This is a genomic window from Micromonospora sp. B11E3 (assembly GCF_039871625.1).
GTDB lineage: Bacteria > Actinomycetota > Actinomycetes > Mycobacteriales > Micromonosporaceae > Micromonospora.
Map to the genome: position 1 here is coordinate 1 of NZ_JBDPMC010000051.1, position 48,651 is coordinate 48,651.

Here is a 48,651-nt window from a genome sequence, read left to right on the forward strand (position 1 = left end):
CGAGCCTTCTTCGTTCGCGACTGCGGGGCTTGGTCGCTGCGCTCCCGCACTCCTCGCGCTCACCGAGCCTTCTTCGTTCGCGACTGCGGGGCTTGGTCGCTGCGCTCCCGCACTCCTCGCGCTCACCGAGCCTTCTTCGTTCGCGACTGCGGGGCTTGGTCGCTGCGCTCCCGCACTCCTCGCGCTCACCATCGTTCCGAATCCTTCCGAGGTGAAGACCTCGAGCAGTGTGGAGTGGGCGACCCGGCCGTCGACGACGTGCGCGGCGGGCACTCCCCCGCGCACCGCCCGCAGGCAGGCCTCCATCTTGGGGACCATCCCCGACTCCAGGGACGGCAGCAGCCTCGCCAGCTCGTCGGCGGTGATCTCGCTGACCAGGCTGTCGGTGTCGGGCCAGTTCGCGTACAGGCCCGGCACGTCGGTGAGGACCACGAGCTTGCGGGCGTCCAGCGCGATCGCGAGCGCGGCGGCGGCGGTGTCGGCGTTGAGGTTGTGCAGCACCCCGTCGGCGTCCGGCGCGACGGTGGAGATCACCGGGATGCGGCCGGCGGCGATCAGGTCCGCCACGGCGGAGACGTCCACCGACTCGACGTCGCCGACCAGCCCGACGTCGACCGGCTGCCCGTCGACGTACGCGGGGCGGCGCACGGCGGTGAACAGGCCGCCGTCCTCGCCGGAGAGGCCCACGGCGAACGGGCCGTGCGCGTTGATCAGGCCGACCAGTTCCCGGCCGACCTGACCGACCAGCACCATCCGGACGACGTCCATCGCCTCCGGGGTGGTGACCCGCAGGCCGCCCCGGAACTCGCTGTCGATGCCGAGCCGGCCGAGCATCGCCGAGATCTGCGGCCCGCCGCCGTGCACCACGACCGGCCGGAGGCCGGCGTAGCGCAGGAAGACCATGTCGGCGGCGAAGGCCCGCTGGAGTTCGGGGTCGACCATGGCGTTGCCGCCGTACTTGACCACGACGGTGGCGCCGGAGAACCGGGCCAGCCAGGGCAGCGCCTCGATCAGCGCCTCGGCCTTGGCCTGCGCCCGGGTGAGGTTTGCGGAGAGACTCATGAGGAGTACGCCGAGTTCTCGTGCACGTACGCGTGCGACAGGTCGTTGGTCCAGATCGTCGCCGCCGCGTCGCCGGCGTGCAGGTCGATCCGGATGGTGACGTCCCGGCCGGCGAGGTCGACCTTGGAGCGGTCCTCGGCGGCGGCGCCCGAGCGGCACACCCAGACCCCGTTGACCGCCACGTCCACGCCGTCCGGCTCGAACGCCGCGGCGGTGGTGCCCACGGCGGCGAGGATGCGGCCCCAGTTCGGGTCGTTGCCGAACAGCGCGGTCTTGACCAGGTTGTTGCGGGCCACCGACCGACCCACCTCGACCGCGTCGTCCTCGTCGGCGGCGCCGACCACCTCGACGGCGATCTGCTTGGTGGCCCCCTCGGCGTCCGCGACCAACTGCTGGGCCAGGTCGTGGCACGCGGCGGTGACCGCGTGGGTCAGCTCCGCCTCGGTGGGCTCGATGCCGGACGCCCCGCTGGACAGCAGCAGCACCGTGTCGTTGGTGGACATGCAGCCGTCGGAGTCGACCCGGTCGAAGGTGAGCCGGCAGGCGGCGCGCAGCGCGGCGTCGAGCGCGTCCGGCCCGGCCACCGCGTCGGTGGTCAGCACGCAGAGCATCGTCGCCAGGCCGGGGGCGAGCATTCCCGCGCCCTTGGCCATGCCACCGACCGTCCAGCCGCCGCCGGCCACCACGGTGGTCTTCGGTCGGGTGTCGGTGGTCATGATCGCCTCGGCCGCCGCGGCGCCGCCGTCGCGGGACAGGCCGCGCGCGGCCGCCCGTACGCCGGAGAGCAGTTTCGGCATCGGCAGCCGCTCGCCGATCAGCCCGGTGGAGCAGACCGCCACCTCGCCCGCGCCGAGCATCAGCCGGGGGCTCAGCGAGGTCAGCACCGTGGCGGTGTGCTCGGCGGTGGCGTGGGTGTCCTGGAAACCGGCCGGGCCGGTGCAGGCGTTCGCGCCGCCGGAGTTGAGGATCACGGCCCGGACCACGCCGCCGCGGACCACCTGTTGGCTCCACAGCACCGGCGCGGCCTTGACACGGTTGGCGGTGAAGACGCCGGCGACCCCGGCGTCCGGGCCGTCGTTGACGACGAGGGCGACGTCGCCGGCGCCGCTGGCCTTGAGCCCGGCGGCGACGCCGGCCGCCCGGAAGCCCCGGGGGGTGGTGACGGTCACTGTGCCGACCTTTCGTTCGCGACTGCGGGGCTCCGCTCCGCTGCACTCCTCGCGCTCACCGGTGCCGACCTTTCGTTCGCGACTGCGGGGCTCCGCTCCGCTGCACTCCTCGCGCTCACCGGTGCCGACCTTTCGTTCGCGACTGCGGGGCTCCGCTCCGCTGCACTCCTCGCACTCACGGTGCCACTCCGTAGATGGACAGGCCGGTGGTCTCGGGGAGGCCGAGCATGAGGTTGGCGTTCTGCACGGCCTGGCCGGCGGCGCCCTTGCCGAGGTTGTCGACGGCGCTGACCACGATCACCCGCCCGGAGTCCACGTCGACGGTCGCCTGCAGGTGGCAGGAGTTCGACCCGAGGGTGGCGGCCGTGTGGGGCCACGCCCCCTCGGGCAGCACGTGCACGAACGGCGCGTCCGCGTACGCCTCGGTGAGCACCGCGCGGGGGTCGGCGGCGCCGGTCGGCACGGCGATGACCGTGGCGAGGATGCCGCGCGGCATCGGCGCCAGCACGGGGGTGAGCGACAGGCTGGCCGCCCCGGTGGCCTGCTTGATCTCCGGCACGTGCTGGTGGGCGCCGACCTTGTACGGCGACAGGTCCCCCATCACCTCGCTGCCGAGCAGGTGGGCCTTGGCGGCCCGGCCCGCGCCGGAGGTGCCGGAGGCGGCGACCGCGACCACGTCGGCGGGCGCGACCGCGCCGGCCGCGACCAGCGGCGCGAGGGCGAGCGTGACGGCGACGGCGTAGCAGCCGGTGTTCGCCACCCGGGTCGCGGCGGCGATCGCCGCGCGCTGGCCGGGCAGCTCGGGCAGCCCGTACGTCCAGGCGCCCGCGTGGGCGCCGCCGTAGTATCGCGCCCAGGCGGCCCCGTCGCGCAGCCGGTGGTCGGCGCCGAGGTCGACCACCCGGACCGTCTCCGGCAGGGCCGCGGCCAGGGCGGCGGACTCGCCGTGCGGCAGGGCCAGGAAGACCAGGTCCGCGTCGGCCAGGGCCGCCGGATCGGTCGCGCCGAGCGTCAGGTCCAGCCCCGCGAGCTGCGGGTGTACGGCGGCGACGGGCTGGCCGGCCTGGCTGTGCGCGGTGGCGGCGACCAACTCGAACTCGGGGTGACCGGCGATCAGGCGCAGCAGCTCGCCCCCGGCGTAGCCGCTCGCCCCGGCGACCGCAACTCGGATACCCATACCCACCTCCGCATGACTATACGGAAGAGGTTAGCAGGACCAGCAACGGCGCTGCAACTTCATACAGTGTGCTGCATGAATTTCGACCGCGGGCCCGCCTGACCGCCCTTTGGCGACCGGAACGCCGGGTTCCTCAGCCCTCGCGCGGCACGCCGGGCGGCGGGGCGATCTTTCTCGGGTACAGCCGCCAACTGATGGCGTTCGAGGTGGCCACGCCGGCCAGCACCAGGGCGGCGCCCGCGGCCACCAGCACGGGCGGCAGCACGAGGGTCACCGGGGCCAGGGCCGTGAGCGCCAGCAGGCCGATCGGCCTCGACCAGGAGACCCGGCTGAACGCCGCGTAGTCGAGCATCGACCGGCCGAGCAGGAACAGCGCCGGCCCACCGAGGATGACGAAGCCCCAGGACGTCGCCGTCTCGCCGGAGGGCTGTGAGATGGTCAGCTTGTCCCCCACCGCGCTGACCGCGACGCCGATGACCATGATCAGGTGCGCGTACGACGCGACGTCGCCGACGTAGGCCGGCACCCGGGACGACGCGATGGCGGTGGGGAGGATCTCGCCCGCCCGGTAGTAGTAGATCTGCCAGAACAGCACGGTGATCACGAACGCCACCACCAGGGCGAACGTCCGCTCGCGCTCGAAGCCGTACGGGCTGAACTGGATGCCCGAGGTCAGGATGCTCTCCCCGAAGGCGATGATGAGCACCTGCCGGTAACGCTCCGTCAGGTGCTCCTCCGCGATCGGCTGACCCCGCAGCCCGGCCCGGCCCAGCCAGGGCGTCGGGAAGTCGAGCAGCCCGCCGGCGTAGTCGATGAGGACCGCCAGGGTCCACCAGGCCAGTCGCGCCCCGTCCCGGGCGAAGATCCCGGCGATCCACGGGACGGCCGACAGGCACGCCCAGAAGACGATCCGGATGCTGACCCGGCGCGGGTACGAGTTCCCGCCGAACAGCACGAGCCAGAGATGCCGGAGCACCCCGATGGCGACGACCACCCCCGCGAAGACGCCCCCGCCCGTCTCCAGGGCGCGCGGCACCGCGGCGGCCGCCAGCAGGGCGCCGAGCATGGTCACGATGACCATGACCTGGATCATCGGGCGGGTGGGGTCGTACCGGTTGGCCGTCCAGGCCATGCGATACCAGAGCCACCAGAGGGCCAGGGTCAGCACCAACGCCGAATAGAAGCCATGCCAAGTCAGCTGCTCGACCAGCCGGTCGGAGAGGCGGGTGAGGGCGAAGACGAGCACCACGTCGAAGAGCAGCTCGACGAAGCCCGCCCGGCTGGGGGGCTCGCGGCTCCCCGGCAACTCGGCCGGCTTACCCCGCACATCCACGTGAGTTTGCCCTACTTTTGCCCGTTTGACCCAGTATCCCACCCGCGCTCACCACGCGAGGTGGAGCCAGGGGATTCGACGAGCGGGAGCCTCCCGCGACACCTGCGCCGGGTGCCGCGGACCCGGAGGACACGGTTGACAGAGGCCCCTTGCCATGCGGAACGCGCTGACAAGGGGCCCCTGCTCACACCTCAGGCGCCGCGCAGGGTGGCGCCGAAGCGCTCCGCCGCGCGGGCGACCGCCGCGTCACGGGCGGCCACCGCCTCCTCGACCGTCAGCGTCCGGTCGGGGGCGCGGAAGGTGAGCTTGTACGCCAGCGACTTGCGCCCGGCGCCGAGCTGCTCCGAGGCGTACACGTCGAACAGGCGCACGGCCTCCAGCAGCTCCCCGGCGCCGGCGACCAGGGCCCGCTGGACCTCCGCCGCCGGCACCGACTCGTCCACCACCAGGGCCACGTCGATCAGCGCCGGCGGGAACGTGGAGACCGTCGGCGCCGGGACGACCGGCGCGGCCGGCAACGCGTCCAGGTCCAGCTCCATGGCGCAGGTGCGCCGGGGCAGCTCCAGCGACGCCACCACGGCGGGGTGCAGCTCGCCGGCGTGACCGACCACGGCCCCGTCGACCAGCAGCTCGGCGCAGCGGCCGGGGTGCCAGGGGGCGTACTCGGCGGCCCGTACCTCGACCTGGTCGGCCGGGATACCGGCGGCGGCGAGCACCGTCCGGCCGGCCTCGATCGCGTCCGCCCAGCCCGCCGGCCGGCCGGCGCCCCACCAGCCGGCGGGCTCCACGTCCCCGGCCAGCACCGCGGCGACGTGCCGCGGCTGGTGCGGCACGACCGCGTCGGCGGCGGCGAGCTCGGCGTCCGTCGGCCGCCGGTCCACGCCCATGGCCGGCGGCACGCCGGCACCGGGCCGCGGGTGGAACACCGTGCCGATCTCGTACAGGGACACGTCGCGCAGGCCCCGGCCGAGGTTGCGCTTGAGGATGCCGAGCAGCGGGCCGAGCAGCGTGGTGCGCAGCAGCGGCTCCTCCTCCGACAGCGGGTTGGCCACCCGCACCGCGGCGCGGCGCGCGTCGCCGGCCGGCAGGCCGAGCAGGTCGGGCAGCTCGCGGGACACGAACGGGTGGGCCAGCACCTCGACGTACCCGCGCTCGGCGAGCGACCGGGCCACGGCCCGGCGGCGCCGCTGCTGCCAGGTCAGCCCCCGGCCGGGCGGCGCGGTCGGCAGCACCGACGGCACCCGGTCGTACCCGTCGAGGCGGACCACCTCCTCGACCAGGTCGGCCGGGTCGGTGAGGTCCGGGCGCCAGCTCGGCGGCACGACGGTGAGCACCTCGGCGCCGCCGCCGGCCGGGACCCCGGCCGAGCCCGGGTCCTCGCCCATCCGGTCGACGCCGCGGGTGACCGTGCAGCCGACCTGCTCCAGCAGGGACACCACCCGCTCCGGCGAGTACGGCACGCCCACCCGCCGCGTCGGCAGGTCCGCCGGGATGGTGACCGGGGTACGCGGCCGGACGTGGTCGATGTCGAGGACCTCGTCGCCGACCGTGCCGCCGGCGTGCTCCGTGAGCAGCCGCACGGCCCGCTCGATGGCGACCAACGACATGGCCGGGTCGACGCCGCGCTCCCAGCGCTTCGCCGCCTCGCTGAACAGCCTGTGCCGGCGGGCGGTGCGCCCGACCATCACCGGGTCCCAGTGGGCCGCCTCGAACAGCACGTTGGTGGTCGAGGCGACGACCTCGCTGGTCTCGCCGCCCATCACGGCCGCGAGGGAGATGGGGCCGGTGTCGTCGCAGATGATCATGTCCTCGGTGGTGAGGGTGCGCACCGTCCCGTCCAGGGTGGTCACCTTCTCCCCCGGCTCGGCCCGGCGCACCACCAGCGGCCCGCTGATCCGGTCGGCGTCGAAGGCGTGCATCGGCTGGCCCAGTTCGAGCATCACGTAGTTGGTGATGTCGACCGGCAGCGAGATGCTGCGGATGCCGGCCGCGGTGAGCCGCTGCTGCATCCAGCCGGGAGTGGCGGCGGTCGGGTCGATCCCGCGCACCATCCGGGCGGTGAACCGGTCGCAGCCGACCGTGTCACGCACCTCGACCGGGTACGCCGGCTCCGCCGTCCCGCCGGGGACGGGCACCAGGCCCGGGTCGCGGAACGGCACGCCGAGGGCGTGGGCCAGCTCGCGGGCGATGCCCCGGACGCTGAGCGCGTACCCCCGGTCGGGGGTGATCTCCAGCTCGACGACCACGTCGTCGAGGCCGACCACCGGCCGGGCGTCGTCGCCCGGCAGCGCCTTCGTGTCCTCGGGCAACACGATGATGCCCGAGTGGTCGTCGCCCAGCCCCAGCTCCTTCGCGGAACAGATCATGCCGTTGGAGTTGCGCCCGTACGTCTTGCGCGCGCCGATGGCGAAGCCGCCCGGCAGCACCCCGCCGGGGAGGATCACCACGACCCGGTCGCCGGGGGCGAAGTTGCGCGCCCCGCAGACGATCTCCTGCGGCTCGCCGGTGCCGTTGGCGGCGCCCACGTCGACCCGGCAGAACCGGATCGGCTTCTTGAAACCGGTCAGCTCCTCGATCTCCAGGACCTCGCCGACGACCAGGGCGCCGCTGACCGTCGTCCGCAGGTCCACCACGGACTCGACCTCGATGCCGAGGTCGACCAGCGCCTGCTCCAGGTCCTCGGCGGGAAGGTCGGCGGGAAGGTCGACGTACTCCCGCAGCCAACTGACAGAAACTCGCATGACTATTGACCACCGTCTCCGTAGCTTGTGGCGGGCGCCTAGGACCCGGTCCCGAACGCGCAGGTGAACCGCAGATCCCCCTCGGCCATGTCCCGCATGTCGCTCACCCCGTGCCGGACCATCACCGTCCGGTCGATGCCCATGCCGAACGCGAAACCGGAGTAGACCTCCGGGTCGATCCCGCAGGCGCGCAGCACCCGGGGGTTGACCATGCCGCAGCCGCCCCACTCGACCCACTGCGGCCCGTCGCGGTGCTCCGGGAACCACACGTCGAACTCGGCGGAGGGCTCGGTGAACGGGAAGTAGTGCGGCCGCCAACGGGTCTTCGCCTTCTCGCCGAACATGGCGCGGGCGAAGTGGTCCAGGGTGCCGCGCAGGTGGGCCATGGTGATGCCCTTGTCCACCACCAGGCCCTCGACCTGGTGGAAGACCGGCGCGTGGGTGGCGTCCAGCTCGTCGGTGCGGTAGACCCGGCCGGGCACGACCACGTAGATCGGCGGCTTGCGGGTCAGCATGGTGCGCGCCTGCACCGGGGAGGTGTGGGTGCGCAGCACCAGGCCGGAGCTCTCGGCGCCGGAGGGCGCGGCGATGTGGAAGGTGTCCATCAGGCCGCGGGCCGGGTGGTCGGCGGGGATGTTGAGGGCGTCGAAGTTGGTCCACTCCAGCTCGGCCTCGGGCCCCTCGGCCACCTCGTAGCCCATCCCGACGAACAGGTCGCTGATCTGCTCCATCAGCACGCTCAGCGGGTGCCGGGCGCCGCGCGGCCGGCGGTCGTACGGCAGGGTGACGTCCACCCGCTCCTCGACCAGCACCCGGGCGGCCTGCTCGCGCTCGAGCACCTCGGCACGGGCGGCGTAGCCGGCCTCGATCGCCCGGCGGGCCTCGTTGACCCGCTTGCCGGCGTCGGCCTTCGCGGCCGGCGGCAGCGCGCCGATCTCCCGGCGGGCCAGCGAGACCGGCGACCGGTCGCCGAGGTGCGCGGGGCGCAGCGCGGCCAGCGCGTCCGGGTCCGCGGCGGCGGCGAACGCCTTCTCGGCGGCGGCGACGGCCTCGGCCAGGGCGTCCGGGTCGAGCAGGGCAACCTGCTTCGGGTCGTACGGATCGTTGCGGTAGGTCATGGCGTACGGGTACTCCCTCACGGCGGCGCCAGCCCGTCACGGGCGGCGAAGCGAGTCTACGGACGCGCGGCTGTGCCGCAGCCCGCCGGTGGGAGATCGCGCAGGAGGAAGGGTCAGGCCTGCCGCCCGCCGACACCGGCGGGCTGGCTAAACGAACGCCGTGGCGCGTTCACCATGTGGACGACACTCCCCTGCTGTGATGACCGCGCACGCCCGGAACCGCTGGGGGCGTCAGCGCAGTGCTCTCGCTGAAGCGTACAGGCAGACGGCCGCCGCCGCAGCCAGGTTGAGGCTCTCGGCGCGCCCGTGCAGCGGCACCCGGACCCGGGCGTCGGCGGCGTCGGTCAACTCCGCCGGCAGACCGTGCGCCTCCGAGCCGAACAGCCACGCCGTCGGGGTGGCGAGGGCCCCGGCGTCGGCGAGGTCGTCGAGGTCGCTGTCGCCGTACCCGGTGGTGGCCAGCACGGTGAGCCCCGCGGCCCGCAGGGCGGCGACGACCGCGACCGGGTCGGCGGCCCGGACCACGTCGAGGTGGAAGAGGCTGCCGGCGGAGGCCCGCACGCACTTGCCGTTGTACGGGTCGACGGCGTCGCCCGCGAAGACCACCGCCTGGGCCCCGGCGGCGTCGGCGGTGCGCAGGACGGTGCCGGCGTTGCCCGGATCACGGATCTCGGCGAGCACCGCCACCAGCCGGGGGTCACGGGCGAGGGCCCGCTCCAGCGGCACGTCCAGGTGCCGGCACACGGCGACGAGGCCCTGCGGGGCGACCGTCTCGGCGAGTGCGGCGAGGGCGTCGTCGGTGACCGGGGAGACCGGCACGTCCGCGCGGGCGGCGCGGGCGGCCAGTTCGGCGTACCGGTCGAGGGCGGCGGGGGTGCCGAACAGCTCGACGACGGTGTCCGGGCGGGCCAGGGCCTCGCGCACGGCCTGCGGCCCCTCGGCGAGGAACCGGCCGGTGGAGTCGCGGTCGCGGCGGCGGTGCAGCCGGCGGGCGGCGGCCACCCTGGGGGTACGCGGGGTGAAGAGCATGGTGTCCGGTCCCGGGAGACGGCCGAGGCGCCCCCCGCGCATCGCTGCGGACACGGGGGGACGCCTCGACTCAGGTACGGCGGATCAGGCGGCCTGGGCCGCGGCGCCACCGGTGCCCTCGGCCGCCACGGCGGCGCGGGCCACCTCGACGATCCCGGCGAACGCCGTGGCGTCGTTGACAGCCAGGTCGGCCAGGATCTTGCGGTCGACCTCGACGCCGGCCAGCTTGAGGCCCTGGATCAGCCGGTTGTAGGTCATCCCGTTGGCGCGGGCGGCCGCGTTGATCCGGGTGATCCACAGCTGCCGGAAGTCGCCCTTGCGGTCGCGGCGGTCCCGGTAGGCGTACTGCATCGAGTGCAGCACCTGCTCCTTGGCCTTGCGGTAGAGCCGGGAGCGCTGACCGCGGTAGCCGCTCGCGGTCTCCAGCAGGGTACGGCGCTTCTTCTGGGCGTTCACAGCCCGCTTGACGCGTGCCATCTCAACTCCTTCTTCGGTTCAGGTGGCGCGCGTCAGCGGCCGAGCAGCTTCTTGATTCGCTTGACGTCGGCCTTGGCCACCTCGACCGTGCCGGTCAGCCGGCGGGTCCGGGTGGAGGACTTCTTCTCCAGCAGGTGCCGCTTGCCGGCCTGCTCGGCAACGACCTTGCCCTTGCCGGTCAGGCGAACCCGCTTGCCCATCCCCGTGTGGCTCTTCATCTTCGGCATTGGTACGTCTTCTCCCCTGTCACTCGCCGGTGGTCCCGGCGGGTCCGGCCGCCTCGGCCGGCGACGCCTCGGCGGCGCCAGTCTCCCGCTCGCGCGGCGCGCCACCGCGGGCCGCCGTGGCGGCCGCCTTCGTGGCGCGGTGCGGCGCGAGCACCATGATCATGTTTCGACCGTCCTGCTTCGGAGCGGCCTCGACGTACCCCAGCTCCGAGATCTCGGACTCGAGCCGGCGCAGGAGCCGGTAGCCCAGCTCCGGGCGGCTCTGCTCCCGACCGCGGAACATGATCGTCACCTTGACCTTGTCGCCGGCCTTGAGGAACCGCACCACGTGACCCTTCTTGGTCTCGTAGTCATGCGGGTCGATCTTCGGCCGGAGCTTCATCTCCTTGATGACGGTCTGCTGCTGGTTACGCCGCGCTTCGCGCGCCTTCAGTGCGCTCTCGTACTTGAACTTGCCGAAGTCCATGAGCTTGCACACCGGCGGGCGCGCCATCGGCGCAACCTCGACCAGGTCCAGGTCGACGTCCGCGGCCAGCTGAAGGGCGCGCTCCAGCGGGACGATGCCCACCTGCTCACCCTCAGGGCCGACCAGTCGGACCTCACGTGCCCGGATCTGCTCGTTCACGCGTGGTTCGACGCTGATGGGGCCTCCTCGAGTCGAGTTCTGTCACGGTGGCCGACTCCGCGGCTCCCGTGCTCTGTCACGGTGCCGACCCTTCGGCTCCCGTGATGGGAGCCGACCTGGAAAGCAGAAGGCCCCGGCGCATGCCAGGGCCCGCTCGACCGGTCGGCACGATCACATGATCGCGCATCCGGAGCCGGGGCGTGCCCGGAACCGGAGACCGGACCCGGCCGCCGACTGGGGCGACTCGGGTGGGAGCGGGTGCTCCGCTTCAGGACCACCCACACGTACACGACGGGGGCAGTCTGGTCGACTCAGCAACACTACACCCTCGGCGACCCGGGCCCCAACCCGGGTGGGCGGCAGGTCAACGACCCGCGGTGCCCTCGACAAGCGCCGCGACCCGGGGTAGGCGGCAGGTCAACGACCCGCGGTGCCCTCGACAAGCGCCGCAAGGTGCGCCTGGTGCAGCCGGCGCAGCGCGCGTACGCCCTCGACCGCCAGCTCCTTGTCGGCGGCCTGGAGGGCGACCATCGGCAGCAGGTCGTCGTCGTGCAGCTCCAGGCTGGCCCAGGGCGCGCCCCGGTCGAAGCGCACCCCCCGGACGACCTCCCAGGGCAGCTCGTACGAGCCGATCACGTTGCGCACCCGCACCCCCCGGGCGTCCGCCTGGACGCGGGGCCGGGTGAACAGCAGGAAGCCCAGCGCGCCGAAGACACCCAGACCGACCATGGCGAGCTGGTCGCCGCGCTGGAACGTGCCGTAGCCGTCACCGGTGGGACCGGTCAGCGAGGTGGCCACCAGGCCGAACACGACGACCAGGGCGGCGGCCGACGCCCAGCAGACCAGCCGGATCCGGCGCGGCCGCAGGGTGACCAGTTCGGTGTCGCTCACCCCACCAGTCTGCCATCCGTCCCGGGCGACCTGCCGGCCGGCACACGAGTCCGTCCGGCGCGGGTGGATGCCGCCGTGTCGCCGACAGGGCGGCATCCACCCGTGCGGGACCATCCCGTGTCGCCGACATGGCGTCCACCCTCGCCGGACCACCCCATGTCGGCGACATGGCGTCGACCCGCGCGTGACCACCCCAGGTCGCCGACATCGCGGCATCCATCCGCGCGGGACCACCCCGTGTCGCCGACATCGCGGCATCCGCCCGCGCCGGACCACCCCGGGTCGGCGACATGGCATCGACCCGCGCGTGACCACCCCAGGTCGCCGACATCGCGGCAACCACCCGCGCCGGACCACCCCGTGTCGCCGACATCGCGGCAACCACCCGCGCCGGACCACCCCGTGTCGCCGACATGGCATCCACCCTCGCCGGACCGCCCCAGGTGGCCGACATCGCGGCAACCACCCGCGCCGGACCACCCCGTGTCGCCGACATCGCGGCATCCATCCGCGCGGGACCACCCCGTGTCGCCGACATCGCGGCATCCGCCCGCGCCGGACCACCCCGTGTCGCCGACATCGCGGCATCCGCCCGCGCCGGACCACCCCGTGTCGCCGACATGGCATCCACCCTCGCCGGACCACCCCAGGTCGCCGACATGGCGTCCACCCGCGCCGGACCACCCCGGGTCGGCGACATGGCATCCACCCTCGCCGGACCGCCCCAGGTGGCCGACATCGCGGCAACCACCCGCGCCGGACCACCCCAGGTCGCCGACATCGCGGCAACCACCCGCGCCGGACCACCCCGTGTCGCCGACATCGCGGCAACCACCCGCGCCGGACCACCCCAGGTCGCCGACATCGCGGCAACCACCCGCGCCGGACCACCCCAGGTCGCCGACATCGCGGCAACCACCCGCGCCGGACCACCCCGTGTCGGCGACATCGGGTCGATCAGCCGGCGCTCAGGCGTCGACCGGGCGGCCCCGGGCCGGCGCGGCCGGCGCGGCCGGCGCGGCCGGCGCGGCCGGCGCGGCCGGCCGGCGGGTGCCGCGGCCCGCGACCAGCACGGCGACCAGGGTGAGGGCGGCGCCGGCCAGCACGGGCAGCCGCAGCCCGGCCCCGCCCGGCAGCGCGACGTCCAGCAGCAGCGCGCCGCCGAGCTGGCCGGCGACCAGGGCCAGCCCGGTGCGCAGCACCCCCACCGCGCGTACCCCGACCATCAGGGAGAGGACGATCGCGACCCCGAGCGCGCCGCCCGCGTAGAGGTACCAGTCGCCCGGCCAGCTCGGCGCGGGCCCGGTGAACGATCCGGCGAGCGCGGCCACCGCCACGATCACCGGGGTGCCGACGGCGAAGTTCACGGCGATTCCGGCGGTGCTGCCGCCGGCCTGGGCGACCCGGCCGTTGAGCGCGGACTGCAGCGCGACGGCCAGCCCGCCGGCGACGGCGAGCAGGAGCGCCCCGACGGCGAGCCCGCCGACCGGCCGGCCGAGCTGGGCCAGGGCCACGGCCGCGACGCCGAGCAGCGCGCCGAGCACCCGGGGCAGGGTCAGCCGCAGCCGGCCGACCGGGGCGAGGCCGGCCCGGTCCACCCCAAGCCCGCCGAGGCTGCCGCCGGCCACCTGGGCGATGGTGAAGACCGCCACCCCGAGCACCGGGACGACGTACACAGCCGCCGTCACGATCCCCGCCCCGCCCAGCCCGCCGAGGTGCGCCCACCAGGGCAGCCGGGCCCGCCGCAGCGCGGCGAACCCGGCCCGGGTGGACGGCAGCGCCAGCAGGCCGAGCACCAGCAGGCAGCCGCCGAGGTTGTTGACCAGCGCCCCGAGGACCGGCTCGCCGACCCGCTCCCCCAGCTCCGCGTTGACCGCGCCCTGCACGGCGCTCGCCCCGCCGCCGAGGACGACCAGCGTCAGCGCGGCCGCCGGGGGCAGGGGCCTCACAGCCGGCACGCGTGGATGTTGGTGACCAGGATGGCCCGGGCGCCCAGCTCGTAGAGCTCGTCCATGATCCGGTGCACGTCGTCGCGCTGCACCATCGCCTGCACCGCCACCCAGCCCTCGCGGTGCAGCGGGGACACGGTGGGCGACTCGATGCCGGGGGTCAGCGAGCTGGCCCGGTCGAGCAGCCCGGCGGGGACGTCGTAGGCGAGCATGACGTAGCGCCGGGCGACCAGCACCCCGTGCAGCCGGCGCAGCAACTGCGCGGCCTGGGGGTGCCCGGGGGCCTCGGCCCGGCGGACCAGCACCGCCGAGGAGACCAGCAGCGGATCGCCGATGATCTCCAGGCCGGCCTGGCGGAGGGTGGCCCCGGTGGAGACCACGTCGGCCACCACGTCGGCGACACCGAGGCGGACGGCGTTCTCCACCGCGCCATCGAGCCGGATCACGTCGGCGGTCAGCCCGTGCTCGTCCAGGTAGCGGCGGACCACCCCCGGGTACGCGGTGGCGATCCGGTGGCCGCCCAGTTCCTTGGGGGAGGTGAGGGTGCCCGGGCGGGCGGCGAAGCGGAAGGTGGCCCCGCCGAAGGCGAGGTCGACCACCTCCTCGGCCGGGGCGCCGGAGTCGACCAGCAGGTCCCGGCCGGTGATGCCGAGGTCCAGGTCCCCGGAGCCGACGTAGGTGGCGATGTCCCGGGGACGCAGATAGAAGAATTCGACGTCGTTGGCCTCGTCGGCGCAGACGAGGTCCTTGGGGTCGCGGCGCTGCCGGTACCCGGCCTCGCGCAGCATCTCGGTGGCCGGTCCGGCCAGGGTGCCCTTGTTGGGGATGGCGACACGCAGCATGGTGAGTGCTCCTTCGATCGGGTCTGATCAGCGGGTGGGGCACTCACAGATGTCGGTAGACGTCCCTGAGCTCCAGGCCGGTGGCCAGCATCAGCACCTGCGTCTGGTAGAGCAGCTGGGAGATCTCCTCGGCCGCCCGCTCCGGGCCCTCGTGCTCGGCCGCCATCCACGACTCGGCCGCCTCCTCGACGACCTTCTTGCCGATGAAGTGCACGCCCTTCTCCAGCGCGGCGACCGTGCCGGAGCCCGGGGTGCCGGCCGCGGCCTTGTCCCGCAGCTCGGCGAACAACTCCTCGAACGTCTTCACGGAAGGCGATTCTTCCAGCTCGTCGCCGTCAAGCCGGGCAGCGGGTCCGGTGGGTCCGACCATCGGGACGGCGCGTCGGGGGGTGTGCCGCAATTCCTATCAGCATGGTGGGACGGCCCCCTGCCGCGACCGCCGTGGTCCTACGCTGTCCGCCATGGTCAGCACCTCCCGTACCCTCGCGCTCGGCGCGGCCGGCGCCGCCCTCGTCGCGGTCGCCGCCTGCGCGCCCCAGGACGACAACTCCCCCACCACGACCGCCACCACCGCCGCGGCGTCCTGCACGAAGGACAGCCTGCGTACGCGAACCCCCGGCAAGCTCACCATCGCCACCGACGAGCCGGCGTACGAGCCGTGGTTCAAGGACAACAAGCCGGACAACGGGGAGGGCTTCGAGGCCGCCGTGGCGTACGCGGTGGCCGAGCAGCTCGGGTACGCCCGCGGCGACGTCACCTGGACCCGGGTGAAGTTCGACGCCGCCATCGCCCCCGGCCCGAAGGACTTCGACTTCGACATCAACCAGTTCTCCGTCACCGAGGAGCGTAAGCGGGCGGTCGACTTCTCCGCGCCGTACTACCAGGTGCGGCAGACGGTCATCGCGCTGAAGTCGTCCAAGATCGCCGGGAAGACGTCGCTGGCGGACCTGCGCGGCGCGAAGCTCGGCGCGCAGGTGGGCACCACCAGCTACCAGGCGATCACCGAGGTGATCAAGCCGACGGTGCAGCCGCAGGTCTACAACAGCAACGACGACGCCAAGAAGGCCCTCCAGAACGGGCAGCTCGATGGTCTCGTGGTCGACCTGCCGACCGCCTTCTACATCACCGGCGCGGAGCTGACCGACGCGACGATCGTCGGCCAGGTGCCGCAGGTCGGCACGCCGGAGGAGTTCGGGCTGCTGCTGGACAAGGGCTCGCCGCTGACCGCGTGCGTGAGCGACGCCGTCGGCAAGCTCACCGCCGCGGGCACGCTCAAGCAACTGGAGCAGAAGTGGCTCGCCCAGGCGGCGGGGGCGACCGAACTCACGTGACCCTCGCCCCGCACATCCTCTCCGAGGCACAGCAACGGCGGGCCGCGTACCGCCGCCGGCAGACGGTCTCCAGCGTGCTGGTCGCCGCCGCGTCCACGGCGGCGCTCGGCACGCTGCTGGTCGTGGCGGTGACCGGCGCGCCCGGCTGGGACCGGGTCCGCGAGTCGTTCCTGGACCCGGCGATCGCCCGGGACGCGCTGCCGGCGGTGCTGTCCGGGCTCTGGCTCAACCTCCGGCTGCTGGTCGCCTGCGCGGCCGGGGCGCTGCTGCTCGGGCTGCTGATCGCGATCCTGCGTACGCTGCGCGGGCCGGTGTTCTTCCCGGTCCGGGCCCTCGCGGCCGGGTACACGTACACCTTCCGCGGCCTGCCGTTGATCATCGTGCTCTACGTGCTGACGCTCGGGGTACCGGGGCTGCGGCTGCAGGGCATGCCGTCGGTGCTGGTGCTCGGCGGGCTCGCCCTGGTGCTCACCTACGGCGGCTACCTGGCCGAGGTGTTCCGGGCCGGCATCGAGTCGGTGCACCCCAGTCAGCTCGCGGCGGCCCGCTCGCTCGGGCTGACGTACCGGCAGACCATGCGGCACGTGGTGCTGCCGCAGGCCGTCCGGCGGGTGGCCCCGCCCCTGCTCAACGACGTGGTCGCGCTGCAGAAGGACGTCGGGCTGGTCTCCCTGGCCGGCCCGATCGACGCCGTACGCGCCGCGCAGATCGCCACCGCCGAGACGTTCAACTACACGCCCTACATCCTGGCCGGGGCGCTGTTCGTGCTGCTCGCGATCCCGCTGATCGCCGTCACCGACTGGGTGACGCTGCGTTCGGCCCGGCGTCAGGGAGGTACGCGATGACGCTGCTGCGGTGCCGCGGGCTGCGCAAGGAGTTCGGCGGCCACGTGGTGCTCGACGGCCTGGACCTGACCGTCGCCGAGCACCAGGTGGTGGCGCTGATCGGCGCGTCCGGGTCGGGCAAGTCGACGTTGCTGCGCTGCGTCAACCTGCTGGAGGAGCTGGACGACGGCACCATCGAGCTGGACGGGGAGGACATCTCCGACCCGCGCGTCGACCCGGACCGGGTACGCCGGCGGATCGGAATGGTCTTCCAGTCGTACAACCTCTTCCCGCACCTGAGCGTGCTGGAGAACATCACGCTCGCCCCGCGCCGGGTGCACCGGCGGGCCCGGGCGGAGGCCGAGGCGCAGGCCCGGGAGCTGCTCGACCGGGTGGGGCTGGGCGGGAAGGCGGACGCGTACCCGGACCGGCTCTCCGGCGGGCAGCAGCAGCGGGTGGCGATCGTCCGGGCGCTGGCCAACTTCCCCCGGCTGATCCTGCTCGACGAGGTCACCTCCGCGCTCGACCCGGAGCTGGTGGGCGAGGTGCTGGCGATGATCCGCGACCTGAAGGCCGACGGGATGACGATGGTGCTGGCCACCCACGAGATGGGCTTCGCCCGGGAGGTCGCCGACCAGGTGTGCTTCCTCGACGGCGGGCGGGTGGTCGAGTCCGGGCCGCCGGAGCAGGTGCTCGGCGAGCCGACGCAGCCCCGGACCCGGCAGTTCCTGCGCCGGATCATCGAGGCCGGCCGACTCTGACGGCCGGCCCGGCCGCCGGGCCCGCCCGCCGGCCCGCCAGGCCGCCGGGGCCCGCCCGCCGGGCCGCCAGGCCGACCGGGCCGCCATGTCGGCGGCATGGCGGCATCGCGCCGGCCCGGACAGCGCCATGTCGGCGACATCGCGCCCGCCCACCGGCCCGGGCGCGCGGCCCGGCCAGCGGGCGCGCGCCGGGGCCGGTGGGTGGGGGTCAGCCGGCGAAGCCGACCCGCTGCCCGGGCGTGGCGGACAGGCCGCGGATCGCCAGCGCGGCGTCCAGCGCCGCCACCGTCGCCGCCCAGCCCTTGTCCTCGGCGGAGCCGGGCAGCCCGGCCCGGTCCTTGGCCTGCTCGATGGTGTCCACGGTGAGCACGCCGTGGGCGACCGGCTTGCCCTCGTCCAGCGCCACCCGGGTCAGCCCGTCGGTGACCGAGCGGCAGACGTAGTCGAAGTGGGCGGTCGCCCCGCGGACGACCACGCCGAGGGCGACCACCACGTCGAACCGGCGGGCCATCGCCTGCGCCACCACGGGCAGTTCCACCGACCCGGCCACCCGGGCCACCACCGCCCGCGCGCCGCACGCCTGGGCGGCGGCGACCGCCCGGTCGACCATGTGGTCGGTCAGCTCGCCGTGCCAGCGCGCCGCGACCACCCCGACGGTCATCCCGACGGCGTCGACCGCCTCGACCCCGGGCTCGCCGAATCCCGCCATGGCTACGCTCCGATCTCGTCGCCGGTGGCCGGGCGCCCCGACGGCGCCTCGGTCACCTCGTCCAACTCGTCCAGCAGGTGACCCATCCGGTCCCGCTTGGTGCGCAGGTAGCGCACGTTCTCCGGGTGCGGGCGCACCGGCAGCCCCTCGCGGCCGGTGACCGTCAGCCCGTACCCCTCCAGCCCGGCACGCTTGGCCGGGTTGTTGGTCAGCAGCCGCATCGACCGGACGCCGAGGTCGTAGAGGATCTGCGCGCCGGGGCCGTAGTCCCGGGCGTCGGCCGGCAGCCCCAGGTCGAGGTTGGCGTCCACCGTGTCCCGGCCCCGGTCCTGGAGTTGGTACGCCTGGAGCTTGTGCAGCAGGCCGATCCCCCGCCCCTCGTGTCCGCGCACGTAGAGCACCACCCCGCGCCCCTCCTGGGCGACCCGGGCCAGGGCGGCCTGCAACTGTGGCCCGCAGTCGCAGCGCAGCGAGCCGAACACGTCCCCGGTGAGGCACTCGGAGTGCACCCGCACCAGCACGTCCCGCCCGTCGCCAAGGTCGCCCATGACCAGGGCGATGTGCTCGGCGGGATCGTGCTCGGCGCGGTAGCCCAGCGCCCGGAACTCCCCGTACGGGGTGGGCATGCGGGCCGACGCCACCTGCTCCACCTGCTTCTCCGTGCGCCGCCGGTGGGCGATCAGGTCGGCGATGGTGACCAGGGTCAGCCCGTGCTCGGCGCAGAACTTCTCCAGGTCTGGCAGGCGCATCATGGTGCCGTCGTCGTTGACCAGCTCGCAGAGCACGCCGGCCGGGCGCAGGCCGGCCAGCCGGGTCAGGTCGACCGCCGCCTCGGTGTGCCCGGGCCGCCGCAGCACCCCGCCCTCGCGGGCGCGCAGCGGCACGACGTGCCCGGGCCGCGCCAGGTCGGTCGGTACGGTCGACGGGGCGGCGAGCAGCCGGATGGTGTGCGCCCGGTCGGCCGCCGAGATGCCGGTGCTGACCCCCTCCCGGGCGTCCACCGTCACCGTGTACGCGGTGCCCCGGCGGTCCTGGTTGGTGTGGTGCATCGGCGGCAGGTCCAGCCGGTCGCACTCGCTCTCGGTGAGCGGCACGCAGATGTAGCCGGAGGTGTAGCGGACCATGAACGCGACCAGCTCCGGGGTGGCGAGCTCAGCCGCGAAGATCAGATCCCCCTCGTTCTCCCGGTCGGCGTCGTCGACCACGACCACGGGACGGCCGGCGGCGATGTCGGCCACCGCCTGCTCGATGCTCGCAAAGGTGGTCATGCCGGCACTCCACTTCGTTCCGCGCCGTCATGACGCAACAGCCTGAGCCTGATGATTCGCTCGCTGCGCTCGCTCATGCCACTGCCTCCGAGTAGGTGGGCGGGATCGGGGCGTCGGCCGGGCGGGCGGTGCGGGACGTCCGCCACCAGGCGACGAGGCCCCACACGCAGAACCCGCCGTAGACGAGGTACATGGCGGCCGACGGGTAGAAGCCCCCGCGCAGCAGCAGCGGCACGCCGACGGCGTCCACCGCGATCCAGACCAGCCAGAACTCCACCCAGCCGCGGGCCATGCCGTACGTGGCCAGCAGGCTGCCGGTGAGGATCCAGGCGTCCGGCAGCGGCCCCCAGGAGCCGAGCGCGGCCAGCACCGGGTACGCGGCGGCGGTGCCGGCCACGGCGGCCGCCAGCAGGCCGAGGCGCTCCCGGCCGGTGGCCCAGCGCGGCGCGACCGCCCGGTCGCCGGCGACCCCGAGGCGGCGGTTGCGCCGCCAGCGCCACCAGCCGTAGAGGCTGACGGCGAAGAAGAAGACCTGCCGGCCGGCCTGGCCGTACAGGTCGTGCTCCTGCGGGGTGGCGAACACCCCGCCGAGGAATACGGTGAACAGCAGCGCGTTGCCGATCATGCCGACCGGCCAGGCCCAGACCAGCCGGCGCAGGCCGAGCAGGGCGGAGGCCAGCCCGAAGACGTTGCCGACGATCTCCCGGACCAGCACCGGCGAGCCGGCGACGTCCACCTGGGCGTCGAGCAGCCAGCCGAGCGGGCCGATCACCGCTCGCCCCCGCCGGCCAGCCGGTCGCCGAGCAGCCGCTCGACGTACTTGGCCAGCACGTCCACCTCCAGGTTGACCGGGTCGCCGACCCCCCGGGAGCCGAGGGTGGTGAGCTTGAGCGTGGTGGGGATCAGCCCGACGGTGAACCAGTCCGCCCCGACCTGCGCCACGGTCAGCGAGACGCCGTCGACGGTGATCGAGCCCTTCTCCACCACGTACCGGGCGAGGTCGGTGGGGAGGCGGAAGCGGACCGTCTCCCACTGCGCGGCCGGCTCCCGGGACAGCACCTCGCCGACGCCGTCCACATGGCCCTGCACGATGTGCCCGCCGAGCCGGCTGTTCAGCGCGGCGGCGCGCTCCAGGTTGACCGGGTCGCCCCGGCGCAGGGCGCCGAGGGCGGAGCGGCGCAGGGTCTCGCCCATCACGTCGGCCGTGAAGACGTTGCCGTCGACGTCGACCACGGTGAGGCAGACCCCGTTGACGGCGATGGAGTCGCCGTGCCGGGCGTCCGCGGTGACCAGGGGGCCGCGGATGGCGACCAGCGCGGAGTCGCCCCCCGTGTCGGCGACCCGGACGACCTCGCCCAGCTCCTCGACGATGCCGGTGAACATGTCAGCCCTCCCTCTTTCGGGGCAGCGCGGTGATCCGCAGGTCGGGGCCGACCTGCGTGACGTCGGTGAGTTCCAGGTCGATGGCGTCGGCGATCGTGCCCACGCCGGCGTCGAGCAGCGCGGTCGGGCCCGCGCCGAGCAGCTTCGGCGCGACGTACCCGACGATCCTGTCGACGAGGCCGGCGGCGAGGAACGCGCCGGCCAGCCGGGGCCCGCCCTCCAGCAGCGCCGCCCGCACGCCCCGGTGGTGCAGCTCCGCGAGCAGCGCCGGCAGGTCGACCCGGCCGTCCGGGTCGGCCCCGACCTCGGCGGCGGTGGCGACCCAGGTCCGGGCGGCGCCGTCGCGGACCCGGGCGTCGGCGGGGGTACGCCCCGACGAGTCGACCACGACCCGCAGCGGCTGGCGGATGGCCAGGCTGCCGTCGCGCAGGTTGCGGGCGGTGAGCCGGGGGTCGTCGGCCAGCACGGTGCCCACCCCGGCGATCACCGCGTCGACGGTGCCGCGCAGGGCGTGCACGTCGATCCGGGCCGCCTCGGAGGTGATCCACATGCTGGTGCCGTCGGCGGCGGCGGAGCGCCCGTCCAGCGTCGCGGCGTACTTCCAGATCAGGTACGGCCAGCCCCGTCGCATCGAGGTCAGCCAGGCGACGTTGCCGGCCTCGGCCTCGGCGGCGCGCAGCCCGACCTCGACGGCGACGCCGGCGGCGCGCAGGGTTGCGGCCCCACCGGAGGCGACGGGGTTGGGGTCGGGCACGGCGACCACCACCCGGGCCACGCCGGCCTGGATGAGGGCGAGGCTGCACGGGCCGGTGCGGCCGGTGTGGTCGCAGGGCTCCAGGGTGACCACGGCGGTGCCGCCGCGGGCCCGTTCGCCCGCCTGGGCGAGCGCGACGATCTCGGCGTGCGGCCCGCCCGCGTACGCGTGGAAGCCCTCCCCGACGACCTCGCCGCCCACGTCGAGCAGCACGCAGCCGACGACCGGGTTGGGGCTGGTCGTGCCGAGCCCGCGGGCCGCGAGCGCGATCGCCCGACGCATCGCCTCGTCGACGGGGACGCTGGCCATCCGCCCTGTCCTGCCCTCTCGCTCGCCGGTCCGGCGCTGGCGGTCAGGGGGATGGCTGCGGGCAGGCGGCGGCGGAGCCCGGGTACGGCGGAGCCGGCCCCGGGGAGCCCGCGCGGCGGCCGACACGCAGCGGCCGACACGGACCCGCCCCGTCCCGCGCGCTGTCTCCCATCCGGACTGTCTGGGGCGGCAGCCGCCCCAACCGTCGGCCCCGGATTCTCACCAGGTCCACCGGGCGGCAGAGCCGACCGGGTCGCGGGCTTACCACGGTCGGACCGTGGATCACCGCCGGTTCGGAATTACACCGAGTCCCGCCAGCGCGTGGTGGGTACCCCCGAAGTGTTGCACGCCGGGCGGCGAGCGTCTGCCCGGAGGCGACCTACCTCACAGTCCCCGGGAGGCTCAGGTGACCCCGCGCCGCCGGTCCACCGCCACGTACGACCCGGGTTGGCTCTTGGCGACCGACTTCATCTCGGAGGCGACGGCGATGGCCTCCAGGGGGTTGGTGAAGCGCTTCTGCGCGTCGGAGACGCAGACCCCGATCGAGAGGGTGACCAGCGCCGCGCGCCGGATGTTGCCCCGGCGGTCCTTCAGCTCGACGTAGCCGCGCTCGGCGTCGGCCGGGTCGTACAGCCGGTCGGCCGAGGTCTCGAAGTCCACGACGGCGCGGGAGGTGAGCGGCCGGATCTGCTCCGGGCTGCACACGATGACGAAGTCGTCGCCGCCGACGTGGCCGAGGAAGGCCGGCGGCAGCCCGAGCGAGACGACCGCCCGGTGCAGGCTGCGGGCCAGCGCCGAGATGAACTCGTCGCCCCGGACGAAGCCGTACCGGTCGTTGACGCTCTTGAACCGGTCGATGTCGACGTAGCCGACGGCGTAGTCGGTGCCGCTGCGTACCCGGTCGCTGATCTCCCGGCGGATCCGGCTGTTGCCCGGCAGGCCGGTCAGCGGGGAGACCTCGCGGAACTCCTTGTTGCGGCGCAGGGTGGAGCTGACCCGGGCCACCAGCTCGGCCGTGTCGAACGGCTTGACCAGGTAGTCGTCGGCGCCGGCGCTCAGGCCGTTGACCTTGTCCGAGGTCATGCCCTTGGCGGTCAACATGATCACCGGCAGGGCGGAGGTCATCGGGTCGGCGCGCAGCCGCCGGGTCAGCTCCAGGCCGTCGATGCGCGGCATCATCAGGTCCACCACGGCCAGGTCGGGCCGCTGCCGCTCGATGACCTCCAGGGCCTCCTGGCCGTCGCCGGCGTGCAGCACCTCGAAGCCGTGCAGCCGGAGGTTGAACTCGACGAACCGGGCGATGTCCGCGTCGTCGTCGACGACGAGGATGACATCGGGTCGCTCGTCGGACGGTTCCACCTCAGGCCCCGGCGGCCGCGCGTCGTGCCAGGTCCCGCAGTCGGCGGACCGCCTCGGCGGGATCGTCGGCGCCGTAGACCGCGGTGCCGGCGACGAAGGCGTCCGCGCCGGCGGCGGCCGCCTGCTCGATGGTGTCGGCGGCGATCCCGCCGTCGACCTCGATGCGCAGCTCCAGGTGGCCGGCGTCGACGTGCCGCCGGGCGGCGCGGACCTTGTCCAGCAGCTCGGGAATGAACCGTTGCCCACCGAAGCCGGCCTTGATCGTCATGATCAGCAGGGTGTCGAAGCTGGGCAGCAGCTCCAGGTACGGCTCGATCGGGGTGTCCCGGTCGATCGCCAGCCCGGCCTTCGCCCCGGCCGCCCGCAGGTCCTTGGCCAGCGCCACCGGGTTGTCGCACGCCTCGGCGTGGAAGGTGACGTTGTACGCCCCCGCGTCGGCGTACCCGGGGGCCCACCGGCGCGGATCGGTGATCATCAGGTGCACGTCGAACGGGAGCCTGGTCGCCGCCCGCAGGCTCTGCACCACGGGCAGCCCGATGGTCAGGTTCGGCACGAAGTGGTTGTCCATGACGTCCACGTGCAGCCAGTCCGCGGCGTCCTCGACGGCGCGGACCTCCTCGGCGAGGCGGGCGAAGTCGGCGGCGAGGATGCTGGGTGCGACGATCGGCGGCGGTACGGTCACCGGGCAAGTGTACGAACGCGTGATCGGCCGCTCGCCGCGGCCGGTGCGTGCGCTGTCTCCCGGGCGGCGACGGCCGTGGGCTCACCCGTTCGATGCGGGGCGCCGAGCCGCAGGGGCTACCCGCGATCCGGGCGTCGGTGCCGTATGCTCGCGCTCCGTGGGCGCCGGAGGCCGACGGTCCGTAGGGCCGGGCCGGGCGGTGGCACCGCACCACGAGCGACGGGGAGGTCGGCCAATGCGGCGATGGTGGACGGCGGTCGCCGTCGGTGCGACGGTGGCGGCGCTGGCCGGCTGCGGCGCGCCGGGCGGGGTGGACGGCGACCTCGTCGACGACTGGAAGGGGATGGCCGCCCCGACGCCGTTCGTGCCGGCCGTCGGCACCTGTCACCCCACGGTCCAGGAGGTCGGCTATCTCTCCGGCTACAACCCGGTGGACTGCGGGACGTCCCACCGGGTGGAGACGATCCACGTCGGAACGGTGACCGGGGCGGCCGCCGACCGGAGCACTCCCCCGGCCGCCGGGTCGGCCGGGATCAAGGCGGTGCGCGCCGAGTGTGACCGGGAGGTCAACAAGGCGGTGGGCGCCGACTGGCGCTCGGGCCGGCTCTTCCTCTCCACGGTCTTCCCGTCCCGCCAGGCGTGGAAGGGCGGGGCCCGGTGGTTCCGCTGCGACCTCAACGAGGTGGAGAGCGTGGACGACTCCAACGTCGTCCCGCGCACCGCCAGCCTCAAGGGCGCGCTGAGCGGCAACTCCCCGCTGGCGCACCGCTGCTTCCAGCCGAAGATCAAGAACAGCACCGTGGACGAGATGACGGCGGTCCCGTGCACCAAGAAGCACCGGGCCGAGTTCGTCGGCGTCTACCAGGCGCCGGACGTCGCCTTCAACCAGATCGACAACAACCGGCTGCGCATCCACCGGGGCTGCCGCGCCCAGATCGCCTCGTACGTCAAGGTGCCGAACAACGGGGATCTGGAGTACCGGGCGGGGACGATCTTCTACCACGCCTTCGAGGCGGAGTGGACGGACGGCAACCGGGGCGTGCAGTGCTTCCTCTGGGTCGACCGCGACCTCACCCGCTCGCTCAAGGGCGCCGGCACCAAGGGCCTGCCGATCCGCTGATCCCGCCCGCCCGGCGGGGGGACAGGGCTGAGCCCGCCCGGGCCGGAGCAGGACTCTGAACCCACCCGGGCCGGAGGCGAGGCTGAGCCCGGCCGGGGCGGAACAACGCTGAGCCCGGCCGGGGCGGGGACCTGCCGTAAGCCGTGGGGCGGGACACCGATGGTCGCCGGGGCCGAGCGATCCCGCTCGGCCCCGGCGTCGTTCCGTCACCCGACCCCGGCGGGGCCGTTGCCGCTCAGCCGCGGCGCAGCACCGCGAGGAACATGGCGTCCGTGCCGTGCCGGTGCGGCCACAGCTGCACGCTCGGCCCGTCCCCCAGCCCGGGCATGCCGGCCGGCAGCAGCGGCCGGGCGTCGACGAAGTCCGCCGGCACCCCGGCCCGGCGGGCCGCCTCGGTCACCGTCACATGCGTCTCGACGATGTGCGGGGAGCAGGTCACGTAGGCGACCAGGCCGCCCGGACGCGCCGCCCGCAGCGCCGCCGACAGCAACTCCCGCTGCAGCCGGGTCAGCGGCGGCAGGTCCGACGGCTGCCGCCGCCAGCGGGACTCCGGCCGGCGGCGCAGCGCGCCCAACCCGGTGCACGGGGCGTCCACCAGCACCCGGTCGAAGTGCCCCTCCGGCAGCTGCGGATCGCCGCCGACCGTGCGCCCGTCGGTGTTCAGCACGGTCACCGGCAGCCCCCGGGTGGCCTGGGCGACCAGCCGGGCCCGGTGCTCCGCCACCTCGACCGCGGTCAGCTCCGCGCCGCGCTGCGCGGCCAGCGCGCCGAGCAGGCCCGACTTGCCGCCCGGCCCGGCGCACAGGTCGAGCCAGTGCGCGTCCGGGCCGTCCAGGGGCGCGTCCGCGAGGGCGTTGGCGACCAGCTGGGAGCCCTCGTCCTGGACGTGCGCGCGCCCCTCGGTCACCGCCCGCAGGTCGCCCGGCGCGCCGCCCGGCAGGTAGACCGCGTACGGGGAGAATGCGCCAGGCGCGCCGCCGACCTCGTCGGCCAGCTCGGCCGCGTCGGCCCGGCCCGGCCGGGCGCACAGGTGCACCGGCGGGCGCTCGTTGTCCTCGATCAGCAGGCGGGTGGTCTCGCCCAGGTCGCCGCCGAGCGCCTCGGCGAACGCCCGGACGATCCACTGCGGGTGGCTGTACGCCAGGGCCAGGTGCCCGATCGGGTCGGCCTCCGCGTCCGGGGCGAGCTTCGCCACCCAGGTGTCGACGTCGCCGGTGGCGACCTCGCGCAGCACCGCGTTGGCGAACCCGGTGGCGCCGGGGCCGACCGCCCGGACCAGGTCGACCGTCGAGGAGACCGCCGCGTGCGGCGGCACCCGGGTGTGCAGCAGCTGGTACGCGCCCAGCCGCAGCGCGTCGCGCACCGGCGGGTCGATCCGGGCGACGTCCCGCCCGGCGGCGGCCCCGAGGATCGCGTCGAGGGTGCCGGTGTGCCGCAGGGTGCCGTACGTCAGCTCGGTGGCGAAGGCCGCGTCCCGGCCGGTGAGCCCGGCGTCGCGCAGCATCGCCGGCAGCACCAGGTTGGCGTACGCGTCGTCGCGGTGCACCGCCGCGACCGCCTCGTACGCGACGTGCCGGGGCAGGTCGGCCACCGGCCGCGCGGGCCGACGGCCGTCTCGCCGGTCCCCGCCGCCCCGCCGGTCCCCGCCGCTCGGCCGGCCGCCGCCCCGCCGGTCCGCGCCGCCCCGCCGGTCGGCGCTACCGCGGCCGCCGGCAGGTGCCTGTCGCGGGCTCTCCGCCGGCCCCGTCACGCGAGCTCCTCCCCGGCGGCGACCCGGGCGCCACGCGCCCAGTCGACCGCCGGCATCGCCCGCTTGCCCGCGGCCCGCACCTCGCCGAGGCGGACCGGGGCGGTGGCCGTGCCGGCCAGCACCCGGGACTTCTCCACCAGCAGCTCGCCGGGCTTCAGCTCCGGGCCCCCGGCCACCGGCATGACCGGGCCGAGCTTGACCCGCTCGCCGCGGAACGTGGTCCACGGGCCGGGCGCCGGCGTGCAGGCCCGGATCCGCCGGTCCACCGCGAACGCCGGGTCGGCCCAGCGCACCCGCGCGTCCTCCACCGTCAGCTTCGGTGCCAGCGACACCCCGTCGGCGGGCTGCGGCTCGGCCCGCGCGGTGCCCGCCCCGATCGCGTCGAGGACCGCGACCAGCAGGCCGGCCCCGGAGTGGGCGAGCCGCTCCAGCAGGTCCCCGGAGGTGTCCGTCGGGCGGATCTCGTCGGTGAGGGTGCCGTAGACGGGGCCAGTGTCCAGCCCCTGTTCCAACTGGAAGACGCTGGCCCCGGTCAGCTCGTCGCCGTGCAGCACGGCGTGCTGGACGGGGGCCGCCCCGCGCCAGGCGGGCAGCAGGGAGAAGTGCAGGTTCACCCAGCCGTGCCGGGGGATCTCCAGCGCGGCCGGCGGCACCAGCGCGCCGTACGCCACGACCGGGACGCAGTCGGGGGCCAGCTCGCGCAGCCGGTCGAGGAACTCGGGCTCGCGCGGGCGCGCCGGGGTGAGCACCTCGACGCCGTGCTCGTCGGCCCACGCGCCGACCGGGGAGCGCACCAGGCCCCGACCCCGACCGGCCGGGGCGTCGGGGCGGGTGACCACGGCGAGCAGCTCGTGGCCGGAGGCCGCGACGGCGGCCAGGGCGGGTACGGCGACGGCCGGCGTGCCGGCGAAGATCAGGCGCACGGGATCACCGCCCCAGGCCGAACGGGTTGCCGGCGGCGTGGGGAGTGAGCTTGACGGTCGGCGGGGCGGCGGGGTCGTACCACTCCGCCTGGCGGATCGCCTTCATCGCCTCCTTGCGGCCGGCCGGGTCGAGCCGGTCGACGAAGAGCACCCCGTCGAGGTGGTCGGTCTCGTGCTGCACGCAGCGGGCCATCAGCCCGGTGCCGACGATCTGCACCGGGTCCCCGTAGCCGTTGAAGCCCTTGGCGATCACGTTCTGCCGGCGCTTCGTGTCGAAGTAGAGCCCGGGGATGGACAGGCAGCCCTCCGGGCCGTCCTGTTCCTCCTCGTCGGGGAACTCCAGCACCGGGTTGACCAGGTGGCCGAGCACGTCGTCGACGTCGAAGGTGAACACCCGCAGGCCCACGCCGAGCTGGGGCGCGGCGAGGCCGGCGCCGCTCTGCTCACGCATCGTGTCGGTCAGGTCGGCGATAAGCCTGCGCAGCTCGGCGTCGAAGTCGACCACCGGGTCGGCCGGGGTGCGCAGCACCGGATCGCCGAACAGACGGATGGGCTGGACGGTCACGCGGGGTGGCTCCTTCGGCTGGGCGGCGGTGATACGACAGTGGCCGGACCCAGTCTACGGAGTGGCCGGAGCGGCCCCGGCCGGCGTACGGCGATCGGTGGCGCTCAGGCGCCCGATACGGGGTCACCGGCGAGCACGGCGTCCCCGGCGAGCAGGCAGTGCTCCGGCAGCGGCAACTGGATCCCGTGCGCCGCCTCCCAGTCGTACACGGTGCTGGGGCGGACCTGGGCGGCGAAGTAGTCCACGGCGCTCATCCCGCCGACCACCGGCTCGTCGGCCTCGGCGACCAGCCGGCCCGGCACCAGCGGGAAGCCGTTCTGGATGGCGGCGCTGAGCCGACGGTGACCGTCGACGACGTAGAAGTACCGCCCCGTGTAGCCGATCGCCAGCGGCTCCAGCGCCTCGTCCCCGGCGCGGCCGACCTCGCCGACGAACCCGGAGTCCCACAGCCCGCGCAGGGCGCCGACCTCCTCGGTCGGGTAGACCCGGGCCGGGTCGAGCAGCAGCAGCGGCGGGCCGTCGCGGAGCACGTCGGCGCCGAGCCGGCCCTCGTAGGCGTCGACGATGTGCTCGATCACCTGCTCCGGGTTGGCCCGGGTGGTGTCGCAGATCAGGTCGTAGTTGCGCAGCCGGGCCTTGTCGACGCCGTAGCGGACGATGAACCGGCCCCGCTCGCTCTCGCTGCGCTCGTGCAGCTTGACCTTCGCCTCCTCGAGGGAGGTGTAGCTCTCGGCCGGGCCGGAGGGGCGGGCCAGCACCCGGCGGGCCGCCTCGGTCGGCTCGGTGATCATGTGCACCTTGAGCGCGTCGGTGAAGAAGTGCCACGCCAGCCGGGAGTCCATGACGAGGCGCTCGCCGGAGGCGGCGATGTCCTGCTGGAGCTGGTCGACGTAGCCGTCGACGGCCTGGTCGAGCTCGGCGTGCAGGTTGAGCTGGAGCGCGGTCATCTGCCGCTCCTGCGCCATCTGGCGGTAGAGGTCGCCGACGCTGACCCGGCGCATCCCCAGCCGCTTGGCGATCTCGATGGAGACGGTGCTCTTGCCGCTGCCGAGGTCACCGTTGAAGACGATCGACTGACGAAGGGTCACGACTGGTCCACCCCTGCTCACCGGCTGATTGACATCATCGAATGGCGTCGTTTCCGACGCCCTTTCCGCCATCGTCACGATCCTGCGACGACTCCGGCTCGGCGCGTCTGGCACCGCCGCGACCTGGAGCCGCCGTAATGACGGGCGATGCTATCACGCTTACCCAACACGGATCGTGACGACGCCCGGAACGGAAGGGCGGCGGTTTCAGAACAGCGTCAGCGGGTCGACCTGGAGGCGTACCGGGTCGGCCGCCTTGCGGGCGGCGCGGACCCCGGCCGCGGTGTGCAGCGCCCCGGCGAGCGCCGCCGCCCGGGCCCGGGGCACCCGGACCAGCATCCGCTCCCGGTCGCCGTCGGCGGGAACCGGGCCGAGCACCTCGGCGTCCTCGGGCAGCCGGGTCTCGGCCAGCAAATCGGCCACGGCGTCGGCCGGGCCGGTGACGCTGGCCATCCGCACCGCGGGTGGGAAGCCCAGCTCGCGCCGCTCGGCCAGCTCCCGGGCGGCGAACCAGGCGGCGTCCCAGCGCAGCAGCGCCTGCACCGGCGCCAGCGCGCCGTCGGCGACCACCACCACCCGGCCGCCGGCCGCGGCGGGCCGGGCCAGCGCGGCGGCGGCGAGCCAGCGCCGCAGCGCCTCCTCCCCGGCCCGCAGGTCGGCCCGGGTGAGCAGGGCCCACGAGTCGAGCAGCAGGACCGCGCCGTAGCCACCCTCGGCGACCGGCTCGGCGCCCGGCGTGGCCACGACGAGGCCGGCCCCGCCGGGCACGGTGGTCAGCACCTCCTCCCGGCCGGACGTGCGCACCGGCACGCCGGGGAAGGCCCGGCCCAGCTCCTCGGCGGTCCGCCGGGCCCCGGTGACGGCCGCGCGCAGCCGCCGCCCGTCGCACTCGGGGCAGGCGTACGCGGCGGTCACCCGCCCGCACCAGCGGCAGGTGGGCGGGGCGGCGGCCGAGGGCAGGGCCAGCGGGCCGGCGCAGTGCGGGCAGCGCGCCGGGGCGCGGCAGTCGGCGCAGGAGACCGAGGGCACGTAGCCACGGCGGGGCACCTGGACCAGCACCGGGGCGTCGGCGCGCACCGCGTCCCGGGCGGCGGCCCAGGCCAGGCTGGGCAGCCGGGCGGTCGCGGCGCCGGGGTCGCGGGCCAGTTGCGGGTCGTCGCCGGTCGGCGTGATGGCCGGGGTACGCGCCCGCAGGGTGGCCCGGTCGGCCACCACCTCCCGGGCCCAGCGGGTCTCCACCAGCAGCTGCGCCTCGGCGCTGCGGGCGTACCCGCCGACCAGGGCCGCCGCGCCGGCGAGCTGGGCGCGGGTGAGCAGCACCTCCCGGGCGTGCGGGTAGGGGGCGCGCGGCTCGGCGTGCAGGTCGTCGCCGTCGTCGACGATGGCGACGAGGCCGAGCCGGTGGACCGGGGCGAACATCGCGGCGCGGGTGCCGGCCACCACGGCGACGTCGCCGCGGCGGGCGGCCAGGAACGCCCGGTAGCGGCGGGCCGGGCCGGCCGCGGCGGCGAGGCTGACGTGCCGGTCCGGGCCGAGCGCGGCGGTCAGCGCCGCGTCGAGGCGGTCGAGGTCCCGGGCGTCGGGCACCACGACCACCGCGCCGCGCCCGCCGGCCACGGTGGCGGCGACCGCCTCGGCGTACCGGGCGGGCCAGTCCTCGCCGGGCAGCGCGGACCAGACCGCCCGGGCGGGCCGGCCGTCGGTCAGGGCGCGCAGGAAGGCCGGCCCGGCGGGGTACGCGCGCCAGCCGGCCGCCTCCGGCGGGTCGAGGGGGGCGGGGGGCTGCGCCGGGGCGTGGGGTTCCTTCTCCACGCGGGCGTGCCGGGGCGGCACGGCCAGCCGGAGCACGTCGGCGAGGCTGCCGGCGTACCGGTCGGCGACGGCCCGGGCGAGCCGGGCGATCTCCGGGGCGAGCACGGGCTCCGGCGAGACCACCTTCTCCAGGTACGCCAGCCGCCCGGTGTGCCCCGAGTCGTCGGCCCGCTCCAGCAGCCAGCCGTCGACGAGCTGACCGGCGAAGCGCACCTTGACCCGGACGCCGGGCGCGGCGACGGCGTCCAGCTCGGCGGGGACCAGGTAGTCGAAGGGGCGGTCCAGGTGGGCGAGCGGCACGTCCACGCAGACGCGAGCGACCGGCGACCCGTCCGCGGGCCGCCGGTCGCTACGCCTGGTGCCGGTCAGGCTCCCGCGGCCGACTTGAGGTCGGCGGCCCGGTCGGTGCTCTCCCAGGTCAGGTCGGGCAGTTCCCGGCCGAAGTGGCCGTACGCCGCGGTCTGCCGGTAGATCGGGCGGAGCAGGTTCAGGTCCCGGATGATGGCGGCCGGACGCAGGTCGAACACCTCGCTGACGGCCTTCTCGATCGAGGCGACCGGCACGGTCTCGGTGCCGAACGTCTCGATGAACAGGCTCACCGGGTGGGCCTTGCCGATCGCGTACGCGACCTGCGCCTCGCAGCGCTCGGCCAGGCCGGCGGCGACCACGTTCTTGGCCACCCAGCGCATGGCGTACGCGGCCGACCGGTCGACCTTGGACGGGTCCTTGCCGGAGAACGCGCCGCCGCCGTGGCGGGCGTACCCGCCGTACGTGTCGACGATGATCTTCCGGCCGGTGAGACCGGCGTCACCCATCGGGCCGCCGATCTCGAAGCGCCCGGTCGGGTTGACCAGCAGCCGGTACCCGTCGATGTCCAGGCCCAGGCTCTCCAGCTCGGGGGCGATGACGTGGTCGCGCACGTCCGGGGTGAGCAGCGACTCCAGCGAGATGTCGGCCGCGTGCTGGCTGGACACGACGACCGTGTTCAGCCGGACCGGGCGCAGCCCCTCGTACTCGATGGTGACCTGCGTCTTGCCGTCGGGGCGCAGGTACGGGATCGTGCCGTCCTTGCGCGCCGCGGTCAGCCGGCGGGCCAGCCGGTGCGCCAGCGCGATCGGCAGCGGCATCAGCTCGGGCGTCTCGGAGCAGGCGAAGCCGAACATCATGCCCTGGTCGCCGGCGCCCTGCGCGTCCAGCGCGCTCTCCGACGCCCCGGTACGCAGCTCCATCGCGTTGTCGACGCCCTGCGCGATGTCCGGGGACTGCGCGCCGATGGAGACGCTGACCCCGCAGGACGCCCCGTCGAAGCCCTTCTTCGAGGAGTCGTAGCCGATGTCGAGGATCGTCTCCCGGACGATGCTCGGGATGTCTGCGTAGGCCTTGGTCGTCACCTCACCCGCGACGTGCACCTGGCCGGTGGTGATCAGGGTCTCGACGGCCACGCGACTGTGCGCGTCCTGGGTGAGCAATGCGTCGAGAATGCCGTCGCTGATCTGGTCTGCGATCTTGTCCGGGTGGCCTTCCGTGACCGATTCGGACGTGAAGAGGCGGCGTGTCACGGCACTCCTAAGTTAAGGAAAAGTCGTTCCGCGGAAGTGTAGTCACCCATACTTGCGAAGAACATGATCCGTCAGGTTGGAGTCACCGTTCGGGCATGCCAGCCAGGCGGGGCACCACGAGGTCCCAGACGGCGTCGGCGAGGTCCTCCTTGGAGCGCTCCGGTATGACGCACACGGAGCCGTCCGCGCCGATGACGGTCGCCGCGTTCGTCTCGGCGCCGAAGACCTTGTTCAGCCCGACCTCGTTGACGACGATGAGGTCCGCCCGCTTGCGGGCGAGCTTGGCCCGGCCGTTGGCCTCGGCGTCGCCGGTCTCCGCGGCGAACACCACCAGCACCTGACCCGGCCGGCGCCGCCGGCCGAGTTCCACGGCGATGTCCGGGTTGGTGACGAGATCGATGGTAGGCGGCCCGGCGTCCGATTTCTTGATTTTCGCCGGGGCGTAGCTGGCCGGGCGAAAATCGGCGGGCGCCGCCGCCATCACCACCACGTCCGCGCCGGCCGCCGCGTCGAGGGTGGCCGTCCGCAGTTCCTCGGTGGTGCCGACCCGGACCAGGTCGACGCCGGCCGGGTCGGCGAGCGACACGTTGGCGGCGATCAGGGTCACCCGGGCGCCCCGGGCGACCGCCGCGCGGGCGAAGGCGTAGCCCTGCTTGCCGGAGGAACGGTTGCCGAGGAACCGCACCGGGTCGAGCGGCTCGCGGGTGCCGCCGGCGGTCACCACCACGTGCCGGCCGGCCAGGTCGGCGGGCGCGTCGACGCCCCGGGCGAGGGCCCGCCGGGCCACGGCGAAGATCTCCGCCGGGTCGGGCAGCCGGCCCTTGCCGGTGTCGGCACCGGTGAGCCGGCCGACGGCCGGCTCGATCACCCGGACGCCCCGGGAGCGCAGCGTGGCGACGTTGGCCACCGTGGCCGGGTGCTCCCACATCTCGGTGTGCATCGCCGGGGCGAGCACCACCGGGCACCGGGCGGTGAGCAGGGTGTTGGTGAGCAGGTCGTCGGCGAGGCCGTGGGCGGCCTTGGCGAGCAGGTCGGCGGTGGCGGGGGCGACCACGACCAGGTCGGCCCGCTGGCCGAGCCGGACGTGCGGCACCTCGTGCACGTCGGACCAGACGTCGTCGGCCACGGGCTGGCCGGACAGGGCGGCCCAGGTCGGCGCTCCGACGAAGCGGAGCGCCGACGCGGTCGGCACGACGCGGACGCGATGGCCCGACTCGGTGAACAGCCGCAGCAGCTCACACGCCTTGTAGGCGGCGATGCCGCCGCCGACTCCGAGGACGATCTCGGCGGACATCGACGCGCGGCGGGGTTACGGCTGGTCGGTCGGCTCGGCCGTGAGCAGCCCCGCGTTGATCTCGCGCATGGCGATGGAGAGGGGCTTCTCCTGGGGGGTGGTCTCCACCAGCGGGCCCACGTACTCCAGCAGGCCCTCGCCGAGCTGGCTGTAGTAGGCGTTGACCTGGCGGGCGCGCTTCGCGGCGAAGATCACCAGGGCGTACTTCGACGTCGTCTTCTCGAGGAGCTCGTCGATCGGCGGGTTGGTGATGCCCTCGGGGTTGGTGGCGATGGATCCCACGAAATAACCTCTGCGTCTCTCCACCGCGCGGAGGCGGTGGTCCGACAACCGCGCGGCCGCGGTTGAGTGGTCTGGCAACCACGTCGGCGCGGTTGAGTCGTCTCTCAACTGAGCCGTCTCTCAACCGGTCGGGCGCGGTTGGGCCGGAGCCAGGAAGGAAGAACCGAACAAGCCTACCAGCTCGTCCACCGCCTGCCCGGTCAGGTCGTGCGTCACGAGGTGGTCCGCCGCCGCCGCGACGGCCGGGTCGGGCCGCCAGCCCGGAGGGGCGAGCAGGACCAGCCGGGCGCGCGGCCACGCGGCGCGCAGGGCGAGCGCCCCGGGGAGATCGAGCGGGAGCAGCGCCGGCTGGCCGGCGGCGAGCCGGGCCCACACGGGCCGGGCCGGCGTGCCCCGCCGGTACGGCCCGATCCGGGCCCACTCCAGCAACTCCCCGGCGGCGGCCAGGCGGTCGAACTCCGCCGGGTCGAGGAAGCACCGGTCGACGCCGTCCACCTCACCGTTGCGGCGCGCCCGGGTGGTGGCCGGCACCGGCGTCCAGGCCGATGGGAAACGCGCCCGGAACAGCTCCGCCACACGGTCCGCGCCGGCCCCGGAAGGGCCGGACAGGACGGTGAGCCGAGCTGCCGGGCGCGCCTCGTCATCCGTGCTCACGGCTCGTTTCTACACGCCTGCCGTGGCCAGGTCGCGGCGAACCGCCGCGGTCAGTTGGCGCTGAACTCGCCGAGCAGGGCCTTGCGCTGCTGCTCGCCCAGGCCGCGCAGGCGGCGGCTGTCGGCGATCTTCAGCTTCTCCATGATCTGGGTCGCCCGGATCTTGCCGATGCCCGGCATCGCCTGGAGGACGGCCGAAACCTTGAGCTTGCCGACGACGTCGTCGCCCTCCGCCCGCTCGAGGACGGCGGCGAGGGTGGTCTTGCCCTGCTTGAGCTGCTCCTTCAGCTCAGCGCGGGCCTTGCGAATCTCCGCAGCCTTTTCGAGCGCAGCGGCACGCTGCTCGGGGGTCAGTGACGGGAGGGGCACCAGTTCTCCTCAGGTCCCTATCGCGACGGGCGGGACGCCACGTCGCTGTGAAACGTGGTGTCGCTGAAAACCAAAGGGGTCCGTGGTTCCCAGCGCCGGGAAAACTAGCGGTCGCGCGCGCATTCGGCAACGTGGGCACGCGGCGGGCGCGGCAGAGTTACCGAGCCGCGACTCAGTCGGGGACGCCCAAAGCCGTGCGGCAGTCGGTCAGGACCCGGTCGGCGGCGGCCCGCAGCGCGGCCACGTCCGGCCCGGCGTGCAGCACCTCCCGCGAATAGGACGGCAGCACCCACGGGAGGCTAAAGCCGAAGACCGTACGCAGATCCGCCGCCGTCGCGCCCTGCGCGCCGAGCCCCGGGGCGAGGAGCGGACCGCGCACGGCGGAGAGGTCGTGGCCGGTGTCGCCGACCGTCGCCCCGACCACCAGGCCGAAGCTGCCGAGCGGCTCCGCATCGCGGTTGAGCTGGGCAATCTGGTCGATCACGGCCTGCGCGACGGTCCGCCCGTCGGCGGTGCGGGCCCGCTGCACCGCCGCCCCCTCGGGGTTGGAGGTCAGCGCCAGGACGAACACCCCGCCACCGTGCGCCGCGGCGAGCTCGAACATCGGGGCCAGCGACCCTACTCCCAGGTAGGGGCTCGCCGTCACCGCATCGACATACAGGGGACTGGATGGATTCAGGTACGCCGACGCGTAGGCGGCGACGGTCGATCCGATGTCGCCGCGTTTGACGTCGAGAAGAACGAGTGCGCCGGCATTCCGTAACTGTCGGATAGTTGACTCAAGCACCGCGATGCCCCGAGATCCGAAGCGTTCGAAGAAGGCCGACTGTGGTTTGACCACCGCCACCCGGTCGCCGAGCGCCTCCACGACAGTGCGGCTGAACCGCTCCAGCCCGGTCACGTCGTCCGGCAGCCCCCACCGGGCCAGCAGCCCCGGGTGCGGGTCGATGCCCACGCACAGCGGCCCCCGCCGCGCCACCGCCCGGTGCAACCGGCTTCCGAAGCTCTCCATTCGGCCATCCCCTCTCTCGATGTTCCCGCGGGGGCGGCGGCGCCGCCCCCACCCGGCGGCGTCAGCCCACCGCCACCGCGGCGGCGATCCCGGCCGCGATCCGGGCCACGTCGGCGTCGTCGGCGACGTACGGCGGCATGGCGTAGACCAGGTCGCGGAACGGCCGCAGCCAGACCCCCTGCGCCACCGCCGCGGCGGTCGCCCGGGCCAGGTCCACCTCGTGGTCGAGCTGGACCACGCCGATCGCCCCGAGCACCCGTACGTCGGCCACCCCGGGAGCGCCCCGCAGCGGCTCCAGGCCGGCCCGCAGGCCCGCGCCCACCCTCGCGACCTGCGCGGCCCAGTCCCCGGCCCGCAGCAGCCCGATGGAGGCGTTCGCGACCGCGCACGCCAACGGGTTGCCCATGAACGTCGGCCCGTGCGCCAGCACCCCGTCGCGGGAGATGCCCTCGGCCACCTCCGCGGTGCACAGCGCGGCCGCCAGGGTCAGGTAGCCGCCGGTGAGCGCCTTGCCGACGCAGAGCACGTCCGGACTCACCCCGGCGTGCTCGGCGGCGAACATCGTCCCGGTGCGGCCGAAGCCGGTGGCGATCTCGTCGAACACCAGCAGCACGCCGTGGGCCCGGGTCACCTCGCGCAGCACCCGCAGATAGTGCGGGTGGTGGAAGCGCATCCCGCCGGCGCCCTGGACCACCGGCTCCACGATCACCGCGGCCAACTCGTCGGCGTGCCGCTCCACCGCGTCGACCAGCGCCGCGACGTACGCCGGGTCGGGCGGGGTGTCGAAGCCGCCCGGCGGGACGGGCGCGAAGACCTGCCGGGGCAGCACGTCGCCCCAGAGGTGGTGCATGCCGCCCTCCGGGTCGCAGACGCTCATGGGGTGGAACGTGTCGCCGTGGTAGCCGCCCCGCCAGGTGCCCAGCCGGCGGCGCTCCGGGCGGCCGGTGGCCCGCTGGTACTGCAGGCACATCTTGACCGCGACCTCGACGCTGACCGAGCCGGAGTCGCAGAGGAAGACCCGCTCCAGCCCCGCCGGGGCCAGCTCGACCAGCGTGCCCGCCAGCCGTACCGCCGGCTCGTGGGTGAGCCCGCCGAACATCACGTGGCTCATCCGGCCGAGCTGGTCGGTGACCGCCGCGTCCAGCACCGGGTGCCGGTAGCCGTGGATCGCCGCCCACCACGACGACATCCCGTCCACCAGCTCCCGCCCGTCGGCCAGCCGCAGCCGTACGCCCCGGGCGCTCTCCACGACGTAGGGCGGCACGGCGGGCGGCAGCGCGGCGTACGGGTGCCACACATGCCGCCGATCCCCCGCCAGAACCTCCTCAGGCGTCACCCGCGCTCCTCCGCTCTCGCGCCCACCCCGACCCCCGCGATCTTGCAGTTGTGGCCCCTGTTTCGTCCGGTTCGCGGCATAGGTCGGGGCGGAAAGTGCAAGATCGCGGGAAACGTGGGGCGGTCACCGGGCGGCGCGGGCGGCGGCCCGGACCAGGGCCGGGCCCCGGTAGATGAAACCCGTGTAGAGCTGCACCAGGCTCGCGCCGGCGTCGAACATCCGGGCCGCGTCGTCCGGATCGACGATGCCGCCGACGCCGATCACCGGCAGCCGGCCGCCCGTCTCCCGGTGCACGAAGGCGACCACCTCCCGGGCCCGCCCCGCCAGGGGACGGCCGGACAGGCCGCCGGCCTCCGCGCCCCGCGCCCGGTCGGCCGGGGCGAGCCCGTCCCGGCCGAGGGTGGTGTTGGTGGCGATCACCCCGGCCGCGCCCCGGTCGAGGCAGACCTCCAGCAGCTCGGCGATCGCCGGCTCGGTCAGGTCCGGAGCGATCTTCACCAGCACCGGCTTCTCCCCCACCAGGGCCGTCAGCAGGGCGTCCAGGTGGGAGCGGTCCTGCAACGACCGCAGGCCCGGGGTGTTCGGCGAGGAGACGTTGACGGCGAAGTAGTCGCCGTGCTCCCGCAGCGCCCGGTACGAGGCCCGGTAGTCCTCCACCGCCTCGTCCAGCGGGGTCACCTTGGACTTGCCGAGCGAGATGCCCAGCGGTACGCCGAGCGGCCGGGGCAGCGTCGCCAGCCGGTCGGCCAGGGCCTGCGCGCCGGCGTTGTTGAACCCCATCCGGTTGACCACGGCCTCGCTGTCGCGCAGCCGGAACAGCCGGGGCCGGGGGTTGCCCGGCTGGGCGTGCGCGGTGACCGTGCCGACCTCGACGAAGCCGAAGCCCAGCGCCGGCCACGCCGGCAGCGCCAGCCCGTCCTTGTCCATCCCGGCGGCCAGCCCGACCGGGTTCGGGAACTGGACCCCGAACACGGTGCGCGGAGCCCGCACGAGATGCCGTGCCCGCAGCGCGGCGAGCGCGGCCGGCCGCCGGGACAGCGTGGCGAGCCGCCGCAGCGTCCACTCGTGCGCCGCCTCCGCGTCCCCACCCCCGACCCGGAACAGGTACGGCCGCACGATCCGCTGGAACATCACGCCGCGCCTCCCCGCCCCCGCGCGGCCCCGGTGATCATGGAGTTGACGGCGGAGTGGATCTCCGAAACCGCCGCCAACTCCATGATCGACGCGTTGGTGCCGGCCGTCACCGGGGGGCCCGCAGGGCCGCGTGCAGGTCCTGGAGGGGGCGGACCCGCACGTCGCCGCGGATGCGCGCCTCGATGCCCATGACCGCCGCCGCCGCGCCGGGGACCGTGGTGATGCAGGGGATGTCCGCCGTGACGGCCGCGCTGCGGATCTCGTACCCGTCGGAGCGGGCGCTCGCGCCAGAGCCCTGCGGCGTGTTCACCACCAGGGCCACGTCGCCGCCGAGGATCAGCGACACCGCGTCCTCGCCCTCGCCGGCCTCGTAGTGCTTGCGGATCTGCTCGCAGGCGATGCCGTGCCGGCGCAGCACCTCGGCGGTGCCGGCGGTGGCGACGATCTCGAAGCCCAGGTCCGCCAGGCGCTTGATCGGGAAGATCATGCCGCGCTTGTCGCGGTTGGCCACCGAGACGAAGATCTTCCCGGCCGTGGGCAGCGAGCCGTACGCGGCGGCCTGCGACTTGGCGAAGGCCTGCCCGAAGCCGGTGTCGATGCCCATCACCTCGCCCGTGGACTTCATCTCCGGCCCGAGCAGCGAGTCGATGCCCTTGCCGGACGGGGTGCGGAAGCGCTTGAACGGCAGCACCGCCTCCTTGACCGCGATCGGCGCGTCGGCCGGCATGGTGCCGCCGTCGCCGCTCGCGGGCAGCAGCCCCTCGGCGCGCAGCTCGGCGATCGTGGCGCCGAGCGCGATCCGGGCCGCCGCCTTCGCCAGCGGCACCGCCGTGGCCTTGGAGACGAACGGCACGGTACGCGACGCCCGCGGGTTCGCCTCCAGCACGTACAGCACGTCGTCCTTGAGCGCGTACTGCACGTTGAGCAGGCCGCGCACCCCGACGCCCCGGGCGATCGCCTCGGTGTAGCGGCGCACCTGGGCCAGGTGCGAGCCGGCGAGGGTGATCGGCGGCAGCGCGCAGGACGAGTCGCCGGAGTGGATGCCGGCCTCCTCGATGTGCTCCATCACGCCGCCGAGGTAGACCTCCCCGTCGGCGTCGCACAGCGCGTCCACGTCGATCTCGATGGCGTCGTCGAGGAACCGGTCCACGAGCACGGGGTGATCCGGGGAGATGTCGGTGGCCCGGCCGATGTAGTCGCGCAGCGTCGGGTCGTCGTAGACGATCTCCATGCCCCGCCCGCCGAGCACGTACGACGGCCGGACCAGCACCGGGTAGCCGATCTCGTCGGCGATCGCCTTCGCCTCCTCGTACGAGGTGGCCGTGCCGTGCGCCGGGGCGCGCAGCCCGGCCTTCGCCAGCACCGCCCCGAACGCGCCCCGTTCCTCGGCGAGGTGGATCGACTCCGGGGACGTGCCGACCACCGGCACGCCGGCCTTCTTCAGCCGCCGCGCCAGGCCCAGCGGGGTCTGCCCGCCGAGCTGCACGATCACGCCGACCACGCCCGGCCCGCCGGCCGCCCTGCCCGACGAGTCCTCGGCGTGCCAGACCTCCAGCACGTCCTCGAACGTCAACGGCTCGAAGTAGAGCCGGTCGGCGGTGTCGTAGTCGGTGGAGACCGTCTCCGGGTTGCAGTTGACCATCACCGTCTCGTACCCGGCGCCTTCGGCGCCGGAACGGCCGGCGCCTTCGGCGCCGGAACCGGACGCAGCGGCTGAGTCGATGGGCGCGCTGCGCAGCGCCATTACGGCGTGCACGCACGAGTAGTCGAACTCGATGCCCTGGCCGATCCGGTTCGGCCCGGAGCCCAGGATGATCACCTTCGGCCGGTCCGACGGCGCGACCTCGGTCTCCTGCTCGTACGTCGAGTAGTGGTACGGCGTGGCCGCCTCGAACTCGGCGGCGCAGGTGTCCACCGTCTTGTACACCGGCCGGATGCCGAGCCGGTGCCGCAGGGTGCGTACGCCGTCCTCGGCGGCCAGCTCGGGACGCAGCGCGGCCAGCTGCCGGTCGGACAGGCCGGCCCGCTTGGCCCGGCGCAGCAGGTCGGCGTCGAGCACCGGGGCGGCCACGATCTCCGCGCGCAGCTCGACCAGGGCGGCGATCTGGTCGAGGAACCACGGGTCCATCCCGCCGGACGCGGCGGCGACCTCCGCGACGGACGCGCCGAGGCGCAGCGCCCGCTCGACGGTGTAGAGCCGGCCGTCGTGCGGCGTCCGCAGCGCGGCGAGGGTGTTCTCCTTCGTCACGCCGGCCGGGTCGGCGCCCGTCGCGGCGGCGACGACCGAATCCGGCACGGTCCAGAACCCGCCGCCCTTGGTCTCCATCGAGCGCATCGCCTTGTTCAGCGCCTCGGTGAAGTTGCGCCCGAGGCTCATCGCCTCGCCCACCGACTTCATCGTGGTGGTCAGCTCCGGGTCGGCGCCGGGGAACTTCTCGAACGCGAACCGGGGGATCTTCACCACCACGTAGTCGAGGGTCGGCTCGAACGCGGCCGGGGTCTTCAGCGTGATGTCGTTGGGGATCTCGTCCAGGGTGTAGCCGATGGCCAGCTTCGCGGCGATCTTGGCGATCGGGAAGCCGGTGGCCTTCGACGCCAGCGCCGAGGAGCGGGACACCCGCGGGTTCATCTCGATCACGACGATCCGGCCGTCGACCGGGTTCACCGCGAACTGGATGTTGCAGCCGCCGGTGTCCACGCCGACCTCGCGCAGCACGGCGATGCCCAGGTCGCGCAGCCGCTGGTACTCGCGGTCGGTGAGCGTCATGGCCGGGGCGACGGTGACGCTGTCGCCGGTGTGCACACCCATCGGGTCGACGTTCTCGATCGAGCAGACCACCACCACGTTGTCGTGGCGGTCGCGCATCAGCTCGAGCTCGTACTCCTTCCAGCCGAGCACGCTCTCCTCGATGAGCACCTCGTGCACCGGGCTGGCGGCCAGGCCGGCCCCGGCGATCCGCTCCAGGTCCTCGTCGGTGTGGGCCATGCCGGAGCCGAGGCCGCCCATGGTGAACGACGGCCGGATCACCACCGGCAGGCCCAGCTCGCCGACGGTCGCCCGGACCTCGTCCATCGAGTGGCAGACCCGCGAGCGCGGCACCAGCGACGACGGGTCCTCGACGCCGAGGCGGGCGCCGGCGGCGGCCACGATGTCCTTGAACAGCTGCCGGTCCTCGCCGCGGTTGATCGCGTCGATGTTGGCGCCGATCAGCTCCACGCCGTACTTCTCCAGCACCCCCGCCTCGTGCAGGGCGACCGCCGTGTTCAGCGCGGTCTGCCCGCCCAGGGTGGGCAGCAGGGCGTCGGGGCGCTCCCGGGCGATGACCAGCTCGACGAACTCCGGGGTGATCGGCTCGACGTACGTGGCGTCGGCGAACTCCGGGTCCGTCATGATCGTCGCCGGGTTGGAGTTGACCAGGCTGACCCGGATCCCCTCGCTGCGCAGCACCCGGCAGGCCTGGGTGCCGGAGTAGTCGAACTCGCAGGCCTGCCCGATCACGATCGGCCCGGAGCCGATCACCAGGATGTGCTTGAGATCGGTCCGCTTAGGCATTCTTGCCGCCTTCACTGTTGTTCCGGTCGAAGCCACGGCCTTCGCTCCGCTTCCGGTCGAGGCCACCGCCCTCGATCAGCTCGGCGAAACGGTCGAACAGGTAGTCCGCGTCGTGCGGGCCGGCCGCCGCCTCCGGGTGGTACTGGACGGTGAAGGCGGGCACGTCCCTGGCCCGCAGCCCCTCGACCACGTTGTCGTTGAGGCAGACGTGCGACACCTGGACGCCGCCGAACTCGGTGTCGATGACCCGGTCGGGCACGACGGCACCCACACCCGCGCCCGGCACCTGCACCGCGAAGCCGTGGTTGTGACTGGTCACCTCGACCTTGCCGGTGGCCCGGTCGAGCACCGGCTGGTTGATGCCCCGGTGGCCGTACCCGAGCTTGTAGGTGCCGAAGCCCAGCGCGCGGCCGAGGATCTGGCTGCCGAAGCAGATGCCGAACAGCGGCACCCGGCGGCGCAGCACCTCGCGGGCGAGGGCGACCGGGCCGTCGGCGGTGGCCGGGTCACCCGGCCCGGGCGAGAGGAACACCGCGTCCGCGCCGGTGGCGAGCAGGTCGTCGATGCTCGACGAGGCGGGCAGCACGTGGGTGGTGACGCCGCGCTCGGCGAGCCGGCGCGGCACGTTGCGCTTGATGCCCAGGTCCAGCGCGGCGACGGTGAACCGGTGCTCGCCGCGCGCCTGCACGACGTACGGCCGCGGGGTGGTCACCTCGGCGGAGAGGTCGGCGCCGACCATCCCCGGGGACCGGCGCACCCGCTCGAGGAGGGCGCCCGGGTCGTCCTCGACGCTGGAGACGCCGACCCGCATGGCGCCGCGCTCGCGCAGGTGCCGGGTCAGCGCCCGGGTGTCCACGCCGCTGATGCCGACCACGCCCTCGGCGACGAGCCGCTCCTCCAGCCCGCCGGTGGCCCGCCAGTTCGAGCCGATCCGGGCGGGGTCGCGCACCACGTACCCGGCGACCCAGATCCGGCCGGACTCGTCGTCCTCGCCGTTGACGCCGGTGTTGCCGATGTGCGGCGCGGTCTGCACGACCACCTGCCGGTGGTACGACGGGTCGGTCAGGGTCTCCTGGTAGCCGGTCATGCCGGTGTTGAACACCGCCTCGCCGAACGTCTCCCCGACGCTGCCGTACGCCTCGCCGTGGAAGGTCCGGCCGTCCTCGAGCACGAGGATCGCGGAACGTCTGCGACTCACGCTGCGCCTCCTTCGATCCGGACTGCGGGACTCCGCTCCGCTGCATTCCTCGCTCGGATCACTTGCCATCCTTCGATCCGGACTGCGGGACTCCGCTCCGCTGCATTCCTCGCTCGGATCACTTGGTTGCCTTTCCGTCAAGGACCGTCGGCTCGCCGCGCAGGAAGGTCGCCACGATGCGACCCGGCAGCGTCATGCGGGCGTACGGGGTGTTGCGACTGCGGCTGGCCAGCTCCGCCGGCTCGATCACGCGCCGGGCGGCCGGGTCCACCAGGGTCAGGTTGGCCGGCACGCCGGGGGCCGGGTCCAGGCCGTGGGAGTCGAGCCCGGCGATGCGGGCCGGGGCGCGGGACATCCGCTCGGCGATCAGGTCCCACTGCGGGCCGAGCACGTCCAGGGCGATCGACAGGGCCGTCTCCAGCCCCAGCATGCCCGGCCGGGCGTACGCCCACTCGCACTCCTTGTCCTCCACGGCGTGCGGGGCGTGGTCGGTGGCGACGACGTCGATCACGCCCTCGGCCAGCGCGGCGCGCAGCGCGGCGACGTCGGCGGCGGTGCGCAGCGGCGGGTTGACCTTGTACACCGGGTCGTAGGTCTCGGCCTTGGAGTCCGTCAGCAGCAGGTGGTGCGGGGTCACCTCGGCGGTGACCCTGATCCCGCGCGCCTTGGCGTGCCGCAACACCTCGACGCTGCCGGCCGTGGAGACGTGGCAGACGTGCAGCCGGCTGCCGACGTGCTCGGCCAGCAGCACGTCCCGGGCGATGATCGCCTCCTCGGCGACCGCCGGCCAGCCGGTCAGCCCGAGCCGGGTGGAGACCTCGCCCTCGTGCATCTGCGCGCCCTCGGTGAGCCGGGGTTCCTCGGCGTGCTGGGCGATGATCCCGTCGAACGCCTTGACGTACTCCAGGGCCCGGCGCATCAGCCGCGGGTCGGCGACGCAGTGCCCGTCGTCGGAGAAGATCCGCACCCGGGCCGCCGAGTCGGCCATCGCGCCCAGCTCGGCCAGCCGCTCGCCGGCCAGCCCGACGGTGACCGCGCCGATCGGCTGCACGTCGACCAGGCCGGCCTCCCGGCCGAGCCGCCAGACCTGCTCGACCACGCCGGCGGTGTCGGCGACCGGCGAGGTGTTGGCCATCGCACAGACCGCCGTGTAGCCGCCGAGCGCCGCCGCCCGGGAGCCCGACTCGACGGTCTCGGCGTCCTCCCGGCCCGGTTCGCGCAGGTGGGTGTGCAGGTCGACCAGGCCGGGCAGGGCCACCAGCCCGGTGCCGTCGAGCACGGTGGCGTCCGGCGCGGTCAGCCCCGCGCCGGTCCGCGCCACCACGCCGTCGCGGATCAGCAGGTCGGTCGGCGCGGCGCCGACGACGCTCACGTTCGTGATCAGGTACGCGGTCACAGGTTGTTCCCCCCGAGCAGCAGGTAGAGGACGGCCATCCGCACGGAGACCCCGTTGGCGACCTGTTCGACGATGGTGGAGCGGGGCGAGTCGGCGACCTCGGGGGTGATCTCCATCCCCCGGTTCATCGGCCCCGGATGCATGACGATGGCGTGCTCCGGCAGCCGGCGCATGCGCGGCCCGTCGAGCCCGTACCGGCGGGCGTACTCGCGGGCGGAGGGGAAGTAGGAGTCGCCCATCCGCTCCCGTTGCACCCGCAGCATCATCACCACGTCCACACCGGGTAGAACGGCGTCGAGGTCGTAGGAGACGTCGGTGCCGGGCGCGAGCGCCGCCGCGATGTCCACCGGGATCAGCGTCGGCGGGCCGACCAGGGTCACCTTCGCGCCGAGGGTGGACAGCAGCAGGACGTTCGAGCGGGCCACCCGGGAGTGCAGCACGTCCCCGACCACCGCGACGTGCAGGCCGGCGAGTCGCCCCAGCCGCGAGCGCATCGTGTACGCGTCCAGCAGCGCCTGCGTGGGGTGCTCGTGGGTGCCGTCGCCGGCATTGACCACCGACCCGTCCACCCAGCCGGCGAGCCGGTGCGGGGCCCCGGAGGCGGGGTGCCGGACGACCACCGCGTCGGCCCCCATCGCCTGGAGGGTGAGCGCGGTGTCCTTCAGGCTCTCGCCCTTGGCGACGCTGGAGCCCTTGGCCGAGAAGTTGATCACATCGGCGCTGAGCCGCTTGGCCGCCGCCTCGAAGGAGATCCGGGTCCGGGTGGAGTCCTCGTAGAAGAGGTTCACCACGGTCCGGCCGCGCAGCGCGGGCAGCTTCTTGACCTCCCGGCCGGCGACGGTGGCCATCTCCGCCGCGGTGTCCAGGATCTGGGTGGCGGTGGCGGCGTCCAGGTCGGCGCCGGAGAGCAGGTGCCGGCTCACAGGGCCTGCCTTTCGTTCGCGACTGCGGGGCTCCGCTTCGCTGCACTCCTCGCGCTCACAGGGCTGCACCCCCGTAGAGCTTGACCTCGTCGACGCCGTCGGTCTCGGCGAGGGTGACCTTGACGCTCTCGGCGAGCGACGTCGGGATGTTCTTGCCCACGTAGTCGGCGCGGATCGGGAGCTGCCGGTGGCCGCGGTCGACCAGCACGGCCAGCTGCACCGAGGCGGGTCGGCCGAGGTCGCTGAGCGCGTCGAGGGCGGCCCGGACCGTACGCCCGGAGAAGAGCACGTCGTCGACGAGGACGATCCGCTTGCCGTCGATCCCGCCGGGCGGGAGCTGGGTCGGGCCGACCGCGCGGGTGGCCTGCCGGCGCAGGTCGTCGCGGTAGAGGGTGATGTCGAGCACGCCGGCCGGGACGGCGACGTCCTCGAAGGCGCTGATCCGGTCGGCGAGCCGCCGCGCCAGGGGCGCGCCCCGGGTGGGGATGCCGAGCAGCACGGTGTCGGCGGCGCCCTGGGTCTTCTCCAGGATCTGGTGGGCGATGCGGTCCACCACGCGCGGGACGTCCGCTGCGGTGAGGATCACCTTCACCGAGGGTTGTCGTGCCGGCGACGGGTGGGCAGCCGGTGGGTAGGCCACGGCGGACCTCCTTCCCCGCCTCACGGGACGGGTCGTTAAAGGACGTCTGACACCGCCGGCGGGCCACGAAGGGACCCGACCGGGGCTCCAGCCACGTTACCAGTGGTCACGGGGCATGCCGACGGCGGCACTGACCCCCGGATCAGGGCGGCGAAACCGGGCAACTCCCCCAGCGCTTGCCAACGGTAGGGTCACGACCACTTGACCACGTGTCGCAATCCCCGTACCGTCACGCTCCGTAGCGAAAGCTGGGGAGATCCCCGTGCAGCACTGGGAGAGACCGAATGCCCTCTGAATACGCCAAGTCGCTGGGCGCCCGCCTGCGCTCCATCCGCCAGCAGCAGGGCCTGTCCCTGCAGGGGGTGGAGGAGAAGTCCAACGGGCGGTGGAAGGCCGTCGTGGTCGGCTCGTACGAGCGGGGTGACCGCGCCGTCACGGTGTCCCGCCTGGCCGAGCTGGCCGACTTCTACCGGGTGCCCGTCTCCGAGCTGCTGCCGGACGGCAGCGGGGTTCGCCACGAGCCCACCAGCAAGATCGTGCTGGACCTGGAGCGGCTCTACGACGACGTCTCCGAGGAGCTCGCCTACGTCGCCCGGTACGCCCGCGCCATCCAGCAGCAGCGGGGCGACTACAACGGCCGGGTGCTCTCCATCCGCGCCGACGACCTGCGCGCCCTGGCGATCGTCTACGACGCCTCGCCGTCCGGCCTGATCGAGCGCCTCACCGAGCACGGCGTGCTCGTGGCCGACCCCCGGGCGTTCTTCGCGTCCTGACCCCTCACGACGCAGGGCCCGCGCCGTCGGCGCGGGCCCTGCGTCGTCGTGTGCGCCCGCCGGGTGGCGGTGTCGGATTCCTCAGCGGGTGGCGTACTCGGCGATCCGGCCGACCACGCCGTTGAGGAAGCGCGGCGAGTCGTCGGTCGACATCTGCCGGGCCAGCTCGACGGCTTCGCTGATCGCCACCGCGTCGTCGATCTCGTCGACGTACAGCAACTCGTAGACGGCGATGCGGGCGAGGTTACGGTCGACCACCGGCATCCGGTCCAGCGTCCAGCCCTCGGCGTAGCTGGCGATCAGCTCGTCGATCCGGTCCAGGTGCGCGGCCACCCCCTCGACGAGGCCGACCGCGTACCCGAGGTGCTCCGGGTGGGGCTTCTCGATCCGCTCCAGGTAGCCGGCGAGCACCTCCACCGGGGGCCGGCTGCGCAGGTCCGCCTCGTAGAGCACGTCCAGCGCCCGCTTGCGCGCCTTGCGGCGCGCAGGCATCTGCTGCTTCGGACCCTCGGCCATCAGGCGCGGCCGAGGTAACGGCCGTCGCGGGTGTCGACCTTGATCTTCTCGCCGGTGGTGATGAACAGCGGCACCTGCACGGTGGCGCCGGTCTCGACGGTGGCCGGCTTGTTGCCGCCGGTCGAGCGGTCGCCCTGCAGGCCCGGCTCGGTGTAGGTGATCTCCAGCACGACGGAGGTCGGCAGCTCGATGTACAGCGGCACGCCCTCGTGCGTGGCGACGATCGCCTCCGCCTCGGGGAGGAGGTAGTTGGCCGCCTCGCCGACGGTGCCGCCGGGCACGGTGATCTGGTCGAACGTCTCCAGGTCCATGAAGACGTAGTCCTCGCCGTCGGCGTACAGGTACTGCATGGTGCGCTTGTCGACGGTCGCGGTGTCGACCTTGGTGCCCGCGTTGAAGGTCTTGTCGACCACCTTGCCGGACAGCACGTTCTTCAGCGTGGTACGCACGAAGGCGCCACCCTTACCGGGCTTGACGTGCTGGAACTCGACGACGGCCCACAGCTCCCCGTCGAGGTTGAGTACCAGGCCGTTCTTCAGGTCGTTGGTGGTGGCCATTTCCTGCCTTGTGATCATGAATTTGGCGGACAGACCTGGCAAGTCTACTAGCTGCCCGGAGCCGGTGCCGGGCCCGCCGGGCGGGGACGGCGGGGACGGCGGGGACGGCGGGGACGGCGGGGACGGCGGGGACGGCGGGCCAGGGCCGCGCGGCCGGGGCTGGGGGCGGGGGCTGGGG

46 protein-coding genes and 1 riboswitch are annotated in these 48,651 nt (G+C 74.2%); of the genes, 5 read left to right on the plus strand and 41 right to left on the minus strand.

The features are described 5' to 3' along the window. From argB to ABGB16_RS22790, 14 genes are all read right to left on the minus strand, one after another. A partial coding sequence (gene argB / locus ABGB16_RS22725) for an acetylglutamate kinase (protein WP_347670112.1) occupies nucleotides 1–1,062 on the minus strand: 1,062 nt, incomplete at its 3' end. Then, a complete protein-coding gene (gene argJ / locus ABGB16_RS22730; RefSeq protein ID WP_347670113.1) occupies nucleotides 1,059–2,231 on the minus strand; it encodes a bifunctional glutamate N-acetyltransferase/amino-acid acetyltransferase ArgJ in 1,173 nt (390 codons plus the stop codon). The genes argJ and argB, both read right to left, overlap by 4 nt. Before the next feature lie 175 nt (nucleotides 2,232–2,406). After that, a complete protein-coding gene (argC, locus tag ABGB16_RS22735) occupies nucleotides 2,407–3,408 on the minus strand; it encodes an N-acetyl-gamma-glutamyl-phosphate reductase (RefSeq protein ID WP_347670114.1) in 1,002 nt (333 codons plus the stop codon). A 133-nt stretch (nucleotides 3,409–3,541) separates the two neighbouring features. Beyond that, the gene (locus ABGB16_RS22740) at nucleotides 3,542–4,741 is read right to left on the minus strand and encodes a low temperature requirement protein A (protein WP_347670115.1); all 1,200 of its coding nucleotides are present in this window, start codon (nucleotides 4,739–4,741) and stop codon (nucleotides 3,542–3,544) included. A 191-nt stretch (nucleotides 4,742–4,932) separates the two neighbouring features. Then, nucleotides 4,933–7,482 (minus strand): phenylalanine--tRNA ligase subunit beta, encoded by a 2,550-nt coding sequence (gene pheT, locus ABGB16_RS22745; RefSeq protein ID WP_347670116.1) that lies wholly within the window; start codon nucleotides 7,480–7,482, stop codon nucleotides 4,933–4,935. 38 nt (nucleotides 7,483–7,520) lie between these two features. Then, nucleotides 7,521–8,600, minus strand: coding sequence for a phenylalanine--tRNA ligase subunit alpha (gene pheS / locus ABGB16_RS22750; RefSeq protein ID WP_347670153.1), 1,080 nt, complete (start codon nucleotides 8,598–8,600; stop codon nucleotides 7,521–7,523). 231 nt (nucleotides 8,601–8,831) lie between these two features. Continuing rightward, a complete protein-coding gene (locus ABGB16_RS22755; protein ID WP_347670117.1) occupies nucleotides 8,832–9,629 on the minus strand; it encodes an RNA methyltransferase in 798 nt (265 codons plus the stop codon). An 84-nt stretch (nucleotides 9,630–9,713) separates the two neighbouring features. Continuing rightward, nucleotides 9,714–10,106, minus strand: coding sequence for a 50S ribosomal protein L20 (gene rplT, locus ABGB16_RS22760; protein ID WP_347670118.1), 393 nt, complete (start codon nucleotides 10,104–10,106; stop codon nucleotides 9,714–9,716). A gap of 32 nt (nucleotides 10,107–10,138) precedes the next feature. Further along, nucleotides 10,139–10,333 carry a 50S ribosomal protein L35 gene (rpmI, locus tag ABGB16_RS22765; RefSeq protein WP_347670119.1) on the minus strand — a complete coding sequence of 65 codons (195 nt, stop codon included), beginning with the start codon at nucleotides 10,331–10,333 and terminating at the stop codon, nucleotides 10,139–10,141. A 19-nt stretch (nucleotides 10,334–10,352) separates the two neighbouring features. Continuing rightward, nucleotides 10,353–10,958, minus strand: coding sequence for a translation initiation factor IF-3 (infC, locus tag ABGB16_RS22770; RefSeq protein ID WP_347670120.1), 606 nt, complete (start codon nucleotides 10,956–10,958; stop codon nucleotides 10,353–10,355). A 417-nt stretch (nucleotides 10,959–11,375) separates the two neighbouring features. Then, on the minus strand, nucleotides 11,376–11,849 hold the full coding sequence (locus ABGB16_RS22775) for a PH domain-containing protein (protein ID WP_347670121.1): 474 nt from the start codon (nucleotides 11,847–11,849) through the stop codon (nucleotides 11,376–11,378). A 968-nt stretch (nucleotides 11,850–12,817) separates the two neighbouring features. Further along, a complete protein-coding gene (locus ABGB16_RS22780; protein ID WP_347670122.1) occupies nucleotides 12,818–13,807 on the minus strand; it encodes a DMT family transporter in 990 nt (329 codons plus the stop codon). Next, entirely contained in the window at nucleotides 13,795–14,640 is an 846-nt protein-coding gene (gene hisG, locus ABGB16_RS22785) for an ATP phosphoribosyltransferase (RefSeq protein WP_347670123.1), read from the minus strand. Before hisG ends, ABGB16_RS22780 begins: the two co-directional genes overlap by 13 nt. A 43-nt stretch (nucleotides 14,641–14,683) precedes the next feature. After that, nucleotides 14,684–15,010: a phosphoribosyl-ATP diphosphatase gene (locus ABGB16_RS22790; protein ID WP_347670124.1), complete on the minus strand. Its 327-nt coding sequence runs from the start codon at nucleotides 15,008–15,010 to the stop codon at nucleotides 14,684–14,686. 91 nt (nucleotides 15,011–15,101) lie between these two features. Between ABGB16_RS22790 and ABGB16_RS22795 the strand changes: the two genes are divergently transcribed. The 3 genes from ABGB16_RS22795 to ABGB16_RS22805 are packed head-to-tail and all read left to right on the plus strand — an operon-like array spanning nucleotide 15,102 to nucleotide 17,556. After that, the gene (locus ABGB16_RS22795; RefSeq protein ID WP_347670125.1) at nucleotides 15,102–15,971 is read left to right on the plus strand and encodes a transporter substrate-binding domain-containing protein; all 870 of its coding nucleotides are present in this window, start codon (nucleotides 15,102–15,104) and stop codon (nucleotides 15,969–15,971) included. Further along, on the plus strand, nucleotides 15,968–16,816 hold the full coding sequence (locus ABGB16_RS22800) for an ABC transporter permease subunit (RefSeq protein WP_347670126.1): 849 nt from the start codon (nucleotides 15,968–15,970) through the stop codon (nucleotides 16,814–16,816). Before ABGB16_RS22795 ends, ABGB16_RS22800 begins: the two co-directional genes overlap by 4 nt. Next, a complete protein-coding gene (locus ABGB16_RS22805) occupies nucleotides 16,813–17,556 on the plus strand; it encodes an amino acid ABC transporter ATP-binding protein (protein WP_347670127.1) in 744 nt (247 codons plus the stop codon). Before ABGB16_RS22800 ends, ABGB16_RS22805 begins: the two co-directional genes overlap by 4 nt. 208 nt (nucleotides 17,557–17,764) lie before the next feature. On the opposite strand, the gene ribH is transcribed toward ABGB16_RS22805, so the two are convergent. From ribH to rpe, 7 genes are all read right to left on the minus strand, one after another. After that, entirely contained in the window at nucleotides 17,765–18,265 is a 501-nt protein-coding gene (gene ribH / locus ABGB16_RS22810) for a 6,7-dimethyl-8-ribityllumazine synthase (protein ID WP_347670128.1), read from the minus strand. 2 nt (nucleotides 18,266–18,267) lie between these two features. Further along, a complete protein-coding gene (locus tag ABGB16_RS22815) occupies nucleotides 18,268–19,533 on the minus strand; it encodes a bifunctional 3,4-dihydroxy-2-butanone-4-phosphate synthase/GTP cyclohydrolase II (protein ID WP_347670129.1) in 1,266 nt (421 codons plus the stop codon). A gap of 73 nt (nucleotides 19,534–19,606) precedes the next feature. Continuing rightward, nucleotides 19,607–20,302, minus strand: coding sequence for a nicotinamide riboside transporter PnuC (gene pnuC, locus ABGB16_RS22820; RefSeq protein WP_347670154.1), 696 nt, complete (start codon nucleotides 20,300–20,302; stop codon nucleotides 19,607–19,609). After that, nucleotides 20,302–20,916: a riboflavin synthase gene (locus ABGB16_RS22825; protein ID WP_347670130.1), complete on the minus strand. Its 615-nt coding sequence runs from the start codon at nucleotides 20,914–20,916 to the stop codon at nucleotides 20,302–20,304. Before ABGB16_RS22825 ends, pnuC begins: the two co-directional genes overlap by 1 nt. Before the next feature lies 1 nt (nucleotide 20,917). Then, nucleotides 20,918–21,979: a bifunctional diaminohydroxyphosphoribosylaminopyrimidine deaminase/5-amino-6-(5-phosphoribosylamino)uracil reductase RibD gene (gene ribD / locus ABGB16_RS22830; protein ID WP_347670131.1), complete on the minus strand. Its 1,062-nt coding sequence runs from the start codon at nucleotides 21,977–21,979 to the stop codon at nucleotides 20,918–20,920. Nucleotides 21,980–22,135: 156 nt separating this feature from the next. Then, nucleotides 22,136–22,302, minus strand: a riboswitch (FMN riboswitch). A gap of 79 nt (nucleotides 22,303–22,381) precedes the next feature. Continuing rightward, nucleotides 22,382–23,338: a response regulator gene (locus ABGB16_RS22835; protein ID WP_347670132.1), complete on the minus strand. Its 957-nt coding sequence runs from the start codon at nucleotides 23,336–23,338 to the stop codon at nucleotides 22,382–22,384. Nucleotide 23,339: 1 nt separating this feature from the next. Beyond that, nucleotides 23,340–24,020: a ribulose-phosphate 3-epimerase gene (gene rpe / locus ABGB16_RS22840; RefSeq protein ID WP_145777293.1), complete on the minus strand. Its 681-nt coding sequence runs from the start codon at nucleotides 24,018–24,020 to the stop codon at nucleotides 23,340–23,342. Between the two features lie 235 nt (nucleotides 24,021–24,255). Here rpe and ABGB16_RS22845 point away from each other — a divergent pair, with 235 nt between their 5' ends. Next, nucleotides 24,256–25,140, plus strand: coding sequence for a septum formation family protein (locus tag ABGB16_RS22845; RefSeq protein ID WP_347670133.1), 885 nt, complete (start codon nucleotides 24,256–24,258; stop codon nucleotides 25,138–25,140). 235 nt (nucleotides 25,141–25,375) lie between these two features. On the opposite strand, the gene ABGB16_RS22850 is transcribed toward ABGB16_RS22845, so the two are convergent. The 18 genes from ABGB16_RS22850 to pyrR form a co-directional block, all read right to left on the minus strand. After that, entirely contained in the window at nucleotides 25,376–26,890 is a 1,515-nt protein-coding gene (locus ABGB16_RS22850; protein WP_347670134.1) for a transcription antitermination factor NusB, read from the minus strand. Continuing rightward, nucleotides 26,887–27,813 carry a methionyl-tRNA formyltransferase gene (fmt, locus tag ABGB16_RS22855; RefSeq protein WP_347670135.1) on the minus strand — a complete coding sequence of 309 codons (927 nt, stop codon included), beginning with the start codon at nucleotides 27,811–27,813 and terminating at the stop codon, nucleotides 26,887–26,889. Before fmt ends, ABGB16_RS22850 begins: the two co-directional genes overlap by 4 nt. A gap of 4 nt (nucleotides 27,814–27,817) precedes the next feature. Next, complete coding sequence (gene def / locus ABGB16_RS22860) at nucleotides 27,818–28,378, minus strand: peptide deformylase (protein WP_347670136.1); 561 nt, start codon at nucleotides 28,376–28,378, stop codon at nucleotides 27,818–27,820. Nucleotides 28,379–28,482: 104 nt separating this feature from the next. Then, entirely contained in the window at nucleotides 28,483–29,466 is a 984-nt protein-coding gene (locus ABGB16_RS22865) for an AAA family ATPase (RefSeq protein ID WP_347670137.1), read from the minus strand. Nucleotides 29,467–29,673: 207 nt separating this feature from the next. Beyond that, entirely contained in the window at nucleotides 29,674–31,584 is a 1,911-nt protein-coding gene (locus ABGB16_RS22870; protein WP_347670138.1) for a primosomal protein N', read from the minus strand. Between the two features lie 59 nt (nucleotides 31,585–31,643). Beyond that, nucleotides 31,644–32,837, minus strand: coding sequence for a methionine adenosyltransferase (metK, locus tag ABGB16_RS22875; protein WP_347670139.1), 1,194 nt, complete (start codon nucleotides 32,835–32,837; stop codon nucleotides 31,644–31,646). An 82-nt stretch (nucleotides 32,838–32,919) separates the two neighbouring features. Continuing rightward, on the minus strand, nucleotides 32,920–34,131 hold the full coding sequence (coaBC, locus tag ABGB16_RS22880) for a bifunctional phosphopantothenoylcysteine decarboxylase/phosphopantothenate--cysteine ligase CoaBC (RefSeq protein WP_347670140.1): 1,212 nt from the start codon (nucleotides 34,129–34,131) through the stop codon (nucleotides 32,920–32,922). A 15-nt stretch (nucleotides 34,132–34,146) separates the two neighbouring features. After that, the gene (rpoZ, locus tag ABGB16_RS22885) at nucleotides 34,147–34,413 is read right to left on the minus strand and encodes a DNA-directed RNA polymerase subunit omega (protein WP_013285517.1); all 267 of its coding nucleotides are present in this window, start codon (nucleotides 34,411–34,413) and stop codon (nucleotides 34,147–34,149) included. A gap of 120 nt (nucleotides 34,414–34,533) precedes the next feature. Beyond that, entirely contained in the window at nucleotides 34,534–35,067 is a 534-nt protein-coding gene (locus tag ABGB16_RS22890) for a guanylate kinase (RefSeq protein WP_347670141.1), read from the minus strand. A 50-nt stretch (nucleotides 35,068–35,117) separates the two neighbouring features. Further along, nucleotides 35,118–35,435 (minus strand): integration host factor, actinobacterial type, encoded by a 318-nt coding sequence (gene mihF / locus ABGB16_RS22895; RefSeq protein WP_347670142.1) that lies wholly within the window; start codon nucleotides 35,433–35,435, stop codon nucleotides 35,118–35,120. A gap of 172 nt (nucleotides 35,436–35,607) precedes the next feature. Then, nucleotides 35,608–36,447, minus strand: coding sequence for an orotidine-5'-phosphate decarboxylase (gene pyrF / locus ABGB16_RS22900; RefSeq protein WP_347670143.1), 840 nt, complete (start codon nucleotides 36,445–36,447; stop codon nucleotides 35,608–35,610). Between the two features lie 61 nt (nucleotides 36,448–36,508). Then, a complete protein-coding gene (locus ABGB16_RS22905; RefSeq protein WP_347670144.1) occupies nucleotides 36,509–37,783 on the minus strand; it encodes an adenosylmethionine--8-amino-7-oxononanoate transaminase in 1,275 nt (424 codons plus the stop codon). A 123-nt stretch (nucleotides 37,784–37,906) separates the two neighbouring features. Continuing rightward, the gene (locus ABGB16_RS22910; RefSeq protein ID WP_347670145.1) at nucleotides 37,907–38,917 is read right to left on the minus strand and encodes a quinone-dependent dihydroorotate dehydrogenase; all 1,011 of its coding nucleotides are present in this window, start codon (nucleotides 38,915–38,917) and stop codon (nucleotides 37,907–37,909) included. Between the two features lie 106 nt (nucleotides 38,918–39,023). Continuing rightward, nucleotides 39,024–42,470, minus strand: coding sequence for a carbamoyl-phosphate synthase large subunit (gene carB / locus ABGB16_RS22915; protein WP_347670146.1), 3,447 nt, complete (start codon nucleotides 42,468–42,470; stop codon nucleotides 39,024–39,026). Continuing rightward, a complete protein-coding gene (gene carA / locus ABGB16_RS22920) occupies nucleotides 42,463–43,668 on the minus strand; it encodes a glutamine-hydrolyzing carbamoyl-phosphate synthase small subunit (protein WP_347670147.1) in 1,206 nt (401 codons plus the stop codon). Before carA ends, carB begins: the two co-directional genes overlap by 8 nt. A gap of 118 nt (nucleotides 43,669–43,786) precedes the next feature. Then, nucleotides 43,787–45,064, minus strand: coding sequence for a dihydroorotase (locus tag ABGB16_RS22925; protein ID WP_347670148.1), 1,278 nt, complete (start codon nucleotides 45,062–45,064; stop codon nucleotides 43,787–43,789). After that, the gene (locus ABGB16_RS22930; protein WP_347670149.1) at nucleotides 45,061–45,987 is read right to left on the minus strand and encodes an aspartate carbamoyltransferase catalytic subunit; all 927 of its coding nucleotides are present in this window, start codon (nucleotides 45,985–45,987) and stop codon (nucleotides 45,061–45,063) included. Before ABGB16_RS22930 ends, ABGB16_RS22925 begins: the two co-directional genes overlap by 4 nt. Nucleotides 45,988–46,042: 55 nt before the next feature. Then, entirely contained in the window at nucleotides 46,043–46,627 is a 585-nt protein-coding gene (gene pyrR / locus ABGB16_RS22935) for a bifunctional pyr operon transcriptional regulator/uracil phosphoribosyltransferase PyrR (RefSeq protein WP_347670150.1), read from the minus strand. A gap of 284 nt (nucleotides 46,628–46,911) precedes the next feature. Between pyrR and ABGB16_RS22940 the strand changes: the two genes are divergently transcribed. Beyond that, entirely contained in the window at nucleotides 46,912–47,400 is a 489-nt protein-coding gene (locus tag ABGB16_RS22940; RefSeq protein ID WP_347670151.1) for a transcriptional regulator, read from the plus strand. An 81-nt stretch (nucleotides 47,401–47,481) separates the two neighbouring features. On the opposite strand, the gene nusB is transcribed toward ABGB16_RS22940, so the two are convergent. Together nusB and efp are read right to left on the minus strand one after the other, a co-directional pair. Continuing rightward, entirely contained in the window at nucleotides 47,482–47,892 is a 411-nt protein-coding gene (gene nusB / locus ABGB16_RS22945; protein ID WP_347670155.1) for a transcription antitermination factor NusB, read from the minus strand. Between the two features lie 23 nt (nucleotides 47,893–47,915). Then, a complete protein-coding gene (gene efp / locus ABGB16_RS22950) occupies nucleotides 47,916–48,473 on the minus strand; it encodes an elongation factor P (RefSeq protein WP_347670152.1) in 558 nt (185 codons plus the stop codon). Between the last annotated feature and the right edge of the window lie 178 nt (nucleotides 48,474–48,651).

Excerpts from the sequence above, each read along its gene's own strand:
- argC (WP_347670114.1), bottom strand. The coding sequence starts at position 3,408 with ATGGGTATCCGAGTTGCGGTCGCCGGGGCGAGCGGCTACGCCGGGGGC.
- pheT (WP_347670116.1), bottom strand. The coding sequence starts at position 7,482 with ATGCGAGTTTCTGTCAGTTGGCTGCGGGAGTACGTCGACCTTCCCGCC.
- pheS (WP_347670153.1), bottom strand. The coding sequence starts at position 8,600 with ATGACCTACCGCAACGATCCGTACGACCCGAAGCAGGTTGCCCTGCTC.
- ABGB16_RS22755 (WP_347670117.1), bottom strand. The coding sequence starts at position 9,629 with ATGCTCTTCACCCCGCGTACCCCCAGGGTGGCCGCCGCCCGCCGGCTG.
- rplT (WP_347670118.1), bottom strand. The coding sequence starts at position 10,106 with ATGGCACGCGTCAAGCGGGCTGTGAACGCCCAGAAGAAGCGCCGTACC.
- rpmI (WP_347670119.1), bottom strand. The coding sequence starts at position 10,333 with ATGCCGAAGATGAAGAGCCACACGGGGATGGGCAAGCGGGTTCGCCTG.
- hisG (WP_347670123.1), bottom strand. The coding sequence starts at position 14,640 with ATGCTGCGTGTCGCCATCCCCAACAAGGGCACCCTGGCCGGACCGGCC.
- ABGB16_RS22790 (WP_347670124.1), bottom strand. The coding sequence starts at position 15,010 with ATGGTCGGACCCACCGGACCCGCTGCCCGGCTTGACGGCGACGAGCTG.
- ABGB16_RS22795 (WP_347670125.1), top strand. The coding sequence starts at position 15,102 with ATGGTCAGCACCTCCCGTACCCTCGCGCTCGGCGCGGCCGGCGCCGCC.
- ABGB16_RS22805 (WP_347670127.1), top strand. The coding sequence starts at position 16,813 with ATGACGCTGCTGCGGTGCCGCGGGCTGCGCAAGGAGTTCGGCGGCCAC.
- ribH (WP_347670128.1), bottom strand. The coding sequence starts at position 18,265 with ATGGCGGGATTCGGCGAGCCCGGGGTCGAGGCGGTCGACGCCGTCGGG.
- ABGB16_RS22815 (WP_347670129.1), bottom strand. The coding sequence starts at position 19,533 with ATGACCACCTTTGCGAGCATCGAGCAGGCGGTGGCCGACATCGCCGCC.
- ABGB16_RS22825 (WP_347670130.1), bottom strand. The coding sequence starts at position 20,916 with ATGTTCACCGGCATCGTCGAGGAGCTGGGCGAGGTCGTCCGGGTCGCC.
- ribD (WP_347670131.1), bottom strand. The coding sequence starts at position 21,979 with ATGGCCAGCGTCCCCGTCGACGAGGCGATGCGTCGGGCGATCGCGCTC.
- ABGB16_RS22845 (WP_347670133.1), top strand. The coding sequence starts at position 24,256 with ATGCGGCGATGGTGGACGGCGGTCGCCGTCGGTGCGACGGTGGCGGCG.
- coaBC (WP_347670140.1), bottom strand. The coding sequence starts at position 34,131 with ATGTCCGCCGAGATCGTCCTCGGAGTCGGCGGCGGCATCGCCGCCTAC.
- pyrF (WP_347670143.1), bottom strand. The coding sequence starts at position 36,447 with ATGGAGAGCTTCGGAAGCCGGTTGCACCGGGCGGTGGCGCGGCGGGGG.
- carB (WP_347670146.1), bottom strand. The coding sequence starts at position 42,470 with ATGCCTAAGCGGACCGATCTCAAGCACATCCTGGTGATCGGCTCCGGG.
- ABGB16_RS22940 (WP_347670151.1), top strand. The coding sequence starts at position 46,912 with ATGCCCTCTGAATACGCCAAGTCGCTGGGCGCCCGCCTGCGCTCCATC.
- nusB (WP_347670155.1), bottom strand. The coding sequence starts at position 47,892 with ATGCCTGCGCGCCGCAAGGCGCGCAAGCGGGCGCTGGACGTGCTCTAC.
- efp (WP_347670152.1), bottom strand. The coding sequence starts at position 48,473 with ATGGCCACCACCAACGACCTGAAGAACGGCCTGGTACTCAACCTCGAC.